Annotated in this window: 53 protein-coding genes (1 of these 53 cut by a window edge); 11 read left to right on the top strand and 42 right to left on the bottom strand. The window is 71.6% G+C overall.

Translation table 11 applies throughout. From position 1 onward, the window contains the following. The 10 genes from ACK4UM_RS10055 to ACK4UM_RS10010 form a co-directional block, all read right to left on the bottom strand. Positions 1-433, bottom strand: partial view of a carbohydrate ABC transporter permease gene (locus tag ACK4UM_RS10055; RefSeq protein ID WP_409798350.1) — the 5' portion only. The gene continues 404 nt to the left of window position 1, outside the view; the window shows 433 of its 837 coding nt (coding positions 1-433); the start codon lies at positions 431-433; the stop codon falls past the left edge of the window. Beyond that, the gene (locus ACK4UM_RS10050) at positions 430-1,326 is read right to left on the bottom strand and encodes a carbohydrate ABC transporter permease (protein WP_409798348.1); all 897 of its coding nucleotides are present in this window, start codon (positions 1,324-1,326) and stop codon (positions 430-432) included. The genes ACK4UM_RS10055 and ACK4UM_RS10050 overlap by 4 nt, the downstream gene beginning before the upstream one ends. Before the next feature lie 72 nt (positions 1,327-1,398). Continuing rightward, positions 1,399-2,616: an ABC transporter substrate-binding protein gene (locus ACK4UM_RS10045; protein WP_409798346.1), complete on the bottom strand. Its 1,218-nt coding sequence runs from the start codon at positions 2,614-2,616 to the stop codon at positions 1,399-1,401. Next, entirely contained in the window at positions 2,613-3,569 is a 957-nt protein-coding gene (locus tag ACK4UM_RS10040; protein WP_409798344.1) for an alpha/beta hydrolase, read from the bottom strand. The genes ACK4UM_RS10045 and ACK4UM_RS10040 overlap by 4 nt, the downstream gene beginning before the upstream one ends. Next, positions 3,566-4,198, bottom strand: coding sequence for a GntR family transcriptional regulator (locus ACK4UM_RS10035; RefSeq protein WP_409798343.1), 633 nt, complete (start codon positions 4,196-4,198; stop codon positions 3,566-3,568). Before ACK4UM_RS10035 ends, ACK4UM_RS10040 begins: the two co-directional genes overlap by 4 nt. 202 nt (positions 4,199-4,400) lie before the next feature. After that, positions 4,401-5,339 (bottom strand): zinc-binding alcohol dehydrogenase family protein, encoded by a 939-nt coding sequence (locus tag ACK4UM_RS10030; RefSeq protein ID WP_409798342.1) that lies wholly within the window; start codon positions 5,337-5,339, stop codon positions 4,401-4,403. Positions 5,340-5,463: 124 nt separating this feature from the next. Then, complete coding sequence (locus ACK4UM_RS10025; RefSeq protein WP_409798340.1) at positions 5,464-6,282, bottom strand: ABC transporter permease; 819 nt, start codon at positions 6,280-6,282, stop codon at positions 5,464-5,466. Next, a complete protein-coding gene (locus ACK4UM_RS10020; RefSeq protein ID WP_409798338.1) occupies positions 6,279-7,151 on the bottom strand; it encodes an ABC transporter permease in 873 nt (290 codons plus the stop codon). The genes ACK4UM_RS10025 and ACK4UM_RS10020 overlap by 4 nt, the downstream gene beginning before the upstream one ends. Positions 7,152-7,185: 34 nt before the next feature. Beyond that, complete coding sequence (locus ACK4UM_RS10015; RefSeq protein ID WP_409798336.1) at positions 7,186-8,316, bottom strand: extracellular solute-binding protein; 1,131 nt, start codon at positions 8,314-8,316, stop codon at positions 7,186-7,188. Then, positions 8,313-9,380 (bottom strand): ABC transporter ATP-binding protein, encoded by a 1,068-nt coding sequence (locus tag ACK4UM_RS10010; RefSeq protein ID WP_409798334.1) that lies wholly within the window; start codon positions 9,378-9,380, stop codon positions 8,313-8,315. Before ACK4UM_RS10010 ends, ACK4UM_RS10015 begins: the two co-directional genes overlap by 4 nt. Before the next feature lie 143 nt (positions 9,381-9,523). On the opposite strand from ACK4UM_RS10010, the gene ACK4UM_RS10005 reads away from it, so the two are divergent. Beyond that, complete coding sequence (locus ACK4UM_RS10005; protein WP_409798332.1) at positions 9,524-10,501, top strand: LacI family DNA-binding transcriptional regulator; 978 nt, start codon at positions 9,524-9,526, stop codon at positions 10,499-10,501. On the opposite strand, the gene ACK4UM_RS10000 is transcribed toward ACK4UM_RS10005, so the two are convergent. Beyond that, on the bottom strand, positions 10,498-11,712 hold the full coding sequence (locus tag ACK4UM_RS10000; RefSeq protein ID WP_409798330.1) for a multidrug effflux MFS transporter: 1,215 nt from the start codon (positions 11,710-11,712) through the stop codon (positions 10,498-10,500). The genes ACK4UM_RS10005 and ACK4UM_RS10000 overlap by 4 nt on opposite strands. Before the next feature lie 295 nt (positions 11,713-12,007). Between ACK4UM_RS10000 and ACK4UM_RS09995 the strand changes: the two genes are divergently transcribed. Next, positions 12,008-12,580 (top strand): MAPEG family protein, encoded by a 573-nt coding sequence (locus ACK4UM_RS09995; RefSeq protein WP_409798328.1) that lies wholly within the window; start codon positions 12,008-12,010, stop codon positions 12,578-12,580. A gap of 110 nt (positions 12,581-12,690) precedes the next feature. Here the strand turns inward: ACK4UM_RS09995 and ACK4UM_RS09990 are convergent, their stop codons facing one another. From ACK4UM_RS09990 to ACK4UM_RS09940, 11 genes are all read right to left on the bottom strand, one after another. Next, entirely contained in the window at positions 12,691-13,005 is a 315-nt protein-coding gene (locus ACK4UM_RS09990) for a 2Fe-2S iron-sulfur cluster-binding protein (RefSeq protein WP_409798326.1), read from the bottom strand. Further along, positions 13,002-14,462, bottom strand: a complete 1,461-nt coding sequence (locus ACK4UM_RS09985; protein ID WP_409798324.1) for an amidase family protein — start codon at positions 14,460-14,462, stop codon at positions 13,002-13,004. The genes ACK4UM_RS09990 and ACK4UM_RS09985 overlap by 4 nt, the downstream gene beginning before the upstream one ends. After that, complete coding sequence (locus tag ACK4UM_RS09980) at positions 14,462-15,847, bottom strand: glutamine synthetase family protein (protein WP_409798322.1); 1,386 nt, start codon at positions 15,845-15,847, stop codon at positions 14,462-14,464. Before ACK4UM_RS09980 ends, ACK4UM_RS09985 begins: the two co-directional genes overlap by 1 nt. Before the next feature lie 22 nt (positions 15,848-15,869). Beyond that, positions 15,870-16,607: a type 1 glutamine amidotransferase gene (locus ACK4UM_RS09975; RefSeq protein WP_409798320.1), complete on the bottom strand. Its 738-nt coding sequence runs from the start codon at positions 16,605-16,607 to the stop codon at positions 15,870-15,872. A gap of 23 nt (positions 16,608-16,630) precedes the next feature. Continuing rightward, entirely contained in the window at positions 16,631-17,665 is a 1,035-nt protein-coding gene (locus ACK4UM_RS09970) for an NAD(P)/FAD-dependent oxidoreductase (RefSeq protein WP_409798318.1), read from the bottom strand. Further along, positions 17,662-19,707 carry a molybdopterin-dependent oxidoreductase gene (locus ACK4UM_RS09965; protein ID WP_409798316.1) on the bottom strand — a complete coding sequence of 682 codons (2,046 nt, stop codon included), beginning with the start codon at positions 19,705-19,707 and terminating at the stop codon, positions 17,662-17,664. Before ACK4UM_RS09965 ends, ACK4UM_RS09970 begins: the two co-directional genes overlap by 4 nt. Positions 19,708-19,712: 5 nt before the next feature. After that, positions 19,713-20,804 (bottom strand): ABC transporter ATP-binding protein, encoded by a 1,092-nt coding sequence (locus ACK4UM_RS09960; protein WP_409798314.1) that lies wholly within the window; start codon positions 20,802-20,804, stop codon positions 19,713-19,715. After that, on the bottom strand, positions 20,801-21,928 hold the full coding sequence (locus ACK4UM_RS09955; RefSeq protein WP_409798312.1) for an ABC transporter ATP-binding protein: 1,128 nt from the start codon (positions 21,926-21,928) through the stop codon (positions 20,801-20,803). Before ACK4UM_RS09955 ends, ACK4UM_RS09960 begins: the two co-directional genes overlap by 4 nt. Further along, positions 21,925-22,785, bottom strand: coding sequence for a carbohydrate ABC transporter permease (locus tag ACK4UM_RS09950; RefSeq protein WP_409798310.1), 861 nt, complete (start codon positions 22,783-22,785; stop codon positions 21,925-21,927). The genes ACK4UM_RS09955 and ACK4UM_RS09950 overlap by 4 nt, the downstream gene beginning before the upstream one ends. After that, positions 22,785-23,738, bottom strand: coding sequence for a carbohydrate ABC transporter permease (locus ACK4UM_RS09945; protein ID WP_409798308.1), 954 nt, complete (start codon positions 23,736-23,738; stop codon positions 22,785-22,787). The genes ACK4UM_RS09950 and ACK4UM_RS09945 overlap by 1 nt, the downstream gene beginning before the upstream one ends. A gap of 73 nt (positions 23,739-23,811) precedes the next feature. Next, positions 23,812-25,374 (bottom strand): extracellular solute-binding protein, encoded by a 1,563-nt coding sequence (locus tag ACK4UM_RS09940; RefSeq protein WP_409798306.1) that lies wholly within the window; start codon positions 25,372-25,374, stop codon positions 23,812-23,814. 262 nt (positions 25,375-25,636) lie between these two features. Here ACK4UM_RS09940 and ACK4UM_RS09935 point away from each other — a divergent pair, with 262 nt between their 5' ends. Beyond that, positions 25,637-27,148 (top strand): PLP-dependent aminotransferase family protein, encoded by a 1,512-nt coding sequence (locus tag ACK4UM_RS09935; protein ID WP_409798304.1) that lies wholly within the window; start codon positions 25,637-25,639, stop codon positions 27,146-27,148. Between the two features lie 23 nt (positions 27,149-27,171). Here the strand turns inward: ACK4UM_RS09935 and truB are convergent, their stop codons facing one another. The 7 genes from truB to ACK4UM_RS09900 all read right to left on the bottom strand — a co-directional run bounded on the left by truB (position 27,172) and on the right by ACK4UM_RS09900 (position 35,409). Continuing rightward, the gene (truB, locus tag ACK4UM_RS09930) at positions 27,172-28,185 is read right to left on the bottom strand and encodes a tRNA pseudouridine(55) synthase TruB (protein ID WP_409798302.1); all 1,014 of its coding nucleotides are present in this window, start codon (positions 28,183-28,185) and stop codon (positions 27,172-27,174) included. Between the two features lie 2 nt (positions 28,186-28,187). Continuing rightward, positions 28,188-28,655, bottom strand: coding sequence for a 30S ribosome-binding factor RbfA (gene rbfA, locus ACK4UM_RS09925; protein ID WP_409798300.1), 468 nt, complete (start codon positions 28,653-28,655; stop codon positions 28,188-28,190). Positions 28,656-28,785: 130 nt separating this feature from the next. Continuing rightward, positions 28,786-31,635: a translation initiation factor IF-2 gene (gene infB / locus ACK4UM_RS09920; RefSeq protein WP_409798298.1), complete on the bottom strand. Its 2,850-nt coding sequence runs from the start codon at positions 31,633-31,635 to the stop codon at positions 28,786-28,788. Next, positions 31,628-32,302 carry an RNA-binding protein gene (locus tag ACK4UM_RS09915; RefSeq protein ID WP_409798296.1) on the bottom strand — a complete coding sequence of 225 codons (675 nt, stop codon included), beginning with the start codon at positions 32,300-32,302 and terminating at the stop codon, positions 31,628-31,630. The genes infB and ACK4UM_RS09915 overlap by 8 nt, the downstream gene beginning before the upstream one ends. Before the next feature lie 30 nt (positions 32,303-32,332). Continuing rightward, on the bottom strand, positions 32,333-33,970 hold the full coding sequence (nusA, locus tag ACK4UM_RS09910; protein ID WP_409798295.1) for a transcription termination factor NusA: 1,638 nt from the start codon (positions 33,968-33,970) through the stop codon (positions 32,333-32,335). A 5-nt stretch (positions 33,971-33,975) separates the two neighbouring features. Beyond that, positions 33,976-34,623 (bottom strand): ribosome maturation factor RimP, encoded by a 648-nt coding sequence (gene rimP / locus ACK4UM_RS09905; RefSeq protein ID WP_409798293.1) that lies wholly within the window; start codon positions 34,621-34,623, stop codon positions 33,976-33,978. A 225-nt stretch (positions 34,624-34,848) separates the two neighbouring features. Then, positions 34,849-35,409 carry a NifU family protein gene (locus ACK4UM_RS09900; protein ID WP_409798291.1) on the bottom strand — a complete coding sequence of 187 codons (561 nt, stop codon included), beginning with the start codon at positions 35,407-35,409 and terminating at the stop codon, positions 34,849-34,851. 149 nt (positions 35,410-35,558) lie between these two features. Between ACK4UM_RS09900 and ACK4UM_RS09895 the strand changes: the two genes are divergently transcribed. From ACK4UM_RS09895 to ACK4UM_RS09880, 4 genes are all read left to right on the top strand, one after another. Beyond that, positions 35,559-35,813 (top strand): FitA-like ribbon-helix-helix domain-containing protein, encoded by a 255-nt coding sequence (locus ACK4UM_RS09895; protein WP_409798289.1) that lies wholly within the window; start codon positions 35,559-35,561, stop codon positions 35,811-35,813. A 21-nt stretch (positions 35,814-35,834) separates the two neighbouring features. Next, positions 35,835-36,260, top strand: coding sequence for a type II toxin-antitoxin system VapC family toxin (locus ACK4UM_RS09890; protein WP_409798287.1), 426 nt, complete (start codon positions 35,835-35,837; stop codon positions 36,258-36,260). 100 nt (positions 36,261-36,360) lie between these two features. Beyond that, entirely contained in the window at positions 36,361-36,732 is a 372-nt protein-coding gene (locus ACK4UM_RS09885) for a CidA/LrgA family protein (RefSeq protein ID WP_409798285.1), read from the top strand. Next, complete coding sequence (locus ACK4UM_RS09880; protein WP_409798283.1) at positions 36,729-37,472, top strand: LrgB family protein; 744 nt, start codon at positions 36,729-36,731, stop codon at positions 37,470-37,472. Before ACK4UM_RS09885 ends, ACK4UM_RS09880 begins: the two co-directional genes overlap by 4 nt. Positions 37,473-37,492: 20 nt before the next feature. On the opposite strand, the gene tlpA is transcribed toward ACK4UM_RS09880, so the two are convergent. Then, entirely contained in the window at positions 37,493-38,188 is a 696-nt protein-coding gene (tlpA, locus tag ACK4UM_RS09875; protein ID WP_409798281.1) for a thiol:disulfide interchange protein TlpA, read from the bottom strand. 27 nt (positions 38,189-38,215) lie between these two features. On the opposite strand from tlpA, the gene argH reads away from it, so the two are divergent. Then, entirely contained in the window at positions 38,216-39,619 is a 1,404-nt protein-coding gene (gene argH / locus ACK4UM_RS09870; RefSeq protein WP_409798279.1) for an argininosuccinate lyase, read from the top strand. 88 nt (positions 39,620-39,707) lie between these two features. After that, entirely contained in the window at positions 39,708-40,142 is a 435-nt protein-coding gene (locus ACK4UM_RS09865; RefSeq protein WP_409798277.1) for a Fur family transcriptional regulator, read from the top strand. Positions 40,143-40,147: 5 nt separating this feature from the next. On the opposite strand, the gene gmk is transcribed toward ACK4UM_RS09865, so the two are convergent. The 7 genes from gmk to fabD form a co-directional block, all read right to left on the bottom strand. Further along, on the bottom strand, positions 40,148-40,825 hold the full coding sequence (gene gmk / locus ACK4UM_RS09860) for a guanylate kinase (RefSeq protein WP_409798275.1): 678 nt from the start codon (positions 40,823-40,825) through the stop codon (positions 40,148-40,150). A 4-nt stretch (positions 40,826-40,829) separates the two neighbouring features. Beyond that, positions 40,830-41,699, bottom strand: a complete 870-nt coding sequence (locus ACK4UM_RS09855; protein WP_409798273.1) for a YicC/YloC family endoribonuclease — start codon at positions 41,697-41,699, stop codon at positions 40,830-40,832. A 103-nt stretch (positions 41,700-41,802) separates the two neighbouring features. After that, a complete protein-coding gene (mltG, locus tag ACK4UM_RS09850; RefSeq protein ID WP_409798271.1) occupies positions 41,803-43,260 on the bottom strand; it encodes an endolytic transglycosylase MltG in 1,458 nt (485 codons plus the stop codon). A gap of 135 nt (positions 43,261-43,395) precedes the next feature. Further along, complete coding sequence (fabF, locus tag ACK4UM_RS09845; RefSeq protein ID WP_409798404.1) at positions 43,396-44,658, bottom strand: beta-ketoacyl-ACP synthase II; 1,263 nt, start codon at positions 44,656-44,658, stop codon at positions 43,396-43,398. 67 nt (positions 44,659-44,725) lie between these two features. Beyond that, on the bottom strand, positions 44,726-44,962 hold the full coding sequence (locus ACK4UM_RS09840; protein WP_409798269.1) for an acyl carrier protein: 237 nt from the start codon (positions 44,960-44,962) through the stop codon (positions 44,726-44,728). A 256-nt stretch (positions 44,963-45,218) separates the two neighbouring features. Beyond that, positions 45,219-45,956 (bottom strand): 3-oxoacyl-[acyl-carrier-protein] reductase, encoded by a 738-nt coding sequence (gene fabG / locus ACK4UM_RS09835; RefSeq protein WP_409798267.1) that lies wholly within the window; start codon positions 45,954-45,956, stop codon positions 45,219-45,221. 2 nt (positions 45,957-45,958) lie between these two features. Then, positions 45,959-46,912: an ACP S-malonyltransferase gene (gene fabD / locus ACK4UM_RS09830; protein ID WP_409798266.1), complete on the bottom strand. Its 954-nt coding sequence runs from the start codon at positions 46,910-46,912 to the stop codon at positions 45,959-45,961. Between the two features lie 323 nt (positions 46,913-47,235). Between fabD and ACK4UM_RS09825 the strand changes: the two genes are divergently transcribed. After that, a complete protein-coding gene (locus ACK4UM_RS09825; protein WP_409798264.1) occupies positions 47,236-47,664 on the top strand; it encodes a rhodanese-like domain-containing protein in 429 nt (142 codons plus the stop codon). A gap of 86 nt (positions 47,665-47,750) precedes the next feature. After that, positions 47,751-49,580: a methyl-accepting chemotaxis protein gene (locus tag ACK4UM_RS09820; protein ID WP_409798262.1), complete on the top strand. Its 1,830-nt coding sequence runs from the start codon at positions 47,751-47,753 to the stop codon at positions 49,578-49,580. A gap of 90 nt (positions 49,581-49,670) precedes the next feature. Here ACK4UM_RS09820 and ACK4UM_RS09815 read toward each other — a convergent pair whose 3' ends face one another. The 5 genes from ACK4UM_RS09815 to ACK4UM_RS09795 all read right to left on the bottom strand — a co-directional run. Further along, complete coding sequence (locus ACK4UM_RS09815; protein ID WP_409798260.1) at positions 49,671-50,564, bottom strand: D-amino-acid transaminase; 894 nt, start codon at positions 50,562-50,564, stop codon at positions 49,671-49,673. 127 nt (positions 50,565-50,691) lie between these two features. Continuing rightward, a complete protein-coding gene (locus ACK4UM_RS09810) occupies positions 50,692-51,201 on the bottom strand; it encodes a MarR family winged helix-turn-helix transcriptional regulator (RefSeq protein WP_409798258.1) in 510 nt (169 codons plus the stop codon). Positions 51,202-51,260: 59 nt separating this feature from the next. Then, a complete protein-coding gene (locus ACK4UM_RS09805) occupies positions 51,261-54,131 on the bottom strand; it encodes an MASE1 domain-containing protein (RefSeq protein WP_409798256.1) in 2,871 nt (956 codons plus the stop codon). Positions 54,132-54,194: 63 nt separating this feature from the next. After that, positions 54,195-54,530 (bottom strand): hypothetical protein, encoded by a 336-nt coding sequence (locus ACK4UM_RS09800; protein ID WP_409798254.1) that lies wholly within the window; start codon positions 54,528-54,530, stop codon positions 54,195-54,197. Between the two features lie 74 nt (positions 54,531-54,604). Next, positions 54,605-55,378 (bottom strand): hypothetical protein (locus ACK4UM_RS09795; protein WP_409798252.1); only part of this gene is annotated, 774 nt, incomplete at its 5' end.

Here is a 55,378-nt window from a genome sequence, read left to right as displayed (position 1 = left end):
CGACGCCGACGAAGGTGTCGAGCAGCCCCATCCAGCGCATGAGCACGAAGAGCGGGATGATGAGCAGCACGATCGGGAACATGTTGATGACGAGGAATTGCGTCATCAGGTACCTGCGCCCGGCGAACCGGAATCGCGAGAAGGCGTAGGCGGCCGGCACGCTGACGCCCAGCCCGACGACGACGGCCCCGGTCGCCACGACGAGGCTGTTGAGGAGGTTCCTCGCGAAGCTCGTGCGCGCGAGCAGCGTCTCGTAATGCTCGAGCGTGACGCTGCGCGGCAGGTATTGCAGCGGCCGCGCGACGATCTCCGCATCCGGCTTGATCGAGGTGAGAACCATCCAGGCATAGGGGGCGAGGGCGAAGGCGACGACGGCGAGGATCGGCACCTCGACGGTCAGCGCGCGGCGCAGGCGCGAGCGACGCTCGATCATCGGCTCAGGTCCTTGGCCGCGCGGCGCACATAGGCGTAGACCACGAAGAGCAGGAGGCCGGTCAGGATCAGCGCGAGCGCCGCCCCGTAGCCGAATTCCATGGCGGAATAGGCCTTGAGAAACGCGTAGAGCGGCAGGGTGTGGGTGGCGTAACCGGGCCCGCCGCCGGTCATCACGAGGATCACGTCCAGCGAATTCGCGACCCAGATGGTGCGCAGGAGCAGCGCGGTGGCGATCACCTCGGCGATCGAGGGGAGGGTGACGAAGCGCAGCTTCTGGAGAGAGGTCGCACCGTCGATCTCGGCCGCCTCGTAGAGCTCCTGAGGCACCGTCTGCAGCCCGGCGAGGATCACGACCGCGAAGAAGGGAAAGCCCTGCCAGACGAGCGCGAGCACGACGGAATACAAGGACGTGTCGAGCCGCGCGAGCCACGCGACGGGCGCGTCGATCGCTCCGATGCGCAGGAGCACGTCGTTGATCACGCCGAGATTGAAGTCGTACATCCAGGTCCACATCAGGCCGATGATGACGCTCGGCAGCGCCCAGGGCACGACGATCAGAGCCCGCGCCGCACTGCGCCACCAGAAGCTCTGGTTGAGCAGCAGCGCCGTGCCGAGACCGAGAGCGAACTGGAAGCCGACCGCGAGACCGATCCAGAGCGCCGAGTTCCACAGGGAGAGCCAGAAGACCGGATCGGCGAGCGCGCGCGCGAAATTGCCCAGACCGACGAAGGGGATGTTGCGCGGTCTGAAGAGGACGTAGTCGTGCAGGCTCATCCAGGCCGTCTGCACCACCGGGAACAGGATGACCGCCGCCGTCACGAGGAGGGCGGGCGCCAGGAAGAGATAGGGGGTGAGCGTCGCGCGGCTGCGCGCCCGCGTGCCGATGGGCATCACGGCATTGACCTCGCGTGGTACGGAAGCGGCGGTGAGGACGGGGCCGGCGGGGCGGCCCCGTCGCCCGGCTCAGCCGTGGAAATGCGCCTCGATGGCGCGCATCATGTCGTCGGGCGAGATCTGGCCGAGCAGAGCCTGCTGCATGGTGGTCGGCCAGACGGTGCGCACGAAGTCCGCGGTCTTGGGCGAATCCGGCGGCACCGCGGCGAGAGGCAGGGAGGCCGCGCTCGCCTCCACGAAGCGCTTCTCGTGCAGCGTCCAGCCCTCAGCGCCGGAGGTCGTCACCGGGAGCTGGCCGGTCAGCTTGTTGAACTCGACGTTGTTCTCACCGGTCGAGAGGAACGCGATCCAGCGGAAGGCGGCCTCCCTCTCGGCGGCGGAGGCGAAGACGGCGTTCGACTCGTCGCCGAACAGCGTCCACCCGGAGCCGTCCGGCCGGCGGGGGACGGGAACCGCCGAGACGTTCTCGCCGAGCGCCGAGACCATCTCGTTCGACGAGCCGACGTGATGGATCGCCATCGCCGCGCGCCCGGACTTGAAGTTGTCGACGATCTGGCGGAAGCCGTCCGTCGCGGCGGAGGGCGGCACCACCTTGTGCTCGGTCGCGAGCCTGACATACCAGCGGTTCGCGGCGAGCGCCTCCTCGTTGACCATGCCGCCCTTCTCGAAGCTCGCGCCGTTGCCGAGCACGAAGGGGCCCCAATTGTCGTGCCCGCCTCCGGCTCCCCGCATGCCGAAGCCATAGACGTCGCCCTGCGTGAGCGCCTTGGCGGCGGCGAGGAAGGATTCGAAATCCGCCGGCGGAGCGAGCCCGGCAGCCGCGAACAGATCCGGGCGATAGTAGAGATACAGCACCACGTATTGCAGCGGCACGAAGTATTGCCGCCCATCCGTGCCGCGATTGACGTTCCAGATGTCCTCCGAGATGTCTGCGCGCCCGTCCCAGGCGCCGACGAGATCGTCGATCGGCTCGAGCGCCTCCATCTCGACGAGCTGAGCCTGGTTGTTGAGCTTCACCATCGCGCAATCCGGCGCTCCGCCCGCGACGATGGCTGCGAAGAGCCGCGTGTAATAGTCGTTTCCGCCGCCCCAGGGGATGCTCTCGGCCTCGATCCGGATGTCGGGGTTCTCGGCCTCGAACTTGGCGATCAGCGCGTCGGGCGTGTTCTGGGGATTGTCGAAATGGTACCACCAGCGCACCGGCGTCGGCCGCGCGATGGCGGGTGCCGCGAGCGCGCCGGTGAGCGCGGTGGCGCCGGCGAGCTTGATGAAGGTTCTGCGCCTCATCGTGTTTCCTCCTCCAGTTGTTTTTTCAATCGATTGGACAAGACGTCTCCGGCCGCGCGGATGGCGTCCTCGGCGGCCGGCAGTTCCCGCGCCATGCGGAGGAACCCGTGGACGACGCCCGGCACCACGTCGCAGCGGTGAGGGACGCCCGAATAGGCGAGCAGGCGGGAGAGGGTCAGCGTGTCGTCGAGCAGGGGATCGAGGCCGGCCGCGACGAGGTGGAGCGGCGGCAAGCCCGCGAGGTCGGCGCGCAGCGGCGCCGCGAGCGTGCGCGTATCCTCGCCCGCGCTGCCGAGGAAGTTTCTCCAATACCAGCGCATGCGGTCGCTCGAGAGCCCGAACGCGCCGCCACCGAAGGCGGCGTGGCTCGGCGTGTCGAAGTCGGGCGCGTAGCAGCCGTAGAAGAGCGCGCCCGCGGCGACCGAAGGCTCGCCACGATCGCGAGCCTCGATCATCGCGGAAAGCGCCAGATTGGCGCCGGCGGAATCGCCCGCGAGCGCGATGTGTCGCGCGTCGATCGCGCTCCCGAGCCCGCCGGCGCGCGCAAACGCGATCGCGGCGCGCGTATCCTCGAGGCCGGCCGGGAAGGGGTGCTCGGGCGCGAGCCGATAATCGATGCCGAGCACCGCCGCCTGCGCCGCGATCGCGAGCCGCCGCATCTCGTTCTCGTGCGTGTCCACCGACCCGAAGGACCAACCTCCGCCGTGAACGAAGACGATCAGCGGCAGGCGCTCCCGGCTCGGCAGGAACAGGCGCGCGCGCATTCCTCCGCCGGGACTCGGGACGGCGAGGTCGCGCGTGGCGACCGCGGGGAGGCCCTCGCGCCAGGGCGCCGCGCCGCTCTCGAACGCGCGCCGCGCCTCGGCTATCGGCATCCGCGCGTAATCGAGGCTCGGGGCCGCGCGCAGCGCCTCCAGCAAGGGGCGCATGTGAGGATCGACGAACGGCGTCACGAGGCCGCCCTCGTCGCCTCCACATCGACGATCGTGTCGATGTGGGTCCCGAGCGCGGCGGCGAGCCCGTCCGCGTCGCGTGCGGCGAGGCGCTCGAGGAGCACGTCGTGACGCGCCGCGGTCTCGACGAGAGGCCGCCGATGGCGCGGCTCCCAGAGCTTCTGGCGATGCGAGTGGAGGATGCAGCGCACGAGGATCTGCTCCAGCGCGCGCAGCCCGGCGAGACGGAAGATCTCGAGATGGAATTGCGTGTCGAGCTCGATGAGCGCGTACTCGTCGCCTGCGCGGGCCGCGTCCATCATCCGCGACATCAGGTCGGACAGGCGCTCCAAAGCGGCGCGGTCGACCGCGTGCGCGGCGCGGGGTGCCGCTCGCGTCTCGATCCGCCGGCGCAGAGCGAGGATCTCCTCCGCCTCTTCCGCGTCGAGGGGCGTGACCACGGTGCCGCGATGGCCTCCGCGCAGCACGAGGCCGTCCTCCTGCAAGCGCAGCAGCGCCTCGCGCACCGGTCCCTGGCTGCATCCGAGCTCGCTGGCGAGCCCGAGCTCCGTCAGCAGGACGCCGGGCCGCAGCTCGTTGAGGATGATGCGGCGCTTCACCGTCGCGTAGATGGCTTCCCGTGGACGCATGGACCAGGTCCCAATATCATTATCGATATTGATATTGAGGCAAGCAGGCGAGCGTGGCAATCGAAATTTCGCTCGCCCGTCGCGGATGGCGGCATCCGCGACGGGCGAGACGAGACCGCGCGCGTCCTCTCGCGAGAGCAGCCCGACGCCGAGGCGCAGGCTCTCGTCGGCCTCTCCCGTCCCTCGTCCGGACGGGGCCGCCTTACGGCTGGAGCACGATCTTTCCGAACCTCTTGCCGGTCTCGAGCATCCGGTGCGCGCGGGCCGCATCGCGAAGCGGCAGGACCTCAGCGACGATCGGCCGAAGCGCGCCGCGAGCCGCCTCGGCAAAGACCGCCGCCGCCACGCGCGCCAACTCCGTCTTGGCGACCGAATCGAGGCTGACCATCGAATAGGTGAGCGATTTCGAGAAGTTCTGCAGCATCGCCTGGTCGATGCCCGCGGGTGGAAACCCAGCCGCGGCGCCATTGACGACGTAGCGGCCGTTGCGCGCGAGCGTTCCGATCAGCGCGAGCATGCCGTCTCCGGCGACCGGATCGATGACGACGTCGAACGGACCCTCGGGCTCCGGATCGAGATCTCGGCGGATCACCTCCTGCACGCCCATCCCACGGACCTGTTCGGCCGCCTCGGCCCGCGTCGTCGCCGTGACGATCGCGCCGGAGGAAGCCGCCATCTGCGCCGCGACGGCCCCGATGCCCCCGCTCGCCCCCCGGACGAGGACGCGTTCTCCCGCAGCGAGCCGCGCGCGTTCGATGCTGAGACGGGCGACGAGCGCATTCACCCCCAGAGCCATGGCCGCTTCGGCGGATACGGTCTCGGGCAGCGGGAACACCCCGTCGCGATCCGCGACGAATTGCTCGGCATAGCCGCCGCGCCCGAGAGCGAACACCCTCTTTCCGATCAGCGCCGGATCGACGCCCGTGCCGACCGTTTCGACGCGGCCCGCCACCTCGACCCCCGGAGCGAATCCCGGCGCGGCAGCTCCCAGATGTCCCCGTCTGGCGAGGACGTCGACCAATCCGACGCCGATCGCCTCGACCGCGACGACCACTTGGCCGTCCCCGGCGACGGGGGCGGGGAGATCGACGAGAGCCAATCCGTCGGGGGGCCCGAACTCCTTCACGAGGATCGCTTTCATGTCCGACCTCCATTCATGCTCACTTGCTGGTACAGCAAACAAGTAAATTGGGCAAGCGCCGTTTCGGTCGGGCTCGTGCCGCGGCGACGATCGACGCGCGTCGCGCGGGAATCCGGGCAGGGCCTCAGCGGCCGATCCGCGCGAGCACGTCGGCGCGCAGGAAGCGCTCGATCACGAGCATGAAGCTTAAGGACGGCACGAGCAGGAGGAGCGCCGTGATCGCGGCGATCTGGAAATTGCCGCCGATCGAGGCGTTGAACATCAGGAGCGGCAGGGTGACGATGTCCGGCGCGCCGACGAAGAGCGTGCCGGTGAACTCGTCGATGCTGTCGAGGAAGACGAAGATCGCCGCCGCCATCAGACCCGGCGCCGCCTGGGGCAGCGTCACGTCGCAGAACGTCCGCAGGCGCCCCGCCCCGCAATTGCGCGCGGCCTCCTCGAGCGAGCGGTCGACCGCCGCGAAGGAGGCGCTCGCGATCCACACCGCGTAGACGAGGCCGGTGAGGCTGTGCACGAGGACGACGCCGAGGAAGGTCCCGTTGAGCCCGAGCCCGAAGAACATCGCCGCGATGTTGATGAAGATCGGCAGGCTCGGGAAGGCCTGCGGCAGGAGGAAGGCGAGCATGATCAGGCTGCGCGCGGGCAGAGCGAGGCGCGCGAGCGCGTAGCCCGCCGGCACCGCGAGCGCCATCGAGACGCCGACCGTCGCGAGCGCGATCAGGAGCGAATTCGACAGCGAGGTCCAGGCCCCGCCGCGCGGGCGGAACACGCGCTCCCAGAAGGCGAAGCCGTATTCCGTCGGCAGCCGCGCGGGGTAGAACCAGCGCTCGGCGAAGGCCCAGAGCACGAGGTTGAGGAGCGGCCCGAAGATCACGAAGGCGACGGCGCCGATCGCGATCCCGCAGACGAGATGTCGGCCGACGGCGGAGAGGGCGCGGCTCATCGCGTCCGCTCCGCGAGCACGGTGCGCAGATAGACGACGGCCGCGACGCTGGTGACGAGATAGGAGACGAGCCCGAGCGCGTTCGCCACCGCGTAATCGCCGAAATAGGTGACGCGGTGCGCCATCATCGCGGTCATCATGGTCGGATTGCCGGCGATCAGCATCATCGGCACGGAGAGCACCGAGAAGATCGTCACGAGCGAGAGGATCAGGCCGACCGCGAGGGTCGGCCCGACCTGCGGCAGCACGATCTCGACGAGACAGCGCAGCCGCGAGGCGCCGCAATTGCGCGCGGCCTCCACCTGGGCGCGATCGAGCGAGGCCATCGCGCCGGCGAGCAGCAGCGCCACGAAGGGGATCTGCTTCCAGGCGAAGGCGAGGACGAGCCCGCGCCAATCGAGCAGGCTCTGCGCGCTCGCGGCGTCGATCAGGCCGATCTCGACGAGACCCGAATTGAGGAGGCCGTTGCGGCCGAGAAACGAGCGCGCGGTCTGTCCGGCCACGACGAAGGGGATGAAGAGCGGCCAGCGATAGAGGAAGCGCAGAGCCGCCACCGCCCAGGGCGTCGCCCCGAGCGTCAGATAGCCCGCGATCGCGATCGAGGCGATCGCGACGAGCGCGAGCGAGGCCGCGGCGACGCCGATCGAGAAGGCGACGTCGCGGCCGTAGAGGACGAGCGCCGTCTCGACATGGGCGAGCGTGACGCCGCCCGCCTCGTCGGCGAAGGCGCCGACGAGGGAGCGTGCCAGCGGATAGGCGTAGAGGAAGAGGATCGCGGCGAGCGCCGGCGCGACGAGGGCGAGCGCGAGGAGGCGCGGGGCCTGCCCCGCGCCCGCCCCGTGGCGTTTCGCATCCTCGGTGTCGCTCATGCGCAAGGCCGCGCCCTCCGCCCCTCGGCGCCGCTCAGCGGACGACGCGCTCGTAGGTCTCGAGGATCAGGCGGAAATTGTCCGCCTGCGGCATCGACCAGCCGCGCTCGGCGAGGATCTCGGGCGAGACGTCGGCGAAGAGGCGCTGCCACTCGTCGTCCGAGAGGATCGGCCGGACGTGCTGAGGGTCGATGCCGGGGAACCAGTTGAAGCGGCGCACGATGCCCTCGGCCTGAACCTCCGGGCTCGTGGCGAAGGAGACGAAGGCGCGGGCGAGCTCCTCGTTGGGCGCGCCGTTCGGCACGACGTAGTACATCGGCTGGCCGGGCATGCCGGGGCCGAGCACCAGGAGGCGCAGATCCGGGTTGAGCCGCCCGTCCGCCACCCAGGTGTAGAACATGTCCATCCAGACCGGGCCCATGGCGATCTCGCCGCGGTTGAGCGCGTCGAGCGTGCCGGCATTGCCCGGCGTCTTCGTCACGTGCCCGTTGAACGCGGCGAGCTTCTCCAGCGCGGGCGTGATCGCCTGCACGCCCTCCTCGCCGAGGGGCGCGTTCTTGATCTCGTCCGCCACCTCCGTGAAGGCGTAGAGCCAGCCGAACACGAAGCCGACGCCGGACATGCCGCCGGTGATGCCGTTATAGCCGAAGAGGCCGGGATTGGCCTCGGCCCAGGCGGCGAGCTCCTCGTAGGTCTGCGGCGGCTGCGGCACGAGATCGGGGTTGTAGGCGATCGCGATCTGGCTGTGGAACATCGGCATGACGTAGCCGCCGACGTCGACGCCGAGCGCCACCTCGGCCGTGTCGCGGGTGACGAGGCCGCCGGTCTCGATCGCGTCGCGATAGGCGGTCAGCAGCTCCTCGCGGACCATCTGGCCGGCCATGCGCTGGTGGACGACGGCGACGTCGACGTCGACGCGCTCGGCGCCGGCCTGCGCGACGAGACGCTCCCAGATCGCCTGGCTGCCGCCGTCGCCGGGGCCGGTCCCGAGCGCGCGCACGGTGACGCCGGGATGGAGCGCCTCGAAGCGCGGCGCCAGGAACTCGTCGATATACTCGACCATGTTGGCGTCGCCGGCCGTGGCGATCGTCAGCGTCTGGGCCTCGGCGGGCAGCGCGAGGGCGAGCGCCGTCGCGGCGCCCGCCAGGAGGAGCGGGAGGGTCATGGCAGGGATCCTTCTCGTGGCCTGATCGGCATTGGCTCGTCGCTCCGCGCCTGCATCGCGCAGGCGAGGAGCCTTTCGTCCGGCCCGAAGGGAACGAGGGCCGATCGCGGCACCACGGCCTGCGCCGTCGTGCCGATCTCGTGGGGGCGCTCGCTCGCCGCGACGATCGTCTCGTCGCCGCAGACGAGCGCCAGGTGCCAGGCGCCGCCGACATACGCGCAATCGGCGACGCGGCCGCTGCGCACCAGAGCGCCCGGCACGTCCGCCTCGGTCACGCGCGCCTCGCGGCTGCGAAAGCCGATGCGGGCGGCGGCGACGCCGTCCTCGGGGCGCGCGGCAACGACGTTGTCGATGCCGAGGAAGCGCGCCGTCTCGATATCGGCGGGGCGGCGGTAGAGCGCGTCGGGCGCGGCGATCTGCACGATCCGGCCGGCGCGCATCACCGCGATCGCGTCGGCGAGCGCGAGCGCCTCCTCCTGATCGTGCGTGACCATGAGGGTCGTGATTCCGAGCCTGTTCTGCAGGCGGCGCAGCTCGGCCCGCAGGCTGCGGCGGATCGCGGCGTCGAGATTGGAAAGCGGCTCGTCGAGGAGGAGGACCGGCGGATCGACGGCGAGCGCGCGCCCGAGCGCCACGCGCTGGCGCTGCCCGCCCGAGAGGCTGTCGACGCGCCGCTCCCCGAAACCGGGGAGATCGAGGAGCGCGAGGATCTCGTCGACGCGCCGCGCGCGGGCCGCTCGCGGAACGCCGCGCAGGCGCAAGGGATAGGCGATGTTGTCGTGGACGCTCATGTGCGGCCACAGCGCGTAGGACTGGAACACCATCGCCGTCCCGCGCCGCTCCGGCGGCAGGTCGTCGAGGCGGCGGCCTCCGATCGCGATCGAGCCCGAGGCGAGCGGCGCGAAGCCGGCGATCGCGCGCAGGAGCGTCGTCTTCCCGCAGCCGGAGGGGCCGACGAGGCACAGGAAGGTGCCGGGCGCGGCCTCGAGGTCGACGCGATCGAGGATCGCGGCCCCGCCGAGGCGGACCGACACGCCGCGCATCGTGAGCGCCTCCTGCGCCATCCAAGCCTCCTCTTGCAACCGCGTGCATCATGAAGGGCATCTGTGACGGGCAGATAACGAAGTCGGCGAAGGAGATACGTGCTTGGCCGATCGCGCGATTGCGGCTAGCTTGCAACCGAGTGCAACGATCGGGAACAGCTGCCATGCCGGTCACGTCGGAAGATGTCGCGCGTCTCGCGGGCGTCTCGCGCTCGGCCGTTTCGCGCGCCTTCACCGACGGCGCGAGCGTCGCTCCGGAGACCCGCGCGCGCATCCACGAGGCGGCCGCCCGGCTCGGCTATCGACCGAGCCCGATCGCGCGCGGGCTCTCGGGGCGCCGCACGGGGCTCGTCGCGCTCATCGTCGGCACGCTCGACCGACCCTTCGAGGCGGAGCTGCTGGGGCGTCTCGCCGAGGGCCTGCGCGGGCTCGACGCGCGGCCGCTGGTGACGCTGGTGCCCGGCAGCGCGGCGGTCGACGCCGCCTTGTCCGACATGCTCACCTATCGCGTGGACGGCGCCATCGCGGCGGCGGGCTCGCTGGGCCCGCAGGCGGCCGAGCTGTGCGCGCAGGCGCGCGTGCCGCTCGTGATGATCAACCGCGCGCCCGCGAACGTCGACGCCGTTCTCGTCGACAACGCGGCCGGCATCGCCGAGCTCGTGGCGCTCCATCGCGCGGCCGGGCGCCGCCGCCTCGCCTGGATCGGGGGCACCGCCGACACCTTCTCCGAGGTCGAGCGCTCGCGCGCCTTCCGCGAGGCGCTCGCCGCCGCGGGTCTTGCGGCCCATGCCGAGCGGCGGGGGGACTATTCCGTCGAGAGCGGGCTCGCCCAGGCGCTCGCGCTCCTCACCGAGCCCGTTGCGCCGGACGCCATCCTGTGCGGCAACGACGCGATGGCGATCGGCGCGCTCTCGGCCGCGCGCCGGCTCGGCCGCGACGTTCCCGGCGACGTCGCGATCACGGGGTACGACGGGATCGCGGCGGCCGGGTGGGACACCTGCGCGCTGACGACGGTCGACGTCGACGCCGCCGCGCTCGCCGACAACGCGCTCGCCCTCCTGCGCCGGCGTCTCGAGGGGAACGAGGGCCCGGCGACGATCGTGCGGATCGCGCCGCGCCTCGTGCGCCGGGCGAGCGCCTAGGGCAAGGCGCCCGCCCGCGCGGGGCGGAACAGGACGGCCCACGCGAGCGACGCCGCGACGACCCCGCATGCGGCGATGGCGGCGACCATCGGCAGGGTCGTCCCATCGAAGAACGGACCCGAGACGATCACGACGAGCCCGCCGAGCACCATCTGCAGCGCCCCGCCCAGCGACGAGGCGAGGCCGGCGATCTCGCCGTGGGGATCGAGCGCCATGACCATCGTGCTCGGGATCACCACGCCGAGGCACGCATTCGCGACGACCAGGAGGCCGATGACCACGGCGAGCGGGGCGAGGCCGACCCAGGCGAGCGCGAAGAGCAGGCTCGAGAACAGGGCGAAGCCCGTGGTCCCGGCGAGCACCACCCGGTCCATGCCGAAGCGCTGCCCCAGCCGCGCGGCGGCCTGGGAGGCGGCGAAGAACCCCGCCGCGTTCGCCGCGAAGGCGAGGCTGAACTCGGTCGGAGTCAACCCGAAGCTCTCCGTGTACACGAACGAAGCGCTGGCGATGAACACGAAGAACGAGGCGAAGCCGAAACCGCCGATCAGCGTCAGCCCCATGAACCAGCGATCGGCGAGAAGGACCCTCGTCCCCTGCGCCAATCCGGCGAGCGACGCGCGGGCGCGCGCGGCGGGGGGCAGCGTCTCGGGCAGCAGGAAGCGCGTGACGAGGAGGCTCGCCAAGGCCGCGGCGAGGAGGACGACGAAGACGAGGCGCCAGCCGCCCAGGGCGATGACGCCGCTCCCGGCGAGCGGAGCGAGCATCGGCGAGACGCTGATCACCAGCATGACGAGCGCCATGATCCGCGCCGCGTCGCTGCCCGTCGCCGTGTCGCGGATCACCGCGCGGGGGACCACCATCAGGACGGCGCCCCCGATGCCCTGCACGAAGCGCGCGGCGATCAGCCAGCCGACCGACGGCGCCATCGCGCACGCCGCCGTGCCGACGATGAAGATGAGCAGGCCGACGATCAGCGGCGTCTTCCGGCCGATCCGATCCGAGACCGGTCCCCAGACGAGCTGTGCCAGGCCGAACGCGACGAAATAGGCGATGAGCGTGCCCTGCACCGCCGAGATCGGCGCGTTCAGCTCGGTCGCGACCGTCGGCAAGGCCGGCAGGTACATGTCGATGGCGAAGGGGCCGACGCATGCGAGAAGGCCGAGCACGGCGGCGAGGCGCGCCGTGGAGATGGTTTTCCGACCGGGGGACATTGGTAGACCTTCGAGAGGGTGAGGCGACCCGTCGGCGCGGCGCCTTCGGATCGGGGGGATGACGCACGAGGACGCGCGACGCGCGCCGCTCCCGACCGGCGACGACCGTCTGCGACGTGCCGCCGAGGCGATAGCAGATTTCACGCCGGAAGACGTGGCGACGGGCGCGTCGTCGCCCGGCATCCGCCGCACCACTCGAACGCATGCTCGCGTGCGGACGTTGCGCCTGTCGAGGAGGCTCCGACGCCGCCCGAGCGACGGCAGCGGGCGCCCCCCGTGACCGATGGAACGCGTCATGACCAGCGACGATTACCGCCTCCCGCCGAACCGGGTCGACATGGCCGCCGAGGAGCGCGCCATCCGCCGGGACACGAGCCTCTCCTTCGTCGCGACCCTCGCGATCTTCGCGGGCGCATACCTTGTCGCGCCGCGGCTCGTCGACCTCCCGACCGCGCCTGCGGAGCGGCTCGCCTTCGCCGCGCTGACATGGTCCGTGCCCTGTCTCGTGCTCCTCGTCGCCATCCTGATGGTGTCGACCGCGCGCCGCTTCTCGCCGGAGGACATCGGCGGGCAAGCGGCCGGCCCTCCGAGCGAGCGCTTGGCGGTGAAGGCCGCCTTCCTCCAGAACACGCTCGAGCAGACCGTGCTCAGCGGCGGTTTCTATTTCGCGCTCGCGGCCGTCGCCGGCGGCCCATGGCTCGCGCTTCTGCCGGCGACGGCGGCCCTCTTCGTCGGCGGCCGCGTTCTGTTCTATCGCGGCTATCGGCGCGGGGCGAAGGGCCGCTCGCTCGGCATGGCGCTCACCATGACGCCGTGCGTGGTGGGCTTTCTCCTCGTCGGCGCGCTCGCCGTCTTCGGCGGCCGATGAAGGCCGATCGACTTGCCAGATCCCCGGCAATCACGATTGCGGCGCCGAGGCCGGTCGCCTGGTGGAGACCTGACGACGCGGCCGACGCGACCCGGATTCGCCCTCCCCTCTCAGCGTGCGCGCGGCATGCCGATCCGCAGGCCGTCGAGCGCCCGCTCGAGAACGATCTGGCAGGAGAGGCGCGAGGTCGGGGCGAGCTGGAAGGCGCAATCGAGCATGTCCTCCTCGCCCGCGCTCGGCGGCGGCAGACGCGCGGCGAAGGCCTCGTCGACCCAGACGTGGCAGGTCGCGCAGGCGAGCGAGCCGTTGCACTCGCCCTCGATCAGGCCCTCCCGCCGCAGCGCCTCCATCAGCGACAAGCCCTCCGGCGCCGCGACTCGGCGCTCCGTCGCGTCCGCGAGGATCAGGGTGACGGTCACGTTCATCGGACGGCCTCCGCGTCGGCGGCGACGAGTGCAGGGCGTCGCCGGCATGCGGGGATCGCCGCCTCGATCGCCGCGCCGAGACGCAGGAGCCGCTCCTCGGTCCCCGCCGCGCCCGCGATCTGCACGCCGACCGGTCGGCCGTCGTCGGTGAAGCCCGCCGGCACCGCGAGCGCGGGCAGGCCCGTCATGTTGAAGAGGTAGGTGTAGGGGCACCAGCGCCAATCGTCCGGGCGCTCGCCGGGCGGGGCCTCCGCTTCGAGATCGAAGGCCGCGCTCGGCATCACCGGGGCGAGCACCGCGTCGTAGCGGTTCAGGAAGGCGCGCGCGGCCGAGGCGATCGCGAGGCGCTGCCCCATCGCGCGATGATAGGCGAGGCCGTCGATCGCCCGCCCGCGCGCCGCGATCGCCTGCAGAGCGGGCTCCATCAGCGCCTGCCGCTCGGGCGGATAGGTGTCGAGGAAGCCGGCATAGGTCGCCTCCCAGAACACCATGAACGGCTCGTGGGGATCGACCGGCCAGACCGGATCGGCCTCCTCCACGATCGCGCCCGCCGCCTCGAGCGCATCGGCGGCGCGGGCGAGGGCGGCGCGCGTCGCGGCATCGGCCTGCCCGGGCGTGCCGAGCGTCGGCGAGAGCGCGATCCGCACGCCCGCGACGGGGCCCGCCGCCGCCGCTTCGTCGAAGGGGACGGGCCAGGCATAGGGGTCGCGCGGATCGGGTCGCGCCATCACGGCCGCCATCGCCGCGACGTCGGCGATCGTGCGCGCCATCGGCCCGGTGACGGCGTGGGGCATGAAGAGCGAGGGCGGCACGGCCGGCACGCGGCCGAAGCCGGGCTTGAGGCCCGCGACGTTGCAGAAGGCGGCCGGGATGCGGATCGAGCCCGCCCCGTCCGTTCCGACCGCGAGCGCGCCCATGCCGAGCGCGAGCGCGGCGGCCGCCCCGCCGCTCGATCCGCCGGGGGTGCGGTCGAGGGCGTAGGGGTTGCGGGTGACGCCGTGGACGCGGCTCCTCGTGACGATCCGGTAGCCGGATTCCGGCGTCGCCGTCTTGCCCACGAAGACCGCCCCCGCCTCGCGCAGCCGCGCGACGGGCGCCGAATCCTCGGCGGAGGGCGGGTGCGCCTCGTGCGCGAGCGAGCCGCGACGAAGCGGCCAGCCGGCGACCGCGAGGAGGTCCTTCACCGAGGTCGGCACGCCGTCGATGGGGGACAAGGGCGCGCCCGCCCGCCATCGCGCCTCCGACGCCCGCGCCATCGCGAGCGTCGTCGGCGGGTCGACATGGACGAAGGCGCCGATCAGCGCATCGAGCCGGGCGATGCGCGCGAGCGCCGCCTCGGCCGCCGCGACGGGGGAGAGGCGTCCCGTCCGGTAGGCGTCGGCGAGGGCGCGGGCGTCGAGATCGGCGGGGCTCTCGTCGAGCGCCGACGCGACGGGCGGGGCGAGCGGGGCGCCCATCAATAGAGCTCGAAATATTCGGCCGTCTCGGCCGGCGGGATCTCGTCGCGCAGGCGGCTCGTCTCCTGCCACTTCATGGCGAGGAAGACGCGCGCGAATTCCTCGCCGAGGAGCTCGCGCAGGGCGCCGTCCGCCTCGAAGGCCTCGAGCGCGTCCTCCATCGAGGTCGAGAGCTTCTCGTAGCGCGAATCGTCCTCCTTCGGCCCGCTCGCGGAGGGGGCGAGCTCGCGGCTCTGCAGGATGCCGAGGAGCCCCGAGGCGATCACGGAGGCGGCGACGAGATAGGGGTTCGAGATCGCGGACGGCACGCGCACCTCGAGGTGCTCGCTCTCGTCGAGGCTCGCCTTCACGCGAACGCTCGCCGAGCGGTCCTGCACGCCCCAGGAGATGTTGGAGGGCGCGTAGGTGCGCGGGCGGATGCGGCGATAGCAGTTCGGCGTCGGGTTCCAGATCGCCTGCGCGCCGCGGGCATGATCGAGGATGCCCTGCACGAAGCTGCGCATCGCCGACGACATGCCGTGCTCCGCGCTCGCGTCGAGGAAGGCGTTCCGGCCGGTCGCGGCATCGAGGAGCGAGACGTGGAAATGCGAGCAGGAGCCCGAGAGGCCCTTGTAGGGCTTCGTCATGAAGGTCGCGAGCACGCCGTGGCGCGCGAGATATTCCTTCACGGTGTTCTTGAAGACGAAGGCGGTGTCGGCAGCCGCGATGCCGACTTCCGCTCCGTAATTGATCTCGATCTGCCCCGGCCCGTGCTCGACATTGTAGGTGATGATGTCGATGCCCTGCGCCTGGCAGGTGCGGATCAGCGCGTCGATCGCCGGATGCTCGTGGGTGCGCGCGGTCACGAAGATCGGCTGGCCCCCGAAGAGGGGCGCGCGGGTCTTCGCGTCGACCGCGTAGAACTCGTATTCGTGGCCCATCATCACCGCGTAGCCCATCGAGGCGGCGACGCCGAGGATGCGCTTGAGGAGGAGGCGGGGGGCAGCCATCTGCGGGCGCCCGTCGTACCACATCGTGTCGCAGATCACGCGTCCGGTGCGCTCGAGCCAGGGCACGGGGGTGAGCGTGTTCTGGTCGACGACCATCACGCAATCCGTGTAGTTCATTTCCTCGTTGTAGCCCGAGCCGCGCACCGGGATCGAATAGCTGTCGAGCGCGACGGTGCCGCCATAGAGGTTGAGCCCGCCGGTCATGTAGGAGGCGACGTGCGCGAGCGGGATCGTCTTGCCGCGCGAGAGGCCGGCCATGTCGGCCATCTCGAAGCGGATGTAGTCGAAGCCCTGCGCGCGGGCCTTCTCGACGAAGGCGAGCGCTTCGGCCTTGGTGGGCAGCGAGAGGGCCGGCACGATGTCGCGCGCCTGGCCGAGTTGGAGATCTTCGAGCATCTTTGTCGTCCTTCTTCGAGGGTCACGGGATCTCGGCGAGCCGGGCGCGGTCGACGATGGCGTGGAGATTGGCTTCGAGGCGGCGGGCGGTCGCCGCGAAGGCGGGGAGGCGGTCCCGCGCATCGGTCTCGAGCCGCGCGGCGGCGTCGCGGCCGAGCGCCGTGTCGAGCGCCGCGGCATAAGCGGGAATGTCGCGCCATTCGGGCACGGTGTCGGCGGTGATCTCGACGTGGAATTGCAGGCCCCAGGCATGGCGGCCCCAGCGCATCGCCTGGACCGCGCAGGCCTCGTTGCCGGCGAGCACGACCGCGCCCTCCGGCAGCCGCGAGACCTCCGAGGAATGCCATTGGAAGGTCTCGAGCGGCGTGTCGAGACCGCGCAGGAGCGGGTCGGCGCGGCCGGCGGGAGAGAGATCGACGGGCACGAGCCCGACCTCCGGCCGCCGCGCCGGGGAGACCGCGCCGCCGAGCGCTTCCGCCAGCAATTGATGGCCGAGGCAGATGCCGAGGAAGGGTCGGCCGAGATCGACGACGAAGCGCCGGATCGCCGCCTTCTCCGGCGCGAGCCAGGGATGGGCGTGCTCCTCCCACACGTCCATCGGCCCGCCCATGGCGACGAGGAGATCGTAAGTCGCGAGATCGGGGATCGGCTCGCCCTCGTCGAGCGCGACCGTGTCCCACGAGAGCCCCCGCGCCCGCCACAGATCGCGCAGGCGCCCGGGATGCTCGACGCAGAGGTGTTGGAAGACGAGGATGCGCATGGTCTCTCTTTCGGGCTCTCTGGTCAGGCCGATCGGACGGCGACCGGGGGAGCGGGCGTCGGCGCGCCGCGCGTGGTCGAATGCTCGAAGGCGAAGGCCCTGTCGGGGTAGAGCCGCGCGCGCACCCCGTGCGCCGCCGCCGCCGCCTCGGCGAAGCCGGTGAGGATGAGCTTGAGCTTGCCCCGATAGGCGGCGACGTCGCCGATCGCGAACACCCCCGGCCGCGCCGTCTCGCAGGTCGCCGGATCGACGGGGATCGCCTTGGCGTCCGCGCCGATGCCCCAGGAGGCGAGGGGCCCGAGATCGGTCGACAGGCCGAACAGGGCGACGAGGGCGTCCGCCGGCAGCCGCTCCTCGCCGCCGCCGATGCGGGCGATGCGCACCGCTTCGAGGGCGCCGTCCGCGCCTTCGAGCCCCGCGAGCTGGTAGGGAATCGCGAGCGCGATGCGCGGATCGGCGCGCATTGCCGCGACGGAGGCCTCGTGCGCGCGAAACGCGTCGCGGCGATGGACGACCGTCACGCCGGCCGCGACCTGCGCGAGCGAGAGCGCCCAGTCGACCGCGCTGTCGCCGCCCCCCGCGATCACGACGCGCGCGCCGCGGAAGCGCTCGCGCGAGGCGACGTGGTAGAAGACGGATCGGCCCTCGTAGGCCTCGATCCCGGCGATCGGCGGGCGGTTGGGTCCGAAGGCGCCCGCGCCCGCCGCGACGATCACCGCCCGCACCCCGATCGTGCGGCCGCGCCCCGTCACCAGGGTGAAGCCCGTCTCGACGCTGCCCGCGAGCGCCTCCGCGCTCTCGCCGGTGAGGAGCGCGGGCGCGTAGGGCGCCGCCTGGGCGAGGAGGTCGGCGACGAGGGCGTCGGCGCGGATCTCGGGGCGCCCGGGAATGTCGTAGATCGGCTTCTCGGGATAGAGCGCCGCAAGCTGCCCGCCGGGATCGGGCAGGGCGTCGAGGATCGCGCAGGAGAGGCCGATCTGGCCGAGCGCGAAGGCCGCGAACAGCCCCACCGGCCCGGCGCCGACGATCGCGACGTCGCGCACGAGATCCGGGCTCACGACCCGCCTCCCGCCGGGACGAGCGTCGCCTCGAGCGAATGGACAGCCGTCGAGCCGCCGAGATCGGCCTTGGCGCCGGCATGGAGCACATTGACGTTCGCCCCCGCCGGTTCGCGACCGGGCCACCGGCCCTTGTAGACGAGCGCGACGCCCGGCTGCACCGCCTCGCTGATGCGGACCGCGAGGTCGAGCCGCCCGGCCTCGTTCTCGAGGGTGGCCGGATCGCCGTCCGCGAGCCCGGCGGCCGCCGCGTCGTCGGGGTGGAGATGGACCCGCGCGGGGCCGATCTGGCGCGCGATGCCGGGATCGTTGGCGTAGCTCGCGTTCATCTGCCAGGCGCAGGCCGGGGAGAGGATGCGCAGACGCCCGCTCGTCGGCGGCCCGTCGGCATGCGGCTCGGGCACGAGGGGCAAGCCGTCGGCCTGCGCCCGCGCGCTCGCGATCTCGATGCGCCCCGACGGCGTCGGGAAGATGCCGTCGGCGAAGGGGATGCGCGGGGCGTCGTGGAGGCGCACCGTGCCCGCCGCCGCGAGCGCCGCGAAATCGCCCTCGAAGGGCGTCGCCGCGAGGATGCGCGAAAGGAGGCTCTCGTCGGTCTCGAAGAGCGCCGGGTGGTCGTAGCCCATGGCGGCGGCGAGGCGGCGGAAGATCTCCGCGTTCGGCAGAGCCTCGCCCGGCGGCTCCTCGACCTTCACCTGCGCGGACAAGGTGTGATGGAAATAGGGGGCGACGATGTCGTCGCATTCGAGGAAGGACGCCGCCGGGAGCACGATGTCCGCGAAGGCGACCGTGTCCGTCGGGAACACGTCGCAGGCGACCGTGAACAGGTCCTCCCGCGCCATCGCCGCGCGCAAGCTCGCCTGGTCCGGCGAGGAGGCGAGGGGGTTGCAGTTCCAGGTGAAGAAGGCCTCGGCGCGGGCGGGGTCGGCGAGAATCCGTGCGAGATCCATGTGGCTGACGCTGCCGGGGTCGCGCGCGACCTCGGGGGCGGTGAGGAGCGCCATGTCGATGCCGCGCGTCGCCGGCCCGTTCATGTAGCACAAACCCGCACCGGTCTTGCCGATCTGGCCGGTGATCGCGGCGAGCGCGGCGATGGCGCGGAAGGCGTTGCCGCCGCGGCGGGTGCGCTGCATGCCCTGGCCGAGCCAGATCATCGACGGGCCGCGCGCATAGGCGCGCGCGACGTCCGCGATCGTCTCCGCGGGCACGCCCGTGAGCGCCGCGATCGCCTCCGGCGTCGCGGCCTCGATCGCCGCCTCGATCGCGTCGTAGCCGAGGACCGAGCGGGCGACGAAGGCCTCGTCGAGGAGATTCTCGCGGCGGGCGACGTGCATGAGGCCGAAGGCGAGGGCCGCGTCGGTGCCCGGCCGCAGCTTGACATGATCCTGCGCGAAGGCGCTCGCGGTGCCCGTCGTGACGGGATCGATCACGATCACCCGCGCCGGCGTCTCGCGCAGCCAATGCTTGTGCATGTGCGGCGCCGAATGCGACGGGTTCGCGCCCCAGACGAGGATCGTCGCGGCATCGCTCGCGCTCTCCGGGTCGAAGCCGTCGAGCGAGGTGCCGAGCACGTAGTCGAGCGCCATGTGGCCGGCTTTGTTGCAGACGCTGTCGGGATCGACCTCGGTCGCGCCGAGATGGGCGAAGAAGCGGGTCGGGAACCAGCCGGCGAGGAGGCCGACCGTGCCGGTGTAATGCGCGTGCAGGATGCGCGCGGGGCCCGAATTCGCGACGATGCCCGACAACCGGTCGGCGATCGCGGCGAGCGCCTCCTCCCACGAGATCGGCGCGAAGGCGCCATCGCCCTTGGCACCGATGCGGCGCAGAGGCGTCGTGAGCCGCGCGGACGGGTCTCGCCAGACGCCGTTATAGGCGATCGCGCATTTGCCGCAGAGCGCGCCCCGGGCGATGGCGTGATCGGGATCGCCGAGCACCTTGCGCACGCGCCCGTCCTCGACCACCGCGACCATGCCGCAGGCGTCGTAGCAATCGCGCGGGCAAGTCGTCTTGACGCGGCGGCGGGTGGTGTCGGTCGTGGGCATCGCGGTCACTCCGTGGAACGCGGCAGGCTGCGGCCGCTCGCGGCGTCGAAGGCGAGGAGGCGCTCGAGGCGCGGGGCGAGCCCGAGGCGCTCGCCGGTCGAGAGGCCGCGCGCCTGCGCCGCCGGCACGCTCGCGCGGATCTCGAGGCCGGCCGCCTCGAAGGTGAGCGCGGCGCGCACGCCGAGCGGCTCGATGTCGGTCAGGGTCGCCTCGGCGGCGCCGGCACGCGGCGGGCCGATCGTCAGATCCTCCGGCCGCAGACCCGCCTCGAACCCGGTGCGCGTGCCGAGCCCCTTCGCGAGCGCGATCGGCGCGGGAAAGGTCGTGTCGAGGAGGCGCAGCCGCCCGGTATCGAGGCCCGCGGGGACGAGATTGATCTCGGGCGCGCCGACGAAGCGGGCGACCGCGCGATCGGCGGGCGCGTCGTAGATCTCCTGCGGGCTGCCGATCTGGCGCACGCGGCCCTCCATCAGGACGACGATCGTGTCCGCGAGCGCCAGCGCCTCGACGAAGTCGGGCGTCGCGAGGAGGAAGGTCGCGCCGTTCTCGCGCTGGATGCGCCGCAATTCCGCGCGCAGTTCGACCCGCAGCATGGCGTCGAGCGAGGAGAGCGGCTCGTCGAGGAGGAAGAGCGCCGGATCGCGCACGAGCGCGCGGGCCAAGGCGATGCGCTGGCGCTCGCCGCCGCTCATCGTGCGCGGCAAGCGCCCCAGCACGTGGGCGATGGCGAGCTTGGCCGCGACCGCCCGCACCCGCTCCTCGACGGTCTCCCGCGGGAGCCCGCGCAGGAGGAGCGGGCTCGCGATGTTCTGAAAGCCGGTCTTGTTCGGGTAGAGCGCGAGATTGTCGAAGATCATCGCGACGTCGCGGGCGCGCGGCTCCAGCCCGTCGAGCGGCCGCCCGTCGAGCGCGATCGCGCCCTCCTCCGGCTCCTCGAGACCGGCGATGCAGCGCATCGTCGTCGTCTTGCCCGCGCCCGCCGGGCCGAGCAGCACGACGAAGCCGCCCTTCGGCACGCGGAACGCGACCTCGTCGAGCGCGAGATGCTTGCCGAAGCGCTTCGAGAGGCGCTCGACCAGAAGTCCATCCGTCCTCACGAGAGCCTCCCCGATGCCGGATGAGCGAGGTTGCGCCCGCTCTCGCCGCAGAAGACGACGATCGCGTCGGATGCGAAGGACACCGATACCCGCGCGCCCTCCTGCGGCCGGCGCCGCGCCTCGACGAGCGCCACGAGACGCACGTCGTCGATCCCGAGCGTGACGACGGCCTCGGGGCCGCGCGGGGAGACCGAGAGGATGCGGCCCTCGACGGCGCCGGCGGTCGAGGGCTCGTGCGGATCGGCGATCGCCAGAGCCTCGGGGCGGATGCCGAGCACGATCGCCTCCTCGGCGGGCGCCCGCGCGAGCGCGAGCGGGGAGAGCGCGACGTCGATCCGCCCGCGCGAGAAGCGCGCGCCGTCCGCATCGCGCACGAGCGCCCCCTCGACGAGGTTCATGCCCGGCGAGCCGATGAAGCGGGCGACGAAGACGTGCTCGGGCGCGTCGTAGACCTGCGCGGTCGGCGCGTATTGCCGGATCTTGCCCGCGCTCATCACCGCTATGCGGCTCGCGAGCGAGAGCGCCTCGACCTGGTCGTGGGTGACGTAGACGATGGTCAGGTCGATCTCGCTCTGGAGGCGCCGCAATTCGCGCCGCATCGCGAGCCGCGCCTCCGCCTCGAGATTCGAGAGCGGCTCGTCGAGGAGGAGGATCGCGGGGCGCGTCACCAGCGTGCGGCCGATGGCGACGCGCTGGAGCTGCGAGCCGCCGAGCCGCGAGGCCTTCTCGCGCAACGTATCGGTGAGCCCCAGGAGCTCCGCCGTCTCGCCGACGCGCCGCGCGATCTCCGCCTTGGGCAGGCCGCGGACCGAGAGCCCGAAGGCGAGGTTGTCGGCGACGCTCATATGGGTGAACACCGCGTAATCCTGGAAGACGAGGCCGACGTCGCGGCGCCCGGCGGGCACGTCGACGACCGAGCGCCCGTCGATGCGGATGTCACCCGCGCTCGGCCGCTCGAGCCCGACGATCATCGAGAGCGCCGTCGACTTGCCGCAGCCGGAGGGGCCGAGCAGCGCGACCGTCTCGCCGCGCTCGACCACGAGGTCGATCCCGTCCACCGCGACGACGGCGCCGTCGGAATAATCCTTGCGGATGCCCGCAAGCTCGAGCTTGGGCGCGCTCATCGCTTCACCGCTCCGAAGGTCATGCCGCGCGCGAGCTGCTTCTGGATGAGGAAGCCCGCGATCACGAGGGGGGCCATGGCGATCACCGCGAGCGCGGCCTGGACGCCGAACAGGGTGCCGGCGGTCGCCGTGACGTATTTGGCGAGGCGCACGGGGATCGTCTCGATGCTCGAATAGGAGAGCACCAGGGCGAACAGGAATTCCGACCAGTTGAGGATGAAGATGAACAAGGTCGTCGCGAACAGCCCGCCGCGGATCAGCGGGATCGTCACGGTCAGATGCGCGGAGAGCCGCGAGCGTCCGTCGATCATCGCCGCCTCCTCGACCTCGCGCGGGACGTCGTCGACGAAGCTTTTGAGCATCCAGGTCGAGAAGGGCAGCGTCACCGCGACGTAGATCGCGACGAGGCCGACATAGCTGTCGATGAGCCGCGCGCTCGAGAACACGATCACGAAGGGCACCGCCATCGCGGCCGGCGGCACCATGCGGCCCGACAGGATCGCGAGCGGCGTGAAGCGGCCACCGGTGGCGTAGCGCGAGAGCGCGATGGCGGCGGCGAGCCCGATCGCGACCGAGAGCACGGTCGCGATGCTGCTCGCCAGCAGCGAGCCGAGGACGGCGCCCGTCGCCGCCTCGCTGACGCCGCCGACCCCGTAGACACGCAGCGCGTCCGGATCGAACAGCGTCTGGAAATTGACCAGCGTCGGCTCGGAGGGCACCCAGATCGCGGGCGCCGCGTTCCAGTCGGTGGGCGGCTTGAGCGCCGTCATCACGATCCAGAAGATCGGGAAGAGGGTGATCGCGAGCGCCGCGGCGAGGACGAGGGCGAGAGCGGGGGTGAGCGGGCGCGTCGGCATCAGCGGCGCTCCTCGAGGAGGACGTTGCGGACGGGGGTGAGCATCAGGTGCACGAGCACGAGCGTGCCGACGAGCACGAGGAAGGCCGCCGCCGCGCCGTAGGCGAGCTGGAAATCGTTGAAGGCGAGCTTGTAGATGTACAGGCTGATCGTCTCGGTCGACGTGCCCGGCCCGCCGCGGGTGAGCATGAAGACTTCGTCGAAGAGCTTGACGACTTCCATGCCGCGGATGACGAAGGCGATGACGATCACCGGCGCGAGCATCGGCAGGACGACGCGGAAGAAGACCTGCCGCGGCGAGGCGCCCAGGATCGTCGCCGCGCGCACGGGGTTCTCCGGCACCGCGTTCAGGCCCGACAGGAGGATGAGGAAGAAGAGCGGCGTCCAGTGCCAGACTTCCGTCACGACGATCGTCGCGCGTGCGGTCCAGGCCGAGCGGAACCATTCCGGCGCGCTGCCCGGGCCGAACGCGAGCTCGATCACCTGGTTGATCGGCCCGTTCGACTGGAAGAGCATCCAGAAGGTGTAGCCGACGACCACCGGCAGCACCATCATCGGCGTCAGGAGGAGCGAGAACAGCACCGACTTGCCGCGGAAGGAGCGCATGAACAGAACCGCGAGGCCGAGCCCGATCAGGAATTCGAGCGACAGACAGACGATCGCGAAAGCGAGCGTGCGCCCCACCGCCTCGACGAAGCGCGTGTCGTAGACGAGCAACTCCTCGTAGTTCATGAGACCGACGAATTCCGCGTTCAGCAGGGAGCCGCGCGTCGGCGTCCAATCGGTGAAGCTCATGTAGAGCGCCACCACGAGCGGCACGATCAGCACGAAGAGCGAGACGAGCTGGCTCGGCAGGAGCAGCGCCCGCGCGATCCGCGCGCGCCGCGTCGTCCGCTTGCGCGGCAGGGCCGGGGAGGAGGCCAGCAGCGGCGCGGCCTCGACATGCGCGTTCATGGTGTCGCCTCTCTCGAGAGGTGGGTGCGGAGGGGCGGAGTCCTTCGGACCCCGCCCGGCGCCGTGCGGCGCGTCAGGTCCACTTCGTGACGCCCGCCGCTTCCTTGATCGGGTCGGCGAGGTTCTGGGCGAGCGCGAGCCAGGCGGAGCGCACCTTCTCGCGGCCGACGCGGCGGGTGATCCGATCGAAGGCGCGGGCCGCGTCGTCGAGCGCCGCCTTCGGCGCCTTCTCGCCCGTCATGCAGGCATGGACTTCCTTGTCGAGCGCGTCCTGGTACTCGAAGCCGCCCGGCAGGCAGAAATCCGGCACGGTGTTGACCATGTTGTCGTAGAGGGTGTCGAGATAAGGCTGCGTGTAGGTGTCCACGAGCCGCGGCGTCGGCTGCTTCATGTGGTTCACGCGATAGGGGTCCGAATAGCCGCCGAGATAGGGGATGGCGTCCGCCGAGATCGTCGGCGAGGTCATCCATTGCGCATAGGCGTAGGCGAGCTCGGGATTGGCCGAGTACTTCGACACCGCGTAGCCGTAGCCCCAGCAGAACAGGCCCGCATGGAGCTTGCGGCCGTCGGGGAGGAAATCGGCGGGCATCACGGTGGCGGCGATCTTGCCCGTCGTGGCGGGGCCCGTCGACGGCGCTCGCGAATACTTGAAGCCCGACGGCCAGACGATGTTCATGAAGCCCTCGCCCCGGCCGAAGGCGTTGTAGTTCGACGACCAGGTGAAGCTGAACGCGTCCGGGTGCAGGTACTGGTTCACGGCGAGCATGTCCTCGAGCGCGGCGAGGCCCTCGTCCGAGTTGAAGGTCGGGTTCATATCGCCGTCGAAATACAGCCGACCCTTCGACATCAGCCGCTGCATGAACATCCACTTGACGTAATAGCGCGAGCGGTATTCGAGGCTGCCGTAGAAGCCGTTCGCCGGATCGTGCATGAACTCGGCGAGTTCGTGGTATTCGCGCCAGGTCAGCGGCACGCCGATCGGTCGGCCGTAGCGGTCCGCGAAGGCCTCGGCCTTGGCGTCCATCATGTCCTGGCGGCACAGAAGCGTGATCTGGTCGCCGTCGTTGAGGAGGCCCGCCACGCGGCCGTTGTAGAGCTGCGCGTGGTGGCTCGCCGGGAAGACGACGCCGAATTCCGGGTTGAAGAGCTCGGGATTGTACTTCTCCACCCACTCCGTCAGGTCGAAGATCACGCCGGCGTCGATCCAGTCCGGATAGGACATCGCGGTCGGCATCATCACGTCGTAGGTGCCGGTTCGGGCGACCGCCTCCTGCATGCCCTTGGTGTGGACGACCTCGTCGGGCTCCTCGATGAACTGGAGCTGGATGTCCAACTCGTTCTTCCACTTGTCGACATAGGGCGTCATGTTGCCGATCGACCCCGTCGGGATGAGGAGGGTGAGCGTGCGCTTCGTCGCGCGCGCCGCCGCCTCCTTGGCGAGCGCCCAGGCGCGCTCCTCCGGCCCCGAGATCGCGGCGAAGGCCCGCGCGGCGCCGAGCGGCGACTGCACGAGCACGTTGGCGATGGCGGTCGAGACGCCGAGCGCGCCGAGCCGGCCGAGAAAGCCACGCCGGGTCATTCCGCCGGCCTCGTAGGCGGCGATGGTCTGCTCGATTTTCAAGCGGTCCTTGCTCATGATCCCCTCACAGGTTTGCGGCTTGCCGGTTCGTCACCAGCAATGGTTTCGGCGCGAAGGCGGTCTCTCGCGCCGCAGATGTGTGCGGCGCGTCATGCGGGCGCTCGGATAAGTAGACGTACCGATACTTGCTCAGTGCCGGCCGGATTCGCCGGAACACTTGTCTGCCCAACATATGATCTTGCTTTCACGTGCCAGGTCAGTGCCAATTTGATCTTCGTGAGGGAGCCAATCCGACGGCGTCCCACGGGGAGTTCAGACCATGTCCCGCACCGCCGACCATGGGGCGCTTTTCGCGATCGACATCGCGCCCCGCGATGCCGCTCCGCTGCACCGCCGGATATCGGACGCGCTGAGGACGGGCATCGAAGCGGGGCGCCTGCCTGCGGGCACGCGTCTGCCCTCGACGCGGACGCTCGCGAGCGAGTGGAAGGTCTCCCGCAACACCGTCCTGCAGGTCTTCGAGACGCTGACGGCGGAGGGCTATCTCGCCGGCCGCGTCGGAGACGGGACCTACGTCGCCGCGCTCGCCGCCGCGCCGCCGGTCGCCGCCGCGTCCGAGCCCGGAAGCGGGGCCGCGAGCGGAACCTACCCCTTCCGCTCCGTGTCCCAGCGCGGGCGCATCCTCATCGCCCAGAGCGTCGGCACCCTCTCCGAGCGGCCCGTGCCCTTCATGCCGGACGTGCCCGACCTGCGCGCCTTCCCGTTGCGCTCCTGGCTGCGCATCATGAACGAGGTGAGCGGCCGCTTGACCGGGAGCGTGCTCGTCGACGTCTCCAATGCCGGCTACGGGCCCCTGCGCGAGGCGATCGCCCGGCATCTGCGGGTAACGCGCGACATCGTCTGCACGCCGGAAGAGATCATCGTCACCACCGGCTCGCAGCAGAGCCTCGACCTCGTCACGCGGCTCCTGGTCGAGCGCGGCGATCCCGTCTGGATCGAGGATCCGGGCTATTTCGGCACCCGCGCCGCGATCGCGGCGAACGGCTGCAGCGTCGTCCCGGTGGCGACGGACCGCGAGGGCCTCGTGGTGGAGGACGCCGTCGGGCGCATGCCCGCGCCGCGCATGATCGTCGTGTCGCCGGCCCGCAACTACCCGCTGGGCGACCGCCTCTCGCCGGATCGTGCGAAGGCTCTGCTCGAACACGCCTATGGCTGCGGCGCCTGGATCGTGGAGGACGATTACGATTCCGATTTCGTCTATGGCGGTCCGCCGCATCGGCCGCTTCGCAGCCGCGACCCGCAACAGCGGGTCGTCTATGTCGGCACCTTCTCGAAGACGATGCTACCCTCCTTCCGGCTCGGCTTCATCGTGGCGCCGTCCGATCTCGCGGCCGATTTCGCCAGGGCGCGCGCCGTCGTCGATCGGCACGCTCCGATCCTCGAACAGATGGTCCTCGCCGAGTTCATGCATCGCGGGCTCTATGCGGCGCATCTGCGCCGCATGCGGGCGATCTACGGCGCGCGCCAGGCGGCGCTCGTCGCCGTCCTGCGCGAGGAACTCGGCTACGAGGTGCCACCCTCGCAGCTCGCGGCCGGAATGCATCTCGTCCTGCCGCTCGCCCCCGGCGAGGACGACATCGCCTTGGCGCGTCTCCTCGCGGGGCGCGGCGTCATGGCGCGTCCCCTGTCGATCTACGGGGTCGGCATCGAGCGCCGACGGGGGCTGTTGCTCGGCTATGCCGGTTTCGAGGAGAGCGAGATTCGCCGGTCGGGAGCAGCGCTTCGAGACCTGGCCGGGAGGATCGCCGACCACGCGTCCCGCGGCATCTAGCGCGCGCGTCGCCCTCCCCAGCCTCACCGGCCCAGATTGAACACCCGATGCGGCACGAACTCGCCGCGCTCGATGGTGCCGGTCGAGACGAGCACGCCGCCGCAGGTGGCATAGGCCTGGCCCTCGATCGGGGCATCGCGGCCGCGCAGGATCACCGACTGGCCGCGCATCAGGCGGGCGGCGGCGTCGCGGGAGACCGGGACCTCGTCGATCTCGCCGAGCGCGGTCTGCACCGGCAGAACCACATCGGCGAGATCCGGCGTCTCCCCGGCCTCGGCGGCCGCGCGCAGGGCCTCGAGATCGGCGACCTCGATCGCGTCCTCCTCGGTGAAGGGGCCGACGCGGGTGCGGCGCAGGGCCGAGACGTGGCCGAAGCAGCCGAGCGCGAGGCCGAGATCGCGGGCGATCGCGCGCACATAGGTGCCGCGCCCGCATTCGGCCTCGAACACGCTCGTCTCGCCGTCGTGATGCACGAGGGAGAGCCGGTCGATCTCGACGGGCCGCGCGACGAGCTCCACCGCCTCCCCGTCGCGGGCGAGGTCGTAGGCGCGCTCGCCCGCGATCTTGATCGCGGAGAAGCGGGGCGGGACCTGCATGATCTCGCCGACGAAATTCGGCAGGAGCGCCTCGATCGCGTCCGCGGCGGGGCGCGCGTCCGAGCGGGCGACGACGACGCCCTCCGCGTCGTCGGTGTCGGTCTGCGCACCCCAGGCGACGGTGAAGAGATAGGCCTTGCGGCCGTCCATCACGAAGGGGACGGTCTTCGTCGCCTCGCCGAGCGCGATCGGCAGGAGGCCCGAGGCGAGCGGATCGAGCGTGCCGGCATGGCCGGCCTTCTTGGCATTGAGCGCGCGCTTGACGATCGCGACGGCCTGCGTCGAGGTCGTGCCGACCGCCTTGTCGAGCACCACCCAGCCGTTCACGTCGCGGCGCTTGGGGCGATCGCCCTGGCGCTGACCGCGGCGCGGGCCGCGCGGCCCGCTGCCCTCGGCCGGCCGCTCGTCCTGCGGGCTCTTCGTCTCGCGATCCTGCGTCATCGTCACTCGTTCTCGCCCTTCTTGGCCGCGCGCGTTTCCTCCGCGGCGTCGGTCTCGACATCGTCGTCCCCGTCCACGCCTGCCTTCTCGACGTCGCGGCGGACCGGCTCCGAGCGCAGCAGCGCGTCGATGCGCGCGGCCTCGTCGAAGCTCTCGTCGCGGCGGAAGCGCAGCTCGGGGGCGAATTTCAGGTTCACGCGGCGGGCGACCTCGCCGCGCAGGTGCTTGCGGGCCCGATCGAGCGCGGCGAGGACCTCGGCCTCGTCGCGGCCGCCGAGCGGCATCACGTAGGCGGTCGCGAGCTTGAGATCCGGCGACATCCGCACCTCGGGGATGGTCACCACGTGGCGCGCGAGCACGGGATCGGGCACGTCGCCGCGAGCGAGAACCTCGGCGAGCGCATGACGGACGAGCTCCGCCACCCGGCTCTGGCGTTGGGTGGGGCCGGCGGCTGCGAAACGTTTGGCCATGGGGCGCCTCCTTCGTCGAGCGGGCGCGATGCGAAGAGGAGCGCCGGCGTGGAGGATGAGCGACGCTCCGCGCGCCGCGGCGAATCGAACGCCGCGGCGCGCGGAGGAACGGAGCGGAGCGCGAAGAGGCTCAGAGGGTCCGACGGATCTCCTCGACGCGATAGCACTCGATCACGTCGCCCTTGCGCATGTCCTGGTAGTTCTCGAAGGCCATGCCGCATTCCTGGCCGGCCAACACCTCGCGCGCATCGTCCTTGAAGCGCTTGAGCTGCGAGAGCTTGCCCTCGTGGATGACGACGTTGTCGCGGATGAGGCGCACGTGGGCGCCCTTCTGCACGACGCCGTCGAGCACGCGGCAACCCGCGACCTTGCCGACCTTCGAGACGTTGAACACCTCGAGGATCTGCGCCTCGCCGAGCCGCTCCTCGCGCAGCTGCGGCGGCAGCATGCCCGACATGACGGCTTTGATGTCGTCCACGAGGTCGTAGATGATGTTGTAGTAGCGCACCTCCACGCCGGCCCGCTCGGAGGCCTCGCGGGCCTCCTTGTGGGCGCGCACGTTGAAGCCGAGCACCACCGCGCCGGACGCCTCCGCGAGCGTGACGTCCGATTCCGTGATGCCGCCGACGCCCGCATGGATGACGCGCGCCGCGACCTCGTCGTTGCCGATCTTCTCGAGCGCGCCGATGATCGCCTCGACGGAGCCCTGCACGTCGCCCTTGACGACGAGCGGCATCTCCTTGCGGCCGGCGCCTTCGCGCAGGTCGCGCATCATGTCGGCGAGCGAGCGCGTGGCCGAGCCGGTGCGGGCGGCGAGCCGCTCGCGCTTCTGGCGGGTGCGGTACTCGGTGATCTCGCGGGCGCGGGCCTCGTTCTCGACGACCGCCACGCGGTCGCCGGCCTCGGGCGTGCCGTTGAAGCCGAGCACCTCCACCGGAACCGACGGACCGGCCTCCTTGACCTGATCGCCGACATCCGAGACGAGCGCGCGCACGCGGCCCCATTCGGCGCCCGCGACGACGATGTCGCCGGTGCGCAGGGTGCCACGCTGGACGAGCACGGTCGCCACCGGGCCGCGGCCGCGATCGAGCTTGGCCTCGACGACCGTGCCTTCGGCGGCGCGATCCGGATTGGCCTTGAGATCGAGGATCTCGGATTGCAGCTGCAGACCCTCGAGCAGCTCGTCGAGACCCGCGCCGGTCAGCGCGGAGACCTCGAATTCGAGCGTCTCGCCGCCCATCGATTCCACCTGCACGTCGTGCTGGAGGAGCTCGGTGCGCACCCGCTGGGGGTTGGCGGAGGGCTTGTCGATCTTGTTGATCGCCACGATCATCGGCACGCCGGCCGCCTTGGCGTGGGAGATCGCCTCGACCGTCTGCGGCATGACGCCGTCGTCGGCCGCGACGACCAGCACGACGATGTCCGTCACCTTGGCGCCGCGGGCGCGCATCGCGGTGAAGGCCGCGTGGCCGGGCGTGTCGATGAAGGTCACCTTGCCGCCCGACGGGCTCGTCACCTGATAGGCGCCGATGTGCTGGGTGATGCCGCCGGCCTCGCCGGAGACGACGTTCGTCTTGCGGATCGCGTCGAGCAGCGAGGTCTTGCCGTGGTCGACGTGGCCCATGATGGTCACGACCGGCGGGCGGGAGACCTGATCCTCGAGCACGTCGGCCTCGGCGAAGAGGCCCTCCTCGACGTCCGACTCGGCGACGCGCTTGACGGCGTGGCCCATCTCCTCGGCGACGATCTGAGCCGTGTCCGCATCGATCACGTCGGTGATCTTGTGCATCTCGCCCTGCTTCATCAGCAGGCGGATCACGTCGACCGCGCGCTCGGCCATGCGGTTGGCGAGCTCCTGGATGGTGATCGTCTCGGGGATGATCACCTCGCGGGAGATCTTCTCGCGGGTCTCCGCCTGGCCCTTGCCCTGCAGGCGCTGCATGCGGCGCTTGAAGGAGGCGACCGAGCGCGTGCGCTCCTCGTCGCCGGCGAGCGCCTTCGTCACGGTCAGGCGACCGCGGCGACGGTCGTCGGCGCCCTTGGTGGGCTTGGGAACGGGAGGCGCCTTGACGGCACCCTTGCGGGCGCGCGGCGCCTCCTCCTCGGCGGGAGCGGCGGCGGGACGGCCGCGCGCGGCGGGGGCTCCTTCGGGACGCGCGCTCGCGGGACGCGCGGGCTCGGCGGCCTTCGCCTCGACGGGCTTCTTCTCGGGCTCCGGCTCGGGCGCGGGGCGCGCCATCGAGTCGAGGCTCGGCGGACGACGGCTGTCGCCGCGCGGAACGGTCTGATGCGGAAGGCCGACGCGGGTGCTCGCCGCCGGTCGACCCTCGCGCGCCACCGGGCGAGCGGGACGGGCCGCGGCGGCAGCCTGCGCCGCGGGCGCTTCGCCGGTGCTCGGCGCGGCGGAAGCGGGCTGAGCGGGGGCGGCCTCGGCGACCGTCTCCGGCTTCGCGCTTTCCGACTTCGCCGTTTCGGACTTGGCGGCGGCCTCGGCTTCGGAGCGGCGACGCGCCTCCTCGGCCTCGGCGCGGCGGCGCTCCTCCTCCTCCGCCCGGGCCTTGGCCTCGGCGGCGACGCGGGCGCGCTCCTCCTCCTGGCGGCGACGCTCTTCCGCCTCGCGGCGGCTGCGCTCCTCCTCCTCGCGACGACGGGCGTCGACGAGCGCGGCGGCGCGGGCGTCGCGCTCGCTCTCGGAGAGGGAACGGAGCACCATCGCACCCGGACGCGTCGGCGCGCCGGGGCGTGCCTTCTGCGGCGCCGGCGCAGCCGGCTTGGGCGCGGCGGCGGGTGCCGTCGCGGTCTCCTTCGCCGACGCCTCGCCGGGCGCGCGAACGGAACGCTTGCGCTCCACGACGACCTGCTTGGTGCGGCCGTGCGAGAAGCTCTGACGCACGGTGCCCTGCTCCACGCGGGGCTTGATGCTCAGAGTCTTCTGGGGCGCGTGCAGCGTCTTGTCGCCCGGGGTCTTGGTATCACTCATTCCGCTCACGATCCTGCGGGTTCGTATCGTCGACGTCGCCGGCCTCGTCGAGAGGCGCGGCATGCATGGCGAGGGATCCGCGATAAACGCAAAGCCGTCGCCAGCGCTCGATGAAGAGCGCGCTTCCGGCGCCCGCGACGAGGGCAGCATGTATCACATGAGACCGCCCCATTGCCAAATCCAAATCGTGGCTTTCGAGCACATCCACGACCGGAATCGACGAAGCGGCCTCTCCCAGGCGCCGTCGCAACGCCTGAGAAACCTTCCTGCGGCCGTCCGCCGCTGCTTCCGCAGCATGGACGACCGCGACGATGCCCCCCCCGGCGGCCGCCGCCTCCACCTTGCCGAAGCCGGTGACGGCGCAGCCCGCCTTGTTGGCGAGCGCGAGCCCCTGCCGCAGATCGGCGAGGAGCGCCGCGTCGATCGCGTCGGCGAGCCCGTCGGGGACCGCCACCGCGCTCTTCAAGCCGCGGGCGAAGAGGCGACGTTTCACCGCGCTCTCCACCGCGTCGCGACGCGCCGACACCCAGACTCCGCGTCCGGGCAGCTTGCGCCGCAGGTCCGGCATGACGACGCCCTCGGGCGAGGCCACGAACCGGATCATCTCGTCGGGCGCGCGCACCTCGCGTGTCGCGATGCAGGTGCGGCGAGGCTCGTTGCGCGGCACGCCCGTCTCGTCCTCGTTACCTTTCCGGCCTCAGCTCGGATGAGCCTGGGAGGCGGTCTCCTCGGAGCCGTCCCCCTCGACACCGTCCTCGTAGCCCTCGTCCGCCGCGTCCTCGACGACCGGCGCCTCGATCCAGCCCGCACGCACGCGCGCGTCCATGATCATGGCCTCGGCCTCCGCGCGGGAGATCTCGAACCCGTCGAGATAGCCCTTGTGGCGCACGGCCTCGGCGCCGCGGCCCTCGGTATAGCCGACGAGATCGTCGGTCGCGCAGCCGGCGAGGTCTTCGATCGACTTGACGTCGTTCTCGCCGAGCGCGACGAGCATCGCCGTGGTGACGCCCTCGACCTCGCGCAGCTCGTCCTCGACGCCGAGCTCGACGCGACGCGCGTCGTGCTCCGCCTCGAGCTTCTCGAGATGCTCCTGGGCGCGGGTCTGGATCTCCTGCGCCGTCTCCTCGTCGAAGCCCTCGATCGAGGCGATCTCGGCGAGGTCCACGTAGGCGATCTCGTCGATCGTGCGGAAGCCCTCGGAGGCGAGGAGCTGGGCGACGACCTCGTCGACGTCGAGCGCGTTCATGAACAGATCGGTGCGCTCGGCGAATTCCTTCTGGCGGCGCTCGGATTCCTCGGCTTCCGTCAGGATGTCGATGTCCCAGCCGGTGAGCTGCGAGGCGAGGCGCACGTTCTGGCCGCGCCGGCCGATGGCCAGCGAGAGCTGGTCGTCGGGCACCACCACCTCGACGCGCTCGGCCTCCTCGTCGACCACGACCTTGACGACTTCCGCCGGCTGGAGCGCGTTGACGATGAAGGTCGCCTCGTCCGTCGACCAGGGGATGATGTCGATCTTCTCGCCCTGCAATTCGCCGACGACGGCCTGCACGCGCGAGCCGCGCATGCCGACGCAGGCGCCGACCGGGTCGATCGACGAATCGCGCGAGATCACGGCGATCTTGGCGCGCGAGCCCGGATCGCGGGCCACCGCCTTCACCTCGACGATGCCGTCGTAGATCTCCGGCACTTCCTGGCCGAAGAGCTTGGCCATGAATTGCGGATGGGTGCGCGACAGGAAGATCTGCGGCCCGCGCGTCTCGCGGCGCACGTCGTAGACATAGGCGCGGACGCGGTCGCCGGGGCGGAAGGTCTCGCGCGGGATCAGCTCGTCGCGGCGCACGATCGCCTCGGCGCGGCCGAGATCGACGATAACGTTGCCGTACTCGACGCGCTTGACGGCGCCGTTGACGATCTCGCCGATGCGGTCCTTGAACTCGTCGTACTGACGGTCGCGCTCGGCGTCGCGCACCTTCTGCACGATCACCTGCTTGGCCGATTGCGCGGCGATGCGGCCGAAGTCGAAGGGGGGCAGCGCCTCGGCGATGAAGTCGCCGATCATGGCGGCGGGGTTCTTGCGGCGCGCCTCCTCGAGGGTGATCTCGACCGCGTCGTTCTCGATCTTCTCGACCACGTGCAGGAGGCGCGAGAGCGCGATCTCGCCGGTGCGCGGATTGATCTCGGCACGGACCTCGGTCTCGCTGCCGTAGCGGGAGCGCGCGGCCTTCTGGATCGCGTCCTCCATCGCGGCGAGCACGATCTGGCGATCGATCACCTTTTCGCGGGCGACCGCGTCGGCGATCTGCAAGAGCTCGAGCCTGTTGGCGCTGACGGCCATCGAAGTCACTCCTTCGTGACGGGGTCGTTGTCGTTGTGCGAGGGGCGCGCGTCCGAGGTCTCGTCCTCGTCGCCCTCCACCTCCTCGGTCTCGTCGGCCCCCTCCTGGGAGGGCGCCGTGCCGCGGCGCAGGCTCTCGCGCACGAGCTCGTCGGTCAGGACGAGCCGCGCCTCGCCGATCTCGGCGAGCGGCAGCCGGGCGATGCGCTCGGCCTCGTCCTTGGCGTCCGGCAATTCGACGAGGGCACGCTCGCCGTCCACGCCGCGCACGATGCCACGATAGCGCTTGCGGCCGTCCTGCGCGACCGCCATCTCGATCTTCGCCTCGTGGCCGGCCCAACGCTCGAAATCGCCGGGGCGCACGAGCGGGCGGTCGATGCCTGGAGAGGAGATCTCCAGATGGTAGGCGCGGTCGATCGGGTCGTCGACGTCGAGCGCCGGCGACACCGCGCGGCTCACCGTCTCGCAATCGGCGACGCTCATCGTGCCGTCCGGCCGCTCGGCCATGATCTGCACGGTGCAGCCGTTCTGCCCCGACACCTTCACCCGCACGAGGCGAAAGCCGAGATCGACGATCACGGGCTCGACGATCGCCGCGACACGGGCCGCGACGCCGCTCTCGGTGATCAGGCGCTCTTCGGTACGATCGGTCACGTGGCTCCTCGGTCTGCCTTGCGTCTCGTTTGGTCCGGACGTCGTGCCGCGGCACCGCGCGGGCTTCGCCGCAGCGGGGCCCCGAAACGACAAGGGAGCGGACCCGGCGGGGCCCACTCCCGTGAAACGACGCTCGCGCGCCGCTACCAGAGCTGACAAGGCGGCATATACAGGCACCCGCCCCGGATTTCAAGACCGGATACGCCGCCCGAGCGCACCCGCCCCTCAGATCTGCTGCACTTCGCGGATGTCGGGCAGGAAATGCCGCAGGAGGTTCTGGATGCCGTGCTTGAGCGTCGCGGTCGAGGAGGGGCAGCCGGCGCAGGCGCCCTTCATGCCGAGATAGACGATCCCGTCGCGATAGCCGCGGAAGACGATGTCGCCGCCGTCGCCCGCGACCGCCGGGCGGATGCGGGTCTCGATCAGATCCTTGATGGTCGCCACCGTGTCGGCGTCGGAGGTCTCGTAGAACTCCTCCTCGCCCTCGCCCGCCATCGGCGTGCCGGCGGCGAGCACCGGGCGGCCCGACATGAAATGCTCCATGATCGCGCCGAGGATCGCGGGTTTGAGGTGCTGCCACTCGCCCTCGCCCTTGGTGATCGTGATGAAATCGTAGCCGAAGAACACGCCGACCACCCCCGGCACCTGGAACAGGCGCTCGGCCAGCGGCGAGCCCTGCGCGCCCGCGGCCTCGCGCGCGTCGAAGGTGCCGTTCTCCATCACCACCCGTCCGGGCAGGAACTTGAGGGTGGCGGGGTTCGGGGTCGCTTCGGTCTGGATGAACATGGCGTATCCGGGGTGCTTTTGGGGGTCGTCTCGAATGTGGCGCCGCGCGGGCGCGGGATCAAGGGGAGGGCGAGGGTGCCCGACCGTAGCCCTCATGATTGATATCGTGATCGCCAATTGATATCGTGTGTATCCTAGAGGAGGTGCCGATGGCCTCGGTTCTCGTCCGCAACCTGTCCGACGAGACGCACCGCGCCTTGAAGGCTCGTGCGTCCATGAACAATCGCAGCACGGAAGCGGAGATCCGCGCGATCCTCGACGCCGCCGTTCGTCCTGCCGAACGTTTGCGCCTCGGCACCACGATCGCCGAGACGAGCCGATCCCTCGGGCTCACCAACGCCGATGTCGAGGCGATCGAGAGACGCGAGCACCGCGACCCGGCGGAACCCATGCGTTTCGATTGAGGCTCGGCGGACGCGGCTCGCATGATTCTCCTCGATACGAACGTCGTCTCCGAGGCGATGAAGCCCGATCCCCATCCTGCCGTGCAGGCTTGGCTGGACGCGCAGGCAGCGCAGACGCTGTTCCTCTCCAGCGTGACGGTCGCCGAGCTGTCGTTCGGCGTGGGAGCCTTGGCCAAAGGAAAGCGCCGGGACCTGCTCTCGGCCGCGCTCGAGGGGGTGCTGCGCCATTTCGAGGGACGCGTCCTGCCGTTCGACCTCGCGGCGGCGCAGTCGTTCGGAGAGCTGTCGGTGAGGGCGCGGATCGCCGGACGCGGATTCCCGATGCCGGACGGTTACATCGCCGCAATCGCCGCCGCGCGTCGCTTCTCGCTGGCGACGCGGGACGCGAGCGCCTTCGAGGCGGCCGGGCTCGTCGTCATCGACCCGTGGTCCTCCGCAGCCCGCTGAAACCCGGGCTCTGACACCCGGCCCCTGACACCAGGCCCCTGACACCCCGCCCCGCAAGTGCGATGCTCTCACGGCCACGCTCGTCGAAGGGGCTCTTTCCATGCTGCACGGCTTCGTTCTTCTCGTCCTCTTCCAATATGGCGGGGAGGCGCTCGCGCGGCTCGCCGGGGTGCCGACGCCGGGGCCGGTAATCGGTCTCGCGGCGCTCGCGCTTCTCGGCGCGCTCTGGCCGCTCCTGCAGAAGACCGTCGAGCCGACCGCGGACGCGCTCCTGCGCCATCTCTCGCTCCTGTTCGTGCCGGCGGGCGTGGGCGTGCTCCAGCATCTCGACCTCTTGTCGGCCGCGCTCGTCCCGCTCCTCGCCGTGCTCGTCCTCTCGACGCTGATCACGATGGGCGTCACGGCGCTCGTCTTCGCGCTCCTGGCGAGACCGCAGCCCGGCGTCGCGAGCGGCGGGGAGGCGCCCCGATGAGCCCGGACATCGTCCCGGTCCCCGTCGCGGCGGCCGAGTTCTGGGTGTTCCTCGCCCAGTCGCCGCTCTTCTGGCTCGCGTTGACGCTCGGCGCCTATCTCGTCGCCGACACGCTCTCGGCGCTCTCGGGGCGCAACTCGCTCGTCAACCCGGTCCTGATCGCGATCGCGATCATCGGAGCGGTGCTTCTCGCCACCGGGACCGCCTACGAGACCTTCTTCGCGGGCGCGCAATTCGTGCACGTGCTGCTCGGCCCCGCGACGGTGGCGCTCGCGATCCCGATCCTGCGGCACCGGGCGCAGATCCGCGCCAATCTCCTGCCGCTCGCCGTCGCGCTCGTGGTGGGGGCGGGCGTGGGGATCGCGAGCGCGGTGGGCCTCGCCATCGCCTTCGGGCTCGACGGCGCGCTCGTCGCCTCGCTCGCGCCGAAATCGGTGACGGCGCCGATCGCGATGGGGGTCGCGCGCGAACTCGGCGGCATCGCCGAGCTCACCGCCGTCCTCGTGATCGCGACGGGCATCATCGGCGCGGCCCTCGTCACGCCGGTGCTGAACCTCCTGCGCGTGCGCGATTTCCGGGCCCGCGGCTTCGCCGTCGGGCTCGCGGCGCACGGCATCGGGACCGCGCGCGCCCTGCAGGTGAGCCCGGTCGCCGGCACCTTCGCGGGGCTCGCGATGGCGCTCAACGGGCTCGTCACCGCGCTCGCGGCGCCGTGGCTGGTGCGCTGGCTCGCAGGCTGACGGCGCGGCTCAGGCGCGGCTCACATGGCCGAGCCGACGGCCTCCGCGCCGGACGGCTCGCGTCCGAGCGCGGCGGCGATCATCGCGAAGGCGTCGTCGCTCGACCAATGGGCCGGACCCTTGAGGATCGCGAGCTCGCAATTGCGCTCGCCGATCAGGATCGTGGTCGGCAGCCCCACCAGATGCCCGGTGCGCTGGAGCGCCTGCATCAACCGGCCCTCGTGCTCGGCGTAGAAGGCGAGATTGTCGATGCCGTGCTCGGCGAGCCATTGCCGCGGGCGCTCGAGATTGCGGGTGTCGACATTGATCGCGACGACCTCGAAATCCTCGCCGCCGAACGTCGCCTGCAATTCGTCGAGCGCCGGCATCTCCTCGCGGCAGGGTGCGCACCAGGTCGCCCACAGATTGACGAGCACGGTCCGGCCTTCGAAGGCGGCGAGGCTCGTCGGCTCGCCCGCGGGCCCGGTGAAGGTCATCTCGGGGGCGAGCCGGGGGCTCGCGTGAACCGAGACGGCGGCGACCTCGCCGCGGGCGGTCGGCGCGAGGCGGGTCAGCGTCTCGCTCGCGGGAATGCAGGCCTGCGCCACCGCTTCGGTGTTGCGGCCGGTCAGCGTCACGGCTAGGACAGCCGCTGCGGCGAGCGCGCCCACGCCGATCAGCGCGGCGGGGATGCGGGAGCGGGGGCGTTGCGTCTTCGTGTCTGTCTCGTCGGTCATCGGTCTGTCGAGCTCGAGGGGGCACGCGTGAGCAATCGGATGTGGGGTGGTCGCTTCGAGAGCGGCCCGGCCGAGATCATGGAGGAGATCAACGCCTCCATCGACTTCGACAAGCGTCTCGCGACCCAGGACATCCGGGGTTCTCTCGCCCATGCGGCGATGCTGGGCAAGACGGGTATCCTGTCGCAGGAGGATGTGGCGGCGATCGAGGGCGGTCTCAAGACGATCGCGGCCGAGATCGAGGCCGGGACGTTCACGTTTTCGCGGGCGCTCGAAGACATCCACATGAACATCGAGTCGCGGCTGCGCGACCTGATCGGCCCCGCCGCCGGGCGCCTCCACACGGCGCGCTCGCGCAACGATCAGGTCGCGACCGACATGCGGCTGTGGGTGCGCGACACGGTCGACGCGCTCGACGCCCAGATCGCCGACCTCCAGGAGGCGCTCGCGACCAAGGCCGCCGAATTCGCCGCCGCGGTGATGCCGGGCTTCACCCACCTGCAATCGGCCCAGCCCGTCACCTTCGGCCACCATTGCCTCGCTTATGTCGAGATGCTCGCCCGCGATCGCGGGCGGCTGCGGGACGCGCGCGCGCGCCTCAACGAGTGCCCGCTCGGCGCCGCCGCGCTCGCCGGCACGTCCTTCCCGATCGACCGCCACATGACCGCCCAGGCGCTCGGCTTCGACCGGCCGACGGCGAACTCGCTCGATTCGGTCTCCGACCGCGATTTCGCGCTCGAGACGCTCTCGGCTGCCGCGATCTGCGCCATGCATCTCTCGCGGCTCGCGGAAGAGATCACGCTGTGGATGACGCCGCAATTCGCCTTCATCAAGCTGTCGGACAAGTTCACGACCGGCTCCTCGATCATGCCGCAGAAGCGCAATCCGGACGCGGCCGAGCTCGTGCGCGGCAAGGCCGGGCGCGTCTTAGGGGCGCTGCAGGGGCTGCTCGTCGTGATGAAGGGCCTGCCGCTGACCTATTCGAAGGACATGCAGGAGGACAAGGAGGGCGTCTTCGACGCGCTCCAGACGCTCTCGCTCTGCCTCGCCGCCATGGCCGGCATGATTCGGGATCTCGAGCCCGATACCAAGGCGATGAAGAAATGGGCGGGCGCGGGCTTCTCCACCGCCACCGACCTCGCCGATTGGCTCGTGCGCGTCCTCGCGCTGCCCTTCCGCGACGCCCACCACGTCACGGGCCGCCTCGTCGGCCTCGCGGCGAGCAAGGGGGTGGGGCTCGAGAAGCTGACGCTGTCCGAGATGCAGGAGGTCGAGCCGCGCATCACGCAGGAGATCTTCGGCGTGCTCGGCGTCGAAAAGTCCGTCCGCAGCCGCGTCAGCCACGGCGGCACCGCGCCCGCGAACGTGAAGCGCGAGGCGCGGCGCTGGCTCGCGCGGCTCGCGAAGGAAGCGGAGAAGCGGCGGGGGTGAGGGGACTCACCCGCCGGCGGGGCGCGGCCGCACCACCCTTCGCATCTACGCCTTCCCACCTGCGACTCGATCCGCTAGGCTCGCGCGCATGACGACGACGAAGGCCAAGGATCGCGCGCGCGAGCTGGAAGAGGCGTTGCGGGCGCGGGGGGTGCGGATCACGCGGCAGCGGGCCGCGCTCATCGACGTGCTCGCCGATGCCGAAGACCATCCCGACGCGAGCGAGCTGCATCGCCGCGCGCAGGCGATCGACGCCTCCGTCTCGCTCTCGACCGTCTATCGCACGCTCTCGGTGCTCGAACAGCAGAACGTCGTCCACCGGCACGCCTTCGAGGGCGCGCCTTCGCGCTTCGAGACGGCGGACGTGCCCCACCACGACCACATCATCGATCTCGAGACGGGCGGCGTGATCGAATTCCACTCGGAGCGCATCGAGCGGTTGCAGGCCGAGATCGCGGCCGAGCTCGGCTACGAGGTCGTGCGCCACAGGCTCGAGCTGTATTGCCGCAAGAAGCGGCGCTGAGCCCCTCAGCCCGCGGGCGTCGCGAGCACCCGCGCCAGATCCGCCGACAAAGTCTCGACGAGCGGCCCGAGGTTCTCGCGGCGGGAGCGGCGCACGCGCTCGGCCTGGAGGATGGCGACGAGGTCGCGGAAGGTGCGGTCGAGATCGTCGTTGACGAGGACGTAGTCGTAATCCGTCCAGCGGGCGATCTCGTCGCGCGCCGTGGTCAGGCGGCGGCGGATGGTGGCCGGGTCGTCCTCCGCGCGGCGCGCGAGGCGCTTCTCCAATTCGGCGATCGAGGGCGGCAGGATGAACACGCTCGCGACGTCGGGCCGCATCGTCTCGTAGAGCTGGAGGGTGCCCTGGACGTCGATGTCGAAGAGCACGTCGCGGCCCTCCTCCAGCGCCGCCTCGACCGGCGCGCGCGGGGTGCCGTAATAATTGCCGTGCACCTGGGCGTGCTCGAGCAGCTCGCTGCGCTCGACCATCAGGTGGAAATCGCGCTCGGAGATGAAGCGGTAATGCACGCCGTCGACCTCGCTCGGCCGGCGCGGGCGCGTGGTGACCGAGACCGACATGCCGATCGACTTGTCGGTCTCGAGCAGGAGCCGCGCGAGCGTCGACTTGCCCGCGCCGGACGGCGAGGCGATGATCAACATGACGCCGCGGCGGGTGCGGGCGAAGGCGGTCGTCTCGGCGCTCATGGGATCACTCCACGTTCTGGACCTGCTCGCGCAGCTGCTCGACCGCCGCCTTGAGCGACAGCCCGATGCGCGACAGCCCGACATCGTTCGCCTTGGCGCACAGGGTATTCGCCTCGCGGCCGAATTCCTGGGCGAGGAAATCGAGCTTGCGGCCGACCACGCCCCCCTCGTCGAGGAGCGCGCGCGCCTGCTCGACATGGGCGGCGAGGCGGTCGAGCTCCTCGCGGATGTCGGCGCGCGTGGCGATCAGCACGGCCTCCTGGTGGAGGCGATCGGGGTCGAGGGCCGTCCCCGTCTCGAGGAGCGCCGCGACCTGCGCGGAGAGACGCGCGCGGATCGCTTCCGGCGCGCGCCCGGGATGGGCCTCGGCCTGGGCGACGAGCGAGGCGATCGCGTCGATCTGGCCGCGGATCACGCTCTCGAGCGCGGCGCCCTCGCCGGCCCGCGCGCCGACGAGCGCCTCGGCGAGTTCGGGCAGGGCGGCGGCGAGATCGGCCTCGAGGGCGGCGGCGAGGTCGGAATCGTCCCCCTCCTCGATCTCCACGATGCCGCGCACGGCGAGGAGCCCGTCGAGGGTCGCCGGCGCGATGCCGTCGGGCAGGCGAACGGCCTTGAGGGCGGCAACCAGGCTCTCCAGCGCCTCCACGTCGAGGCGGGCGCGGGCGCTGCGGCTCGCGCGGGTCAGCGTCAGCGAGAGCTGGATCTGGCCGCGGCCGAGGCGCTGCGCGAGCGCGCGCCGCGCCGCCTCGCCGATCGCGTCGTAGCCGGGGGGCACGCGCAGGCGGATCTCGAGGCCGCGGCCGTTGACCGCTTTCGCCTCGAAGGCCCAGGCATAGGGCCCGGTCGTCCCCGCCACCCGGGCGAAGCCCGTCATGCTCGCGATCGTCACGTCCTGCCTGCCTTCCGCCGCCGCTGGGCGCGGACCATAATCGCCCGCGCGCGCGCTCACAAGCGCGGCGCCCCGTTCCGTCGGCCGCTCATTGCGCCGGGCGCGGCGGCGGCAGCGGCGGGACGGCGGCGGCCGTCGCGGCGGCCGGCGTCGCGGAGGGCAGCGGCAGCTCGCCCGGCAGCGGCTCGAGCTCGGGGACGCGCTGGGGCGAATCGAGATCGAAGCTGCGATTGGCGAGGGGGTCCAGCGGCGTTCCCTCCGACACGTCGGCGGGATTGGTCGCGAGGACCGGGACGAGCGCCGCCGGGGCGGGCCCGCCCGTCGGCAGCGCGCCCTGCCGCTCGAGCGCCGGATCGTCCTCGGGCACGTCGGCGGGATCGACGGCGTCCGTCGGCCCGCTCTCGCCGCGGGAGCGCTCGATCTGGCGCCAGCGCGCCACCGCGCGCCGGTGCTGCTCGTAGGTCTCCGAGAAGGCATGGCCGCCGGTGCCGTCGGCGACGAAGAAGAGGTCGTTCGTCCGCGAGGGATTGGCGACCGCCTCCATGGCCGCGCGGCCCGGATTGGCGATCGGGGTCGGCGGCAGGCCGTGAATGACGTAGGTGTTCCACGGCGTCGGCTGCTGGATCTCGCTGCGCCGGATGCCGCGGCCGAGCGTGCCCACGCCGCCGACGAGCCCGTAGACGATCGTCGGGTCCGATTGCAGGCGCATGCCCCGCCGCAGCCGGTTGACGAAGACGCCGGCCACGCGGGGGCGCTCGTCGGCGCGCCCGGTCTCGCGCTCGACGATGGAGGCGAGGATGACGAGCTCCTCGGGGCTCTCGAGCGGCAGGCCGTCGATGCGCCGCTCCCAGATCTCGGCGAGCACCAGCTCCTGCGAGCGGCGCATCAGGTCGACGATCTGCTGGCGGCTCATGCCGCGCTCGAACTTGTAGGTGTCGGGCAGGAGCGAGCCCTCGGGGGGAATCTCCGCGATCTCGCCGACCAGGATCTCGTTCTGCCGCAGGCGCTCCACGATCTGGAAGCTGGTGAGGCCTTCGGGGATCGTGACCGTGTAGAGGACCGCGTGGCCCTCGGTGAGGACCTCGATCGCCTCCTTGATGCTGGCATTGGCCCGGAACATGAACTCGCCCGCGCGCAGACGGCCCTGCTGACGGTTGAGGACGGCGTAGGCCTGGAACAGGAGCGGCTGCTCGATGATGCCCTCGCGCCGCAGGAGCTGGGCGATGTCGCCCATGCCCGAATTGCGCGGCACGACGAGGACCCGGTCCTCGGTCAGAGGCCCTGGGGCGTTGGCCTGCTGGGCGAGGACGAAGAGCGCGACGAGCGCCGCCACGGCGGTGATCGCGAGGAGGCTGAACAAGCCCGACAGCGTGGCGAGGAGACCGCCGCGCGGCCGGCCGATCCGGCGCGGCGGCGGCGGCGGCGCCACCTGCGGCTTGATGGCCTCGTTCGGCGAGCGCGGCGCGATGCGCGGCTGCTCGGCCGGGGTGGACGGGCTCTGCGGCGCCCTCTCGGGCGGCGGGGTCGTCTCTCTGCGTCCGAACATGGGCTCACGTCTGGCGTTTCGGCGCCGGATCGATCCGGCCCGCATCGAGCCGAACTGATCCAGCAATGTGGCGAAAGCGCGCCCGGGACGTCGGGGACGCACCCGACGCCCCGGGCTCTGCGCCCGCGGCGCCCGTCAGGACGCGCGCTTGAAGACGAGCGACGCGTTCGTCCCGCCGAAGCCGAACGAGTTCGAGAGGACGACGTCGATCTTCCGCTCCCGCTTCGTCTTCGGCACGAGATCGATCGCGGTCTCGACGGAGGGGTTCTCGAGGTTGAGCGTCGGCGGCGCGACGTTGTCGCGGATCGCGAGGATGCCGAAGATTGCCTCGATCGCCCCGGCCGCGCCGAGGAGATGGCCCGTGGCGGACTTCGTCGAGGACATCGACAAGGAGCCCGCCGCGCCGCCGAGAAGCCGCTCGACCGCCCGCAGCTCGATCTCGTCGCCGAGCGGCGTCGAGGTGCCGTGGGCGTTGATGTAGTCGATCTCGCCCGGCGTGATCCCGGCCCGCTTCAGCGCCGCCCGCATGCAGCGATAGGCGCCGTCGCCGTCCTCGGAGGGGGAGGTGATGTGGAAGGCGTCGCCCGACAGGCCGTAGCCGACGAGCTCGGCGTAGATCTTCGCGCCGCGCGCCTTGGCGTGCTCGTATTCCTCGAGCACGACCACGCCCGCTCCCTCGCCCATCACGAAGCCGTCGCGGTCGCGGTCGTAGGGACGCGAGGCGCGGTGCGGCTCGTCGTTGAAGCCCGTCGAGAGCGCGCGGCAGGCAGCGAAGCCGGCGACCGAGATGCGGCTGATCGGCGATTCGGTGCCGCCGGCCACCATCACGTCCGCATCGCCGAGCGCGATCAGCCGGGCGGCGTCGCCGATGGCGTGCGCGCCGGTCGAGCAGGCGGTGACGACGGAGTGATTCGGCCCCTTGAGCCCGTGCTCGATCGAGACGTAGCCGGAGGCGAGGTTGATCAGGCGGCCGGGAATGAAGAACGGCGACACGCGCCGCGGCCCCTTGTCCCGCAGGACGAGCGCCGTCTCGGCGATGCCCTCGATGCCGCCGATGCCGGAGCCGATCAGCACGCCCGTCGCGGCCTGGTCCTCGTGGCTCTGCGGCTTCCAGCCGGAATCGGACAGCGCCTGCGTCGCCGCGGCCATCGCGAACACGATGAACTCGTCGACCTTGCGCTGGTCCTTGGGGTCCATCCACGTATCGGGATGGTAGGTCCCGTCGGACCCGTCCCCGCGTGGGATCTGACACGCGATTCTGCAGGGCAGATCGGCGGTCTCGAACTTCTCGATGCGGGAGGCTCCGCTCCGGCCCTCGAGAAGGCGAGCCCAGGTCTCGTCGACGCCGCAACCGAGCGGCGTGACCATTCCCAGGCCCGTGACGACGACGCGGCGCATCATCATGATGTGCTCGAAAGGCGCGCCCGCGAGGCCGCTTCGGGCGCCGCGGGTCCGCGCGCCTTCCTCAGCCGGCGTTCTTCTCGAGGAACTTGATGGCGTCGCCGACCGTCACGATCGTCTCGGCGGCGTCGTCCGGGATCTCGACGTTGAATTCCTCCTCGAACGCCATCACGAGCTCGACGGTGTCGAGGCTGTCGGCGCCGAGGTCGTCGATGAAGTTGGCGTTCTCGGTCACCTTCTCGGCCTCGACGCCCAGGTGCTCGACGACGATCTTCTTCACGCGCTCAGCGATGTCACTCATCGTTCGTGTTCCTCGTCTCACTCGTCGCTTCTAGCGGGTTCCGACACGTGCCGGGCCCGCGGGGTGAACCTCGTGTTTTCGCTCGGATCGTGAGACCCGGGACGCTCGCGATGCAAAAGCCCCATTTGCGTCCGCGGTCAAGCCCCCGACCGGCCGAGAGCCGGCGGCGGGGCCGCGCCACGTCGAAAATCCACGGGTGATTAACACACGCCCCGCGCGCTGGCGAGTGCCTGCGCGCATGGGATCGCATGCCGTCTCAGATCATCGCCATGCCGCCGTTGACGTGGAGCGTCTGACCGGTGACGTAGGCGGCCTCCTCGGAGGCGAGGAAGACCACCGCCGAGGCGATCTCAGCGCCCGTGCCGAGCCGGCCGGCGGGCACCGCCGAGAGGATGCCCTCGCGCTGCTTGTCGTTGAGCGCGTCCGTCATCGGCGAGGCGATGAAGCCGGGAGCGACCACGTTGACGGTGATCCCGCGGCTCGCGATCTCCGCGGCGAGCGCCTTCGACATGCCGACGAGCCCGGCCTTGGCCGCGCAATAATTGCCCTGGCCCGGATTGCCGGTGGTGCCGACGACCGAGCCGATCTGCACGATCCGCCCGTAGCGACGGCGCATCATGCCCTTCACCGCCGCGCGCGCGAGGCGGAAGGAGGCGGTGAGGTTGACCGCGATCACGCTCTCCCAATCCTCGTCCTTGAGGCGCATGAAGAGGTTGTCGCGGGTGATGCCGGCATTGTTGACGAGGATGTCGAGCCCGCCCATCGCCGCTTCCGCAGCGGGAACGAGCGCCTCGACGCTGTCCTTGTCGGAGAGGTCGGCGCGCTCGACGTGCACGCGCTCGCCGAGTTCGCCGGCGAGCGCGTCGAGCGCCTCGATCCGCGTGCCCGACACGACGATCGTCGCGCCCCGGGCGTGCAGCGCGCGCGCGATGGCGCCGCCGATGCCGCCGGTCGCGCCGGTGACGAGGGCCTTGCGGCCGGTGAGATCGAACATCGTCAAGCTCCCTTCCCTTCGTCGGCCGCGAAGGCGGCGACGTCCTCGGGCGTGCCGACGGCGCGCGTCGCGACGCCCGGCGCGATCCGGCGGATCAACCCGCACAGGACCTTCCCGGCTCCGACCTCGACCATTGCGGTCACGCCGAGATCGGCCATGGCGGCGACCGATTCGCGCCAGCGCACCGTGCCGGTCACCTGCTCGACGAGGCGCGCGCGGATCGCGTCCGGATCGACGATCGGGCCGGCGGTGACGTTGGCGATCACGGGCACGGCGGGTGCCCGCACGCTCACCTGCGCGAGCGCCGCGCGCATCGCCTCCGCCGCCGGCGCCATCAGCGCGCAATGGAAGGGGGCGGAGACGGGCAGGAGCACCGCGCGCTTGACGCCGCGCGCCTGCGCGATCGCGATCGCGCGCTCCACCGCCGCCTTGGCGCCCGAGACGACGACCTGGCCGCCGCCATTGTCGTTGGCCACGTCGCAGACGTCGCCCTCGGCGGCCTCGGCGGCGATCGCGGCCGCGTCCTCGCGCTCGACGCCGATCAGGGCGGCCATGGCCCCGGTGCCCACCGGCACCGCGTCCTGCATCGCCTCGCCGCGGATGCGCAGGAGGCGGGCGGTGTCGGCGATCGAGATCGCGCCGGCCGCCGCGAGCGCCGAATACTCGCCGAGCGAATGGCCGGCGACGTAGGCCGCGTCGCGGGCGATCGCGAAGCCCGCTTGCGCCTCGAGCGCGCGCAGGGCGGCGAGGCTCGTCGCCATCAGGGCGGGCTGGGCGTTCGCGGTGAGCGTGAGGGTCTCCATCGGCCCCTCGAAGATCAGGGCCGAGAGCTTCTCGCCGAGCGCCTCGTCGACCTCCTCGAACACGGCGCGTGCGCTCGGGAAGGCCTCGGCGAGCGCGCGGCCCATGCCGACGGCCTGGCTGCCTTGACCGGGAAAGACGAGTGCACGGGTCATGTCGGTTCCTTCGCGGGGCGCGTCCGAGAATGCGCGGGCTTGGCAAAGGCAGGGCGGGAAGTCAAGGCGAGCCGAGACGCGCCCCCCGGCGCCGCGCCCGGCGCGGAGACGTCTTGCCCGACGCCCTGCCCCGAAACGGCACGGACGAATTCGTCGAGATGCAGCATTGCACCGATTTGGTTCAGTGTTTCCTTAAAGAGTCCGAGTCATGCTTCGTCCTACAGAAGAAGAGACCGGCGCCAAGCAGGTCTAACTCACCTAACGTCAACAGATCAACATAGGTTATGCTGCAGCGCAGCGTCACCAGTGCCAGGGAGCCACGCATGCAAACCGTCCTCAAGACCGTTCTGAGCGCCGTCTTCGCCATCGGCCTCGCCACCGCCGCGCAGGCCGATCTCGCGCCGCTGGAGATCGAAGGCGCCACGACCGTCGACGCGGACGGCGTGATCGAGCTGATCGAGCGCCACCCCACTCTCGTGATCCTCGACAACCGCAACCAGGCGGATTTCGACGCCGGCCGGATCGAGGGCGCCGTGCGCCTGATCGACACCGACATCAACGGCGAGGCGGATCTCGCCGCGGTGGTGCCGACGAAGGACACGCCCGTCCTGTTCTATTGCAACGGCCTGCGCTGCGGACGCGCGGCGAACGCCGTCGTCAAGGCGGTGAGCTACGGCTACGGCAACGTCTATTATTACGCGCTCGGCATGGAGGAATGGCGCGAGAAGTCCCTCCCGCTCGTCGCCTGGTGAGCCGGCGATCCGTTCCCCGGGCATCGTCCGCACCTTGCGCGGGCGATGCCCCGCAAGCCCCGAGCCCTAGAGACCCGAGGATCCTCATGTCGGAGCGTCGCAAGCTCTTCGCCATCCTGGCGGTGTCGGTCGCGCTCAATTGCGCCGCCGCCTTCGTGGCCATGCTCGTCGTGACCGATCGCTACGGCGAGGCCGTCCACGACGCGAACGCGGCCCAGATCGGCACGATGCTCGATCGCTACGTCGAGGAGACGGCCTGGACCGGCTATGTCGAGCGCGTCGGCGGGTTCGCGGCGCAGGTCGCGCAGGAGGCGGAGATCCGCCAGCTCCTGGGCACCGGCGACGCCGCAGGCCTGCGCGAGGCGCTGCCGCGGATGCTGCGGCGCGACATCGTCACCTCCGGAGCGGTCTCCGTCATGGGGCTCTCGGTGCTCGGCACCGATGCGATGCCGATCGCCGATCATCGCGGCGGCGCGGCGGCGGCCCCGCCCGTCGCGCTCGCCGATCGCCTGCGCGCCCGCGAGGGCACCGACAGGCTCGTGCGGCTCGTGCACCATTGGCAGGAGCGCGGGGAGCCGCGCATGTCCGTCGTGGTGCCGATCGGCGGCCTGCGGCTCGCCGGCTATCTCGTCGTCGACACCGATCCGCTCCACGCGCTCGCGACGACCGACACGCGGATGGGCATGGGCATCGTCTATCTCTCCGCGCAGGACGGCCGCGTCCTGCGTCGCCTCGACAATTTCGCCCTGCCCGTGGGCGCGGTTCCCGCGAGCGCGGTTCTCGACATCCGCACGCCCGAAGGCGACGTCGCCTTCCGCGCCGATGCGAGCTGGGACGCCTCGGGCTATTCCGGCACGGTCGCGAGCCTGCGGGCCTGGTCGCTCGGGGGGCTCGCGCTCCTGATCGCGACGATCGGCGCGGGCACGATCGGCCTCGTCTTCCGCCTCACCCGCCGCATCGCAGCCGCCGAGGCGCAGGCCGCCGAGGCCGTCGCGGCCGAGCGGGCGCGCCACGAGGACGAAGCCCGCGCGGCCCAGGACGCCGCCCGCGAGCGGGCCGAGAGCGAGCGCCGCGAGGCCATGATCCGCCTCGCCGACCAGCTCGACGCCTCGGTCGCCCGCGTGGCGCAGACGCTCGGCAGCGCCTCGGCCCAGATCGAGGGCAGCGCAGAGGCGCTCCTCGCGCTCGCCACCGCCACCAGCACCCGCGGCGAGAGCGCCGGCGAGGCGACGAAGCGCGCCACCGCCGACGTCGGCACCGTCGCCTCCGCGAGCGAAGAGCTCGCCGCCTCGATCGCCGAGATCGGCGCGCGCGTCGCCCAGGCCTCGAACATCGCCGAGAGCGCGGTGGGCGAGGCGGACGCGGTCGGCAACAAGGTCCACGCGCTCGGCGACGCCACCGCCCGCATCGGCGACGTCGTCTCGCTGATCAACGAGATCGCCGCGCAGACCAATCTCCTCGCGCTCAACGCCACCATCGAGGCCGCGCGCGCCGGCGAGGCGGGCCGCGGCTTCGCGGTCGTCGCCGCCGAGGTCAAGTCGCTCGCCAACCAGACCGCCAAGGCCACCGACGAGATCGGCACGCAGATCGGCGCCGTCCAATCGGCCTCGGTCGAGGTCGTCGCGGCGATCGAGGGCATCTCGCGCACGATCCGCGAGCTGAGCGGCATCGCGACGAGCGTCGCCGCCGCCGTCGAGCAGCAGCGCGCGGCCACCGACGAGATCGCCCGCGGCGTCTCCCAGGCGGCGGACGGGACGGAGACGATCGCGAGCTCGGTCGAGGCCGTTGCGGGGTCCGCCGCTCAGACGATGGACAAGGCCGGCGAGGTCCGCACCGCCTCCGGCATCCTCGCCGCGGAGGCGCAGACGCTCCGCCGCGAGGTCGCCGGCTTCGTCGAGCGCCTGCGCGCGGCGTGAGCGTTCGGAGATCTTGGCCCTCGGTCGTCGTCGCGTCGGTCGCGCTTGCCGCGACGAGCCCAATCTACGAATCCCGCGCAGAGCGCCCGCTCAGGCGAAATCGGAATCGAGGGCGCCCTCCTCGCGCGCGAGGCCGAGATAGGCCTCGCGCAGGCGGCGGGCGACGGGGCCGGGGCGGCCCTCGCCGACGGGGGCGCCGTCGATCGAGACGATCGGCATCACGATCGCCGAGGCCGAGCAATAGAAGGCCTCGCGCGCGGCGTGCGCCTCCTCGACCGTGAACAGCCGCTCCTCGACCTTCATCTGCAGGTCGGCGGCGATCTTCTTCACCGCGAGGCGGGTGATCCCCGGGAGCACCGCGTTCGAGAGCGGACGCGTGACGAGGGTGCCCTCCGCGCTCACGATGAAGGCCGTGGACGAGCCGCCCTCGGTGACGTGCCCGTCCTCCACCATCCAGGCCTCGGCGACGCCGGCCTTGGCCGCGGCCTCCTTGGCGAGGACCTGCGCGAGGAGCGCGACCGACTTGATGTCGCGGCGCTTCCAGCGCAGATCCGGCACCGTGATCACCCCGACCCCGGTCTCGGCGGCCTTCGAGGCGAGAATCGCCTTCGCCTGCGTGAACATGACGACCGTCGGCGCCGTGTCCCGGGGCGGGAAGGGGAAGTCGCGCTCGGCCACGCCGCGGGTCACCTCGATATAGACGAGCCCCTCGCTCAAGCCGTTGCGGGCGGCGAGATCGGCCATCAGCTCGGTCCATCGCGCGATCGAGTAGGGATTGGCGATCTCGATCTCGGCGAGCGAGCGCTCGAGCCGGGCGAGATGGGCGCGGGCATCGACGAGGCGCCCGTCGATCACGGCCGCGACCTCGTAGATCCCGTCGGCGAACAGGAAGCCGCGATCCATCACCGAGATCTTCGCCTCCTCGAAGGGGACGAACGACCCGTTGAGGAACACGGTGCGCTGCGGGGCGGGGGACGACGACATGGACAGGGGCCTCTCGACTGGGTTCGGGCGCTCTTGCCAGCAAAGCTCACACGAGCCGCGGGGCGCGCGCAACCCGCGCGGCAGCGCCATCCGCATGCGCGCTCCCGCGAGGCGGGGGCGGACCCGCTCAGGTGATCTTGCGCACGAGCCGCACGAGCGTCGCCCGCTCGGCGGGCGTGAGCGGCGCGAGGGTCAGGCGCGTGATCTCGGCCGCCATCGGCAGCGCGCGCGCGACGACCCGCTCCCCCTCCGGCGTCAGCGCGACGACATGCATGCGCCGGTCCTCCTCGGAGGGCAGCTTCGCCACGAGCTCGCGCTCGACGAGCCGCGAGACGACGCCGTTGATCGTGGAATTGTCCATCGCCGTCTGTCGTCCGAGCGCGTTCTGCGAGCACGGGCCTGTCTCGGCGAGCTTCGCCATCACGGCGAATTGCTGCGCCGTCAGCGCCTCGGGGATGTGGGCGGCGAAGATGCTCAGGTGGCGCTGCTGCGCCTTGCGGATGAGAAAGCCGATCTGGTTCTCAAGCACGTAGCCGCGCCGGCGGCGCCCGCGCATGCCCTCCGGCTCCGGCGCGAGGGCCGGGGCGGGATCGTCTCGAGCGTTCTCCGGCGCGTCGTCGTCCTCGTCGTGCGACATGGGGATGCTTTAGGGAAAATGGGCCGACATGGCAACGATCGCGCGCGTGCCGCCCCGCCTCACGCGTCGGCAGGCGTGGGCGCGGCGGGGGTGGCGGCGGGAGAGGCGGCGGCGGCGGTGGCCTTGGCGATCGCGGCGGCGAGCTGCTCCTGGGTGAAGGGCTTCGCCAGAAGACCCGCGAGCCGCGCCGCCGCCCCCTCGGGCAATTCGGAATAGCCCGTCGCGAGGACGACCGGCAGGCCCGGCAGCTCGGCCCGGATCGCCTCGGCGAGTTCGAGGCCGGTCATGCCGGGCATCATCTGGTCGGTGATCACGAGATCGACGGTGCGGCCCGCGCGCAGGATCTCGAGCGCGGCACGCCCCGAGCCGGCTTCGATCGGTTCGTGGCCGAGATCCTCGAGGATGCCGGCGGTGCCCATCAGGACGAGGGCGTCGTCGTCGACGGCGAGCACGCGCAGCGGGCGGGCGGCGGCGGGCGGCGGGGCGACGGCGGGCTCCTCGGCGGCGTCTTCCTGGAGATCGGTCGCCGGCAGGAGGATCTCCGCGGTCGTGCCCTCCCCCGGCGCGCTCGTCAGCGTGAAGGCGCCCGCCGATTGGAGCGCGAGGCCCTGCACCATCGAGAGGCCCATTCCCGTGCCGCGGCCGACGTCCTTCGTCGTGAAGAAGGGCTCGGTCGCGCGCGCGAGCGTCGCCGCGTCCATGCCGGTGCCGGTGTCGACGACGCGGATGCGCAGATAGCGGCCCATCGCCGTGCCCGAGCGGATCGCCGCGCCCGCGTCGTGGACGACCTCGTCGACGCCGATCGTCAGGCGCCCCCCGTCGGGCATCGCGTCGCGCGCGTTGACGGCGAGGTTGAGGAGCGCGAGCTCGAGCTGGTTGGCGTCGACGAGCGCGCGCGAGAGCGGCGCCGCGAAGCGCGTCTCGACGGCGATGCGGGGTCCGAGCGTCCGGCGCAGGAGCTCGGTCATGCCGCTCACGAGATCGGGCAGCGAGGTCGGCCGCGGCACGAGCTCCTGGCGGCGCGCGAAGGCGAGCATGCGCTGGGTGAGCGCGGTGCCGCGCCGGGCACCCTCGGTCGCGTTGTCGATCAGGCGCTGGGCGCGGGCATCCTCCGGCGGAATGCGCTTGCGCAGCATGTCGAGCGCGCTGAGCACCACCATCAGCAGATTGTTGAAGTCGTGGGCGATGCCGCCGGTGAGGCGCCCGAGGCTCTCGATCTTCTGCATCTGCACGATCTTGGCCGCGCCCTCCTCCACGAGCCGCTCCAGATCGGCGTTGAGCCGCGCGAGCGTCTCCTCCGCGCGCACCCGCTCCGTCACGTCGTCGAAGGCGGCGACCGCGAGGACCGGCTTGCCGCGCGTGTCCTGCACCGCCGAGGCGCTGACTTCGAGCTCGATCACGACGCCGTCCGCGCGCTTGTAGGGGACCCGCGCGCGCTCGACACGCTCCCCGTGCAGGGCGACGCGGGCGAGCGGGTACTGCTCCGGCGGCAGCGGCCGCCCGTCCGGCGTCAGCGCGCCGAGGGCGCCGTAGGCCTCGATCGTGCGCGGGCCGACGAGGGAATGGCCGAGGAGATCGAAGGCGCGGGTGTTGCTGAAGACGACCGCACCCTCCGGCAGGGTCGCCACCGCGATGCCGACCGGCATCTGCTCCAGCACGGCCCGCAGCCGCGCCTCGCTCTCGGCGAGCGCCTCGGCGGCGGCCTTCTCCTCGTTGATCGAGCGGAAGAACACCGTCAGCCCCTGCGCGGAGGGATAGGCGTTGACCCGAAACCAGCTCGAGAGCGGCTTGTAGTAGAACTCGAAGGAGCGCGGCCTCCCCGACGCGACGGCGGCGCGGTAGTTCTCCCCGAGCGGACCGTCGTCGGCGCCCGGGAACGCGTCCCAGAGGCGCGCGCCGACGAGGTCGCGCCCGGCCGAGATCTCGGCTTTCGCCCGCGCGTTGAGGAAGGTGAAGCGCCAATCCCGGTCGAGCACGTAGACGCTGTCGGTCGTGCTCTCGAGCACGTCGACGAGCCGCGCCTCGGAGCGCCGCAAGGCCTCGATCCCGCGCCGCTCGTCGGCCGCGGCGGCGAGCACCAGCACGGTCAGCGAGGTGACGGCGGCGAATTGCTGGGCGAGGAACACCCGCCCGCCGAGCGCGGTGAGCGCGAGTTCGAAGGGCCCCAGCCCGATCGTCGCGCCGATCGTCGCCACCGCCGTGACGATCGCGAGCGCGGCGGCCGCGCCCCGCACGTGGAAGGCGAGCGCCGCCCAGATCAGGATCGGGAACACGCTCCAGATGCCGAAGAAGGTCCGTCCGGGCGCGAGGAAGATCAGCCACGAGGCCAACGCCGCGACGACGAGGAGCGCCGCGAGGTGGAGGCGGTCCGCGACCGAGAGCGGGCGTCCCCCGGCGCCGACGAAGGCGAGGATCAGCGATCCGACGACGAGGCCGCCGACGGCGTTGCCGGACCACCAGTTCACCGCGACGATCACGGCGGTGCCCGCGCCGAAGCCCGCCGACAGCCACAGGGCGAAAACGCCGACGCAGGCCGATACGGCGGCGTTCGCGGCGCTCGCCGCGGCGAGCGCCAGGACGTCGCGCACGCCGACGAGACGTCGGTCGAACCGCGTCGTGCGGCGCAGGACGAGGATCGGCAGGACGGTCCCGAGCGCGTTGCCGAGCGCGATCGCCGCCTCGACGGCGAGCGGGTGCTCGCTGCCGACCGCGATCCCGGCGAGGAAACGGCCGATCGCGATCGCCGGCCACAGCCGCACGCCGTGCAGGAGGAGCCCCGCGAGGCCGACGCCCGCCGCCGGCCAGACCGGCGAGCCGGCCCCGCCGATCGCCGCCCATTGCAACCCGACGAGCGCCGTCGCGAAATAGGCGATCGTCAGGCCGATGCCGACGACGAGGTCCCGGGAGAGACCGGATGAGCCGTTTTGCACGAGCGGTTTCCGCGTGGCGTTCGTCCGAGGCGACAGACCCTAACCTCGAACCGGACGCGAAATCTAGCGTGCCGATCCCCCGCCGACCTCGCGCGGAGCGATGGCGTCGATCATGCGGTCGCGCAGCGCCTGCCGCTCGGCGATGGTCCGCTGCAGCTCGATCAGGGTCGCCCTGTTCGAGCCGTAGGCGACGATGCCGATCAGGATCGCCGAGATCGCGAGCACGAAGCCGAGCCCGCCGAGCCGAACGAGCCCGACGAGGACGAGCGCGAGCGCGAGGCCGCCCGTCGCCATGCCGAGGCGGGCCGCCTGCATCAGCTTGGCGCAGCCGCTTGCGCGCGCGTCGAGCGCCTCGATCTCCTCCTCCAGCCGCGCGATCGCCTCGTGCGCGTCGCTCATCGGGATCTCCCGCTCGGATGTCGCCGTCCGTCTTAGAGCGCAAGGCGCGCTCGCGCTCAAGCGGGCTCGCCCGCTCACGGCGTCCGCGTCGGGCGCGGCGGCGGCAGGAGGGCGCTCTCGGCGAGGAGCGAGCCGAGCCCCGCGCGATCGGTCTCGTCGAGGGAGGCGAGGACCGGCGCCTGTCGGCACCGGGAGGGCCCCGCCCGCTCGCCGAAGGCGGCGGCGAGGCGGGCATCGCCGCCGTCGTCGAGGAGGACGAGCCGCTCGATCGTGCAGACGAGGTCGGCGGGCGTCGCGTCGGCGGCGCAGAGCCAGCCCGAAAGCCGCAGATCCGCGCCGCCGCGGAAGGCGAGGCAGGCGCGCACGGGGCCGTTCTCGAGCTCGAGCGCGGCGATCTCGAGGGGGCCGAGCCGGCTCTCGTGCCAGGCGGGCTGGCCGCTGCGCGCGAGCGCGAGCCCGGCCTCCGCCGCGACGAGCGCGGTCTCGACGAAGAAGGGTCGAGCCTGCGCCTCGGGCGCGTTGCGGGCGAGCATCAGGCGCAGATGCGTGCCCGGTTCGTCGAAGGCGCCGAAGACGAGGCTGTCCTCCAACGTCCCGTCGGCGCTCGCGCGCGCCACATGGGTCTTGGGCAGGCCGGCGAAGCCGGAGGCGTCGAGGCCGAGCGTGATCAGCGGGCGGTCGAGCGTGCGCCATTGAGCGGGCGGCGCGGTCAGCACCGGAGCCGGCCGCGCGGCGATGCCGCCGATGACGAGCGTCTCCTCCGCCGCACCGCGCTCGCGCGGCGCGTAGAGCGCGAGGAGCCCCACGACGGCCGCCGCGCCGGCGGCGCCGACGAGCAGGCGGGCGAG

Source organism: Salinarimonas sp., assembly GCF_046292825.1.
Lineage (GTDB): Bacteria > Pseudomonadota > Alphaproteobacteria > Rhizobiales > Beijerinckiaceae > Salinarimonas.
This window is presented reverse-complemented; position numbering and strand designations above follow the sequence as displayed.

What these genes read in the sequence shown, in the direction of transcription:
- ACK4UM_RS10025 (WP_409798340.1), bottom strand. Translation starts at nt 6,282, where the DNA reads ATGAGCCGCGCCCTCTCCGCCGTCGGCCGACATCTCGTCTGCGGGATC.
- ACK4UM_RS09810 (WP_409798258.1), bottom strand. Translation starts at nt 51,201, where the DNA reads ATGTCGCACGACGAGGACGACGACGCGCCGGAGAACGCTCGAGACGAT.
- ACK4UM_RS10030 (WP_409798342.1), bottom strand. Translation starts at nt 5,339, where the DNA reads ATGAAAGCGATCCTCGTGAAGGAGTTCGGGCCCCCCGACGGATTGGCT.
- ACK4UM_RS09965 (WP_409798316.1), bottom strand. Translation starts at nt 19,707, where the DNA reads ATGCCCACGACCGACACCACCCGCCGCCGCGTCAAGACGACTTGCCCG.
- ACK4UM_RS09820 (WP_409798262.1), top strand. Translation starts at nt 47,751, where the DNA reads ATGTCGGAGCGTCGCAAGCTCTTCGCCATCCTGGCGGTGTCGGTCGCG.
- ACK4UM_RS09880 (WP_409798283.1), top strand. Translation starts at nt 36,729, where the DNA reads ATGAGCCCGGACATCGTCCCGGTCCCCGTCGCGGCGGCCGAGTTCTGG.
- mltG (WP_409798271.1), bottom strand. Translation starts at nt 43,260, where the DNA reads ATGTTCGGACGCAGAGAGACGACCCCGCCGCCCGAGAGGGCGCCGCAG.
- ACK4UM_RS09955 (WP_409798312.1), bottom strand. Translation starts at nt 21,928, where the DNA reads ATGAGCGCGCCCAAGCTCGAGCTTGCGGGCATCCGCAAGGATTATTCC.
- ACK4UM_RS10035 (WP_409798343.1), bottom strand. Translation starts at nt 4,198, where the DNA reads ATGCGTCCACGGGAAGCCATCTACGCGACGGTGAAGCGCCGCATCATC.
- ACK4UM_RS09815 (WP_409798260.1), bottom strand. Translation starts at nt 50,564, where the DNA reads ATGTCGTCGTCCCCCGCCCCGCAGCGCACCGTGTTCCTCAACGGGTCG.
- ACK4UM_RS10005 (WP_409798332.1), top strand. Translation starts at nt 9,524, where the DNA reads ATGCCGGTCACGTCGGAAGATGTCGCGCGTCTCGCGGGCGTCTCGCGC.
- ACK4UM_RS09825 (WP_409798264.1), top strand. Translation starts at nt 47,236, where the DNA reads ATGCAAACCGTCCTCAAGACCGTTCTGAGCGCCGTCTTCGCCATCGGC.
- gmk (WP_409798275.1), bottom strand. Translation starts at nt 40,825, where the DNA reads ATGAGCGCCGAGACGACCGCCTTCGCCCGCACCCGCCGCGGCGTCATG.
- ACK4UM_RS10050 (WP_409798348.1), bottom strand. Translation starts at nt 1,326, where the DNA reads ATGCCCATCGGCACGCGGGCGCGCAGCCGCGCGACGCTCACCCCCTAT.
- rbfA (WP_409798300.1), bottom strand. Translation starts at nt 28,655, where the DNA reads ATGGCCAAACGTTTCGCAGCCGCCGGCCCCACCCAACGCCAGAGCCGG.
- ACK4UM_RS10000 (WP_409798330.1), bottom strand. Translation starts at nt 11,712, where the DNA reads ATGTCCCCCGGTCGGAAAACCATCTCCACGGCGCGCCTCGCCGCCGTG.
- ACK4UM_RS09940 (WP_409798306.1), bottom strand. Translation starts at nt 25,374, where the DNA reads ATGAGCAAGGACCGCTTGAAAATCGAGCAGACCATCGCCGCCTACGAG.
- ACK4UM_RS09980 (WP_409798322.1), bottom strand. Translation starts at nt 15,847, where the DNA reads ATGCTCGAAGATCTCCAACTCGGCCAGGCGCGCGACATCGTGCCGGCC.
- fabD (WP_409798266.1), bottom strand. Translation starts at nt 46,912, where the DNA reads ATGACCCGTGCACTCGTCTTTCCCGGTCAAGGCAGCCAGGCCGTCGGC.
- ACK4UM_RS10045 (WP_409798346.1), bottom strand. Translation starts at nt 2,616, where the DNA reads ATGAGGCGCAGAACCTTCATCAAGCTCGCCGGCGCCACCGCGCTCACC.
- ACK4UM_RS09935 (WP_409798304.1), top strand. Translation starts at nt 25,637, where the DNA reads ATGTCCCGCACCGCCGACCATGGGGCGCTTTTCGCGATCGACATCGCG.
- ACK4UM_RS09885 (WP_409798285.1), top strand. Translation starts at nt 36,361, where the DNA reads ATGCTGCACGGCTTCGTTCTTCTCGTCCTCTTCCAATATGGCGGGGAG.
- ACK4UM_RS09945 (WP_409798308.1), bottom strand. Translation starts at nt 23,738, where the DNA reads ATGAACGCGCATGTCGAGGCCGCGCCGCTGCTGGCCTCCTCCCCGGCC.
- ACK4UM_RS09900 (WP_409798291.1), bottom strand. Translation starts at nt 35,409, where the DNA reads ATGTTCATCCAGACCGAAGCGACCCCGAACCCCGCCACCCTCAAGTTC.
- ACK4UM_RS09890 (WP_409798287.1), top strand. Translation starts at nt 35,835, where the DNA reads ATGATTCTCCTCGATACGAACGTCGTCTCCGAGGCGATGAAGCCCGAT.
- ACK4UM_RS09895 (WP_409798289.1), top strand. Translation starts at nt 35,559, where the DNA reads ATGGCCTCGGTTCTCGTCCGCAACCTGTCCGACGAGACGCACCGCGCC.
- ACK4UM_RS09985 (WP_409798324.1), bottom strand. Translation starts at nt 14,462, where the DNA reads ATGGGCGCCCCGCTCGCCCCGCCCGTCGCGTCGGCGCTCGACGAGAGC.
- ACK4UM_RS09840 (WP_409798269.1), bottom strand. Translation starts at nt 44,962, where the DNA reads ATGAGTGACATCGCTGAGCGCGTGAAGAAGATCGTCGTCGAGCACCTG.
- ACK4UM_RS09990 (WP_409798326.1), bottom strand. Translation starts at nt 13,005, where the DNA reads ATGAACGTGACCGTCACCCTGATCCTCGCGGACGCGACGGAGCGCCGA.
- fabF (WP_409798404.1), bottom strand. Translation starts at nt 44,658, where the DNA reads ATGCGCCGCGTCGTCGTCACGGGCCTGGGAATGGTCACGCCGCTCGGT.
- ACK4UM_RS10015 (WP_409798336.1), bottom strand. Translation starts at nt 8,316, where the DNA reads ATGACCCTCCCGCTCCTCCTGGCGGGCGCCGCGACGGCGCTCGCCCTC.
- tlpA (WP_409798281.1), bottom strand. Translation starts at nt 38,188, where the DNA reads ATGACCGACGAGACAGACACGAAGACGCAACGCCCCCGCTCCCGCATC.
- ACK4UM_RS09855 (WP_409798273.1), bottom strand. Translation starts at nt 41,699, where the DNA reads ATGACGGGCTTCGCCCGGGTGGCGGGGACGACCGGGCCCTATGCCTGG.
- ACK4UM_RS10010 (WP_409798334.1), bottom strand. Translation starts at nt 9,380, where the DNA reads ATGGCGCAGGAGGCGCTCACGATGCGCGGCGTGTCGGTCCGCCTCGGC.
- ACK4UM_RS09865 (WP_409798277.1), top strand. Translation starts at nt 39,708, where the DNA reads ATGACGACGACGAAGGCCAAGGATCGCGCGCGCGAGCTGGAAGAGGCG.
- ACK4UM_RS09950 (WP_409798310.1), bottom strand. Translation starts at nt 22,785, where the DNA reads ATGCCGACGCGCCCGCTCACCCCCGCTCTCGCCCTCGTCCTCGCCGCG.
- ACK4UM_RS09975 (WP_409798320.1), bottom strand. Translation starts at nt 16,607, where the DNA reads ATGCGCATCCTCGTCTTCCAACACCTCTGCGTCGAGCATCCCGGGCGC.
- nusA (WP_409798295.1), bottom strand. Translation starts at nt 33,970, where the DNA reads ATGGCCGTCAGCGCCAACAGGCTCGAGCTCTTGCAGATCGCCGACGCG.
- ACK4UM_RS09800 (WP_409798254.1), bottom strand. Translation starts at nt 54,530, where the DNA reads ATGAGCGACGCGCACGAGGCGATCGCGCGGCTGGAGGAGGAGATCGAG.
- infB (WP_409798298.1), bottom strand. Translation starts at nt 31,635, where the DNA reads ATGAGTGATACCAAGACCCCGGGCGACAAGACGCTGCACGCGCCCCAG.
- ACK4UM_RS10020 (WP_409798338.1), bottom strand. Translation starts at nt 7,151, where the DNA reads ATGAGCGACACCGAGGATGCGAAACGCCACGGGGCGGGCGCGGGGCAG.
- fabG (WP_409798267.1), bottom strand. Translation starts at nt 45,956, where the DNA reads ATGTTCGATCTCACCGGCCGCAAGGCCCTCGTCACCGGCGCGACCGGC.
- ACK4UM_RS09995 (WP_409798328.1), top strand. Translation starts at nt 12,008, where the DNA reads ATGACCAGCGACGATTACCGCCTCCCGCCGAACCGGGTCGACATGGCC.
- truB (WP_409798302.1), bottom strand. Translation starts at nt 28,185, where the DNA reads ATGACGCAGGATCGCGAGACGAAGAGCCCGCAGGACGAGCGGCCGGCC.